Source organism: Afifella marina DSM 2698, assembly GCF_900102695.1.
Lineage (GTDB): Bacteria > Pseudomonadota > Alphaproteobacteria > Rhizobiales > Afifellaceae > Afifella > Afifella marina.
This window is the reverse complement of sequence record NZ_FMVW01000009.1, coordinates 1-54,711: the sequence shown is the minus strand read 5'-3', so window position 1 is coordinate 54,711 and position 54,711 is coordinate 1. Positions and strand designations below refer to the sequence as shown.

General features: G+C 64.1%; 61 protein-coding genes, 1 tRNA gene, 1 other RNA gene and 1 pseudogene (1 of these 64 only partly in view). 28 read left to right on the top strand and 36 right to left on the bottom strand.

Features of this window, described 5'->3' with window-relative positions; all coding sequences use genetic code 11:
- Positions 1–212 carry the start of a c-type cytochrome gene (locus BLP76_RS15865; RefSeq protein ID WP_092815608.1) on the bottom strand. The gene continues 241 nt to the left of window position 1, outside the view, so 212 of the gene's 453 nt are visible here — the first part of the coding sequence; the start codon lies at positions 210–212; its stop codon lies beyond the left edge, outside the window.
- 242 nt (positions 213–454) lie between these two features.
- On the opposite strand from BLP76_RS15865, the gene BLP76_RS15860 reads away from it, so the two are divergent.
- The 7 genes from BLP76_RS15860 to BLP76_RS15830 all read left to right on the top strand — a co-directional run bounded on the left by BLP76_RS15860 (position 455) and on the right by BLP76_RS15830 (position 4,849).
- A complete protein-coding gene (locus tag BLP76_RS15860) occupies positions 455–1,036 on the top strand; it encodes a cytochrome c oxidase subunit 3 family protein (RefSeq protein ID WP_092815605.1) in 582 nt (193 codons plus the stop codon).
- Between the two features lie 5 nt (positions 1,037–1,041).
- Positions 1,042–1,305, top strand: coding sequence for a cytochrome C oxidase subunit IV family protein (locus BLP76_RS15855; RefSeq protein ID WP_139163761.1), 264 nt, complete (start codon positions 1,042–1,044; stop codon positions 1,303–1,305).
- Between the two features lie 275 nt (positions 1,306–1,580).
- The gene (locus BLP76_RS15850) at positions 1,581–2,615 is read left to right on the top strand and encodes a methionine ABC transporter ATP-binding protein (protein WP_420867636.1); all 1,035 of its coding nucleotides are present in this window, start codon (positions 1,581–1,583) and stop codon (positions 2,613–2,615) included.
- Complete coding sequence (locus BLP76_RS15845) at positions 2,605–3,270, top strand: methionine ABC transporter permease (RefSeq protein ID WP_092815597.1); 666 nt, start codon at positions 2,605–2,607, stop codon at positions 3,268–3,270. The genes BLP76_RS15850 and BLP76_RS15845 overlap by 11 nt, the downstream gene beginning before the upstream one ends.
- 40 nt (positions 3,271–3,310) lie before the next feature.
- A complete protein-coding gene (locus tag BLP76_RS15840; RefSeq protein WP_092815922.1) occupies positions 3,311–4,087 on the top strand; it encodes a MetQ/NlpA family ABC transporter substrate-binding protein in 777 nt (258 codons plus the stop codon).
- 172 nt (positions 4,088–4,259) lie between these two features.
- Positions 4,260–4,529 carry a DUF1858 domain-containing protein gene (locus tag BLP76_RS15835; protein ID WP_092815594.1) on the top strand — a complete coding sequence of 90 codons (270 nt, stop codon included), beginning with the start codon at positions 4,260–4,262 and terminating at the stop codon, positions 4,527–4,529.
- A gap of 5 nt (positions 4,530–4,534) precedes the next feature.
- Positions 4,535–4,849 (top strand): DUF6522 family protein, encoded by a 315-nt coding sequence (locus BLP76_RS15830; protein WP_092815591.1) that lies wholly within the window; start codon positions 4,535–4,537, stop codon positions 4,847–4,849.
- 22 nt (positions 4,850–4,871) lie between these two features.
- Here the strand turns inward: BLP76_RS15830 and BLP76_RS15825 are convergent, their stop codons facing one another.
- Together BLP76_RS15825 and BLP76_RS15820 are read right to left on the bottom strand one after the other, a co-directional pair.
- Positions 4,872–5,573: a Crp/Fnr family transcriptional regulator gene (locus tag BLP76_RS15825; RefSeq protein WP_092815588.1), complete on the bottom strand. Its 702-nt coding sequence runs from the start codon at positions 5,571–5,573 to the stop codon at positions 4,872–4,874.
- A 149-nt stretch (positions 5,574–5,722) separates the two neighbouring features.
- A tRNA-Leu gene (locus BLP76_RS15820) sits at positions 5,723–5,809 on the bottom strand.
- A 260-nt stretch (positions 5,810–6,069) separates the two neighbouring features.
- On the opposite strand from BLP76_RS15820, the gene BLP76_RS15815 reads away from it, so the two are divergent.
- Together BLP76_RS15815 and BLP76_RS15810 are read left to right on the top strand one after the other, a co-directional pair.
- On the top strand, positions 6,070–6,663 hold the full coding sequence (locus BLP76_RS15815; protein WP_092815585.1) for a YqaA family protein: 594 nt from the start codon (positions 6,070–6,072) through the stop codon (positions 6,661–6,663).
- Entirely contained in the window at positions 6,663–7,175 is a 513-nt protein-coding gene (locus tag BLP76_RS15810; RefSeq protein ID WP_092815582.1) for a disulfide bond formation protein B, read from the top strand. The genes BLP76_RS15815 and BLP76_RS15810 overlap by 1 nt, the downstream gene beginning before the upstream one ends.
- A 28-nt stretch (positions 7,176–7,203) precedes the next feature.
- Here BLP76_RS15810 and BLP76_RS15805 read toward each other — a convergent pair whose 3' ends face one another.
- The 16 genes from BLP76_RS15805 to tolQ all read right to left on the bottom strand — a co-directional run bounded on the left by BLP76_RS15805 (position 7,204) and on the right by tolQ (position 23,367).
- The gene (locus BLP76_RS15805) at positions 7,204–7,761 is read right to left on the bottom strand and encodes an HNH endonuclease (RefSeq protein WP_092815579.1); all 558 of its coding nucleotides are present in this window, start codon (positions 7,759–7,761) and stop codon (positions 7,204–7,206) included.
- Between the two features lie 155 nt (positions 7,762–7,916).
- The gene (locus BLP76_RS15800; protein WP_092815576.1) at positions 7,917–8,579 is read right to left on the bottom strand and encodes an alpha/beta hydrolase; all 663 of its coding nucleotides are present in this window, start codon (positions 8,577–8,579) and stop codon (positions 7,917–7,919) included.
- Positions 8,579–9,226 carry a DNA-3-methyladenine glycosylase family protein gene (locus BLP76_RS15795; RefSeq protein ID WP_092815573.1) on the bottom strand — a complete coding sequence of 216 codons (648 nt, stop codon included), beginning with the start codon at positions 9,224–9,226 and terminating at the stop codon, positions 8,579–8,581. Before BLP76_RS15795 ends, BLP76_RS15800 begins: the two co-directional genes overlap by 1 nt.
- Positions 9,223–10,125, bottom strand: coding sequence for a lytic transglycosylase domain-containing protein (locus BLP76_RS15790; protein ID WP_092815570.1), 903 nt, complete (start codon positions 10,123–10,125; stop codon positions 9,223–9,225). The genes BLP76_RS15795 and BLP76_RS15790 overlap by 4 nt, the downstream gene beginning before the upstream one ends.
- 80 nt (positions 10,126–10,205) lie before the next feature.
- A complete protein-coding gene (locus BLP76_RS15785; protein WP_092815919.1) occupies positions 10,206–10,805 on the bottom strand; it encodes a cytidine/deoxycytidylate deaminase family protein in 600 nt (199 codons plus the stop codon).
- Entirely contained in the window at positions 10,795–12,075 is a 1,281-nt protein-coding gene (gene ispG, locus BLP76_RS15780; protein WP_092815916.1) for a flavodoxin-dependent (E)-4-hydroxy-3-methylbut-2-enyl-diphosphate synthase, read from the bottom strand. The genes BLP76_RS15785 and ispG overlap by 11 nt, the downstream gene beginning before the upstream one ends.
- 106 nt (positions 12,076–12,181) lie before the next feature.
- The gene (gene glmM / locus BLP76_RS15775) at positions 12,182–13,522 is read right to left on the bottom strand and encodes a phosphoglucosamine mutase (RefSeq protein ID WP_092815568.1); all 1,341 of its coding nucleotides are present in this window, start codon (positions 13,520–13,522) and stop codon (positions 12,182–12,184) included.
- 194 nt (positions 13,523–13,716) lie between these two features.
- Positions 13,717–15,633 (bottom strand): ATP-dependent zinc metalloprotease FtsH, encoded by a 1,917-nt coding sequence (gene ftsH, locus BLP76_RS15770; protein WP_092815565.1) that lies wholly within the window; start codon positions 15,631–15,633, stop codon positions 13,717–13,719.
- 161 nt (positions 15,634–15,794) lie between these two features.
- Entirely contained in the window at positions 15,795–17,177 is a 1,383-nt protein-coding gene (tilS, locus tag BLP76_RS15765; protein WP_092815562.1) for a tRNA lysidine(34) synthetase TilS, read from the bottom strand.
- Positions 17,146–18,126, bottom strand: coding sequence for a tol-pal system protein YbgF (ybgF, locus tag BLP76_RS15760; protein WP_092815560.1), 981 nt, complete (start codon positions 18,124–18,126; stop codon positions 17,146–17,148). The genes tilS and ybgF overlap by 32 nt, the downstream gene beginning before the upstream one ends.
- Positions 18,127–18,266: 140 nt before the next feature.
- On the bottom strand, positions 18,267–18,770 hold the full coding sequence (gene pal / locus BLP76_RS15755) for a peptidoglycan-associated lipoprotein Pal (RefSeq protein WP_092815557.1): 504 nt from the start codon (positions 18,768–18,770) through the stop codon (positions 18,267–18,269).
- Positions 18,771–18,996: 226 nt separating this feature from the next.
- A complete protein-coding gene (locus tag BLP76_RS15750) occupies positions 18,997–19,782 on the bottom strand; it encodes a class I SAM-dependent methyltransferase (RefSeq protein WP_092815554.1) in 786 nt (261 codons plus the stop codon).
- Positions 19,783–19,818: 36 nt separating this feature from the next.
- Complete coding sequence (gene tolB, locus BLP76_RS15745) at positions 19,819–21,165, bottom strand: Tol-Pal system beta propeller repeat protein TolB (RefSeq protein WP_092815551.1); 1,347 nt, start codon at positions 21,163–21,165, stop codon at positions 19,819–19,821.
- A gap of 22 nt (positions 21,166–21,187) precedes the next feature.
- A complete protein-coding gene (locus BLP76_RS15740; protein WP_092815548.1) occupies positions 21,188–22,198 on the bottom strand; it encodes a cell envelope integrity TolA family protein in 1,011 nt (336 codons plus the stop codon).
- A gap of 3 nt (positions 22,199–22,201) precedes the next feature.
- Positions 22,202–22,654, bottom strand: a complete 453-nt coding sequence (gene tolR / locus BLP76_RS15735; protein ID WP_092815545.1) for a protein TolR — start codon at positions 22,652–22,654, stop codon at positions 22,202–22,204.
- A complete protein-coding gene (gene tolQ / locus BLP76_RS15730) occupies positions 22,654–23,367 on the bottom strand; it encodes a protein TolQ (protein WP_092815542.1) in 714 nt (237 codons plus the stop codon). Before tolQ ends, tolR begins: the two co-directional genes overlap by 1 nt.
- A 244-nt stretch (positions 23,368–23,611) precedes the next feature.
- Between tolQ and BLP76_RS18845 the strand changes: the two genes are divergently transcribed.
- Entirely contained in the window at positions 23,612–23,749 is a 138-nt protein-coding gene (locus tag BLP76_RS18845) for a hypothetical protein (RefSeq protein WP_170130504.1), read from the top strand.
- 4 nt (positions 23,750–23,753) lie between these two features.
- Here the strand turns inward: BLP76_RS18845 and ybgC are convergent, their stop codons facing one another.
- From ybgC to BLP76_RS15685, 9 genes and pseudogenes are all read right to left on the bottom strand, one after another.
- Positions 23,754–24,203, bottom strand: coding sequence for a tol-pal system-associated acyl-CoA thioesterase (gene ybgC / locus BLP76_RS15725; RefSeq protein ID WP_092815913.1), 450 nt, complete (start codon positions 24,201–24,203; stop codon positions 23,754–23,756).
- The gene (ruvB, locus tag BLP76_RS15720; RefSeq protein ID WP_171904417.1) at positions 24,196–25,245 is read right to left on the bottom strand and encodes a Holliday junction branch migration DNA helicase RuvB; all 1,050 of its coding nucleotides are present in this window, start codon (positions 25,243–25,245) and stop codon (positions 24,196–24,198) included. The genes ybgC and ruvB overlap by 8 nt, the downstream gene beginning before the upstream one ends.
- Entirely contained in the window at positions 25,242–25,868 is a 627-nt protein-coding gene (gene ruvA, locus BLP76_RS15715; protein WP_092815537.1) for a Holliday junction branch migration protein RuvA, read from the bottom strand. The genes ruvB and ruvA overlap by 4 nt, the downstream gene beginning before the upstream one ends.
- Positions 25,865–26,281 carry a type II toxin-antitoxin system VapC family toxin gene (locus BLP76_RS15710; RefSeq protein WP_092815534.1) on the bottom strand — a complete coding sequence of 139 codons (417 nt, stop codon included), beginning with the start codon at positions 26,279–26,281 and terminating at the stop codon, positions 25,865–25,867. The genes ruvA and BLP76_RS15710 overlap by 4 nt, the downstream gene beginning before the upstream one ends.
- Positions 26,274–26,522, bottom strand: coding sequence for an AbrB/MazE/SpoVT family DNA-binding domain-containing protein (locus BLP76_RS15705; RefSeq protein ID WP_092815531.1), 249 nt, complete (start codon positions 26,520–26,522; stop codon positions 26,274–26,276). Before BLP76_RS15705 ends, BLP76_RS15710 begins: the two co-directional genes overlap by 8 nt.
- A 221-nt stretch (positions 26,523–26,743) precedes the next feature.
- A pseudogene (gene ruvC / locus BLP76_RS15700) lies at positions 26,744–27,235 on the bottom strand (crossover junction endodeoxyribonuclease RuvC); the annotation flags it as partial.
- Between the two features lie 38 nt (positions 27,236–27,273).
- Entirely contained in the window at positions 27,274–28,062 is a 789-nt protein-coding gene (locus BLP76_RS15695) for an SDR family NAD(P)-dependent oxidoreductase (RefSeq protein WP_092815525.1), read from the bottom strand.
- Between the two features lie 71 nt (positions 28,063–28,133).
- On the bottom strand, positions 28,134–28,943 hold the full coding sequence (locus BLP76_RS15690) for an SDR family oxidoreductase (RefSeq protein ID WP_092815522.1): 810 nt from the start codon (positions 28,941–28,943) through the stop codon (positions 28,134–28,136).
- A gap of 191 nt (positions 28,944–29,134) precedes the next feature.
- On the bottom strand, positions 29,135–30,949 hold the full coding sequence (locus BLP76_RS15685; RefSeq protein ID WP_092815519.1) for a glycoside hydrolase family 15 protein: 1,815 nt from the start codon (positions 30,947–30,949) through the stop codon (positions 29,135–29,137).
- A gap of 204 nt (positions 30,950–31,153) precedes the next feature.
- Here BLP76_RS15685 and BLP76_RS15680 point away from each other — a divergent pair, with 204 nt between their 5' ends.
- Complete coding sequence (locus BLP76_RS15680; protein ID WP_092815516.1) at positions 31,154–32,581, top strand: MATE family efflux transporter; 1,428 nt, start codon at positions 31,154–31,156, stop codon at positions 32,579–32,581.
- 114 nt (positions 32,582–32,695) lie between these two features.
- Here the strand turns inward: BLP76_RS15680 and BLP76_RS15675 are convergent, their stop codons facing one another.
- Together BLP76_RS15675 and BLP76_RS15670 are read right to left on the bottom strand one after the other, a co-directional pair.
- A complete protein-coding gene (locus tag BLP76_RS15675; RefSeq protein WP_092815513.1) occupies positions 32,696–34,609 on the bottom strand; it encodes a propionyl-CoA synthetase in 1,914 nt (637 codons plus the stop codon).
- Between the two features lie 104 nt (positions 34,610–34,713).
- Positions 34,714–35,127 (bottom strand): universal stress protein, encoded by a 414-nt coding sequence (locus BLP76_RS15670; protein ID WP_092815510.1) that lies wholly within the window; start codon positions 35,125–35,127, stop codon positions 34,714–34,716.
- A 249-nt stretch (positions 35,128–35,376) separates the two neighbouring features.
- On the opposite strand from BLP76_RS15670, the gene ssrS reads away from it, so the two are divergent.
- The 9 genes from ssrS (at position 35,377) to BLP76_RS15625 (ending at position 41,766) form a co-directional block, all read left to right on the top strand.
- Positions 35,377–35,535, top strand: a non-coding RNA gene (gene ssrS / locus BLP76_RS15665) — 6S RNA.
- A gap of 29 nt (positions 35,536–35,564) precedes the next feature.
- On the top strand, positions 35,565–36,152 hold the full coding sequence (locus BLP76_RS15660) for a 5-formyltetrahydrofolate cyclo-ligase (protein WP_092815507.1): 588 nt from the start codon (positions 35,565–35,567) through the stop codon (positions 36,150–36,152).
- Complete coding sequence (locus BLP76_RS15655; protein ID WP_092815504.1) at positions 36,149–36,979, top strand: TIGR00282 family metallophosphoesterase; 831 nt, start codon at positions 36,149–36,151, stop codon at positions 36,977–36,979. Before BLP76_RS15660 ends, BLP76_RS15655 begins: the two co-directional genes overlap by 4 nt.
- A gap of 77 nt (positions 36,980–37,056) precedes the next feature.
- Positions 37,057–37,482 (top strand): GFA family protein, encoded by a 426-nt coding sequence (locus BLP76_RS15650; protein WP_092815501.1) that lies wholly within the window; start codon positions 37,057–37,059, stop codon positions 37,480–37,482.
- A 179-nt stretch (positions 37,483–37,661) separates the two neighbouring features.
- Positions 37,662–38,555 (top strand): transglutaminase family protein, encoded by an 894-nt coding sequence (locus BLP76_RS15645; RefSeq protein ID WP_092815498.1) that lies wholly within the window; start codon positions 37,662–37,664, stop codon positions 38,553–38,555.
- Between the two features lie 64 nt (positions 38,556–38,619).
- Positions 38,620–39,441, top strand: coding sequence for a transglutaminase-like domain-containing protein (locus BLP76_RS15640; RefSeq protein WP_092815495.1), 822 nt, complete (start codon positions 38,620–38,622; stop codon positions 39,439–39,441).
- Between the two features lie 95 nt (positions 39,442–39,536).
- Positions 39,537–40,568, top strand: coding sequence for an aldo/keto reductase (locus tag BLP76_RS15635; RefSeq protein ID WP_200170617.1), 1,032 nt, complete (start codon positions 39,537–39,539; stop codon positions 40,566–40,568).
- 3 nt (positions 40,569–40,571) lie between these two features.
- Entirely contained in the window at positions 40,572–41,120 is a 549-nt protein-coding gene (locus BLP76_RS15630) for an NADPH-dependent FMN reductase (RefSeq protein WP_092815492.1), read from the top strand.
- A 124-nt stretch (positions 41,121–41,244) separates the two neighbouring features.
- Complete coding sequence (locus BLP76_RS15625; protein ID WP_092815489.1) at positions 41,245–41,766, top strand: GNAT family N-acetyltransferase; 522 nt, start codon at positions 41,245–41,247, stop codon at positions 41,764–41,766.
- 17 nt (positions 41,767–41,783) lie between these two features.
- Here the strand turns inward: BLP76_RS15625 and BLP76_RS15620 are convergent, their stop codons facing one another.
- A complete protein-coding gene (locus BLP76_RS15620; protein WP_092815486.1) occupies positions 41,784–44,333 on the bottom strand; it encodes an HWE histidine kinase domain-containing protein in 2,550 nt (849 codons plus the stop codon).
- Positions 44,326–44,520 (bottom strand): hypothetical protein, encoded by a 195-nt coding sequence (locus BLP76_RS15615; RefSeq protein WP_092815483.1) that lies wholly within the window; start codon positions 44,518–44,520, stop codon positions 44,326–44,328. Before BLP76_RS15615 ends, BLP76_RS15620 begins: the two co-directional genes overlap by 8 nt.
- A 394-nt stretch (positions 44,521–44,914) precedes the next feature.
- On the opposite strand from BLP76_RS15615, the gene BLP76_RS15610 reads away from it, so the two are divergent.
- The 4 genes from BLP76_RS15610 to BLP76_RS15595 all read left to right on the top strand — a co-directional run bounded on the left by BLP76_RS15610 (position 44,915) and on the right by BLP76_RS15595 (position 48,848).
- The gene (locus tag BLP76_RS15610; protein ID WP_092815480.1) at positions 44,915–45,676 is read left to right on the top strand and encodes a Crp/Fnr family transcriptional regulator; all 762 of its coding nucleotides are present in this window, start codon (positions 44,915–44,917) and stop codon (positions 45,674–45,676) included.
- Positions 45,677–45,871: 195 nt separating this feature from the next.
- Positions 45,872–47,344, top strand: coding sequence for a sensor histidine kinase (locus tag BLP76_RS15605; protein ID WP_092815477.1), 1,473 nt, complete (start codon positions 45,872–45,874; stop codon positions 47,342–47,344).
- 39 nt (positions 47,345–47,383) lie between these two features.
- Entirely contained in the window at positions 47,384–47,803 is a 420-nt protein-coding gene (locus BLP76_RS15600) for a response regulator (protein WP_200170620.1), read from the top strand.
- Positions 47,804–47,828: 25 nt separating this feature from the next.
- Complete coding sequence (locus BLP76_RS15595) at positions 47,829–48,848, top strand: histidine kinase dimerization/phosphoacceptor domain -containing protein (RefSeq protein ID WP_092815471.1); 1,020 nt, start codon at positions 47,829–47,831, stop codon at positions 48,846–48,848.
- 84 nt (positions 48,849–48,932) lie between these two features.
- Here the strand turns inward: BLP76_RS15595 and BLP76_RS15590 are convergent, their stop codons facing one another.
- Complete coding sequence (locus BLP76_RS15590) at positions 48,933–49,190, bottom strand: YjhX family toxin (protein ID WP_092815468.1); 258 nt, start codon at positions 49,188–49,190, stop codon at positions 48,933–48,935.
- Positions 49,191–49,538: 348 nt separating this feature from the next.
- Between BLP76_RS15590 and BLP76_RS15585 the strand changes: the two genes are divergently transcribed.
- Positions 49,539–50,288 carry a YebC/PmpR family DNA-binding transcriptional regulator gene (locus BLP76_RS15585; RefSeq protein ID WP_092815465.1) on the top strand — a complete coding sequence of 250 codons (750 nt, stop codon included), beginning with the start codon at positions 49,539–49,541 and terminating at the stop codon, positions 50,286–50,288.
- Between the two features lie 90 nt (positions 50,289–50,378).
- Here the strand turns inward: BLP76_RS15585 and BLP76_RS15580 are convergent, their stop codons facing one another.
- The 3 genes from BLP76_RS15580 to BLP76_RS15570 form a co-directional block, all read right to left on the bottom strand.
- The gene (locus BLP76_RS15580; protein WP_092815462.1) at positions 50,379–51,143 is read right to left on the bottom strand and encodes a sulfite exporter TauE/SafE family protein; all 765 of its coding nucleotides are present in this window, start codon (positions 51,141–51,143) and stop codon (positions 50,379–50,381) included.
- A gap of 43 nt (positions 51,144–51,186) precedes the next feature.
- Positions 51,187–51,873, bottom strand: a complete 687-nt coding sequence (locus BLP76_RS15575) for a DUF1013 domain-containing protein (protein WP_092815458.1) — start codon at positions 51,871–51,873, stop codon at positions 51,187–51,189.
- Between the two features lie 139 nt (positions 51,874–52,012).
- The gene (locus tag BLP76_RS15570; protein ID WP_244514626.1) at positions 52,013–53,017 is read right to left on the bottom strand and encodes an NAD(P)H-quinone oxidoreductase; all 1,005 of its coding nucleotides are present in this window, start codon (positions 53,015–53,017) and stop codon (positions 52,013–52,015) included.
- Between the two features lie 139 nt (positions 53,018–53,156).
- Between BLP76_RS15570 and BLP76_RS15565 the strand changes: the two genes are divergently transcribed.
- The 3 genes from BLP76_RS15565 to BLP76_RS15555 all read left to right on the top strand — a co-directional run.
- Positions 53,157–53,345, top strand: a complete 189-nt coding sequence (locus BLP76_RS15565; protein WP_092815455.1) for a DUF1192 domain-containing protein — start codon at positions 53,157–53,159, stop codon at positions 53,343–53,345.
- 319 nt (positions 53,346–53,664) lie between these two features.
- Positions 53,665–54,189, top strand: coding sequence for a protease adaptor protein RcdA (gene rcdA / locus BLP76_RS15560; RefSeq protein WP_092815452.1), 525 nt, complete (start codon positions 53,665–53,667; stop codon positions 54,187–54,189).
- Positions 54,190–54,413: 224 nt separating this feature from the next.
- Positions 54,414–54,711 (top strand): transposase (locus BLP76_RS15555; protein WP_139163760.1); only part of this gene is annotated, 298 nt, incomplete at its 3' end.

Below are 54,711 nucleotides of genomic sequence, written 5' to 3'. Positions count from 1 at the left end.
TCGCCGAGCAGCGTGTGGCAGTCGATGCAGGCGTTCTTTTCCCACACCCTTTTGCCGTGCGCGACGGAGGGCGTGAGCGTCGCCGTGTCGGTCGATTGGGTCACGATGTGCCAGTGGCTCTCGGCCGTCAGGCCGACGAAGGCGACGAAAAAGAAGATCGACCCGCCATAGAAAATGTTGCGGGCCGCGGATTTGGTGAAGCGCTCGCTCATCGCGCGTGGCTCCGGTGACAGGCAGGCATGGCGTTCCTCTTGCTGCAGGCACTCGTGTCGATGGACAGACGACTTACGCAGCCACGCCGTGGCGCTCTTTGCAGAAACGCAAACTTTGGAAGCGACAGGCGCTTCATGCTCGCGATGGCGCCTTCTGCGCAGGCCACGAGCTTGTGTTTGCGCAAAGTCGCGGGCGCTTTCCCTTGCTACCCGGCCTCCCGGAACATCACAGGGCTTCGGCGATGACAGATGCGGCGGTGGCGGATACGGCAGAGGAAATCGAGGAAGGCTGGGGCCCGCTCGACGGCCTGCCCGGCAACCCGATGATGTGGATCCTGATCCTGGGCGAGATGCTGGTCTTTGCCATTCTCCTTGCCGGGTTCAGCATCGCGAGAGCGCTTCATCCGGCCGAGTTCGCCGCCTCGCAGGCGCATCTCGACCCACTCCTCGCCGGCCTCGCCACGATCGCGCTCGTCACCAGCGGCTGGCTTGCGGCTCGTGCGCTTCATTCTGTCCGACGCGGCGGCACCGGCCGCCCGCAGCTTGCCGCGGCGATGTTGATCGGCAGCAGCTTCCTGGTCCTCAAAGGCATCGAATACGGGCGCGAATTCGCCTCCGGCATCGGCATCGAAACCGACACCTTCTTCACGCTCTACTTTTTAATCACGGGCTTCCACGCGCTCCACGTGGTGATGGGCATCATCGTGCTCGCCATCGTCGCGTGGCGGAACAATGCGGAGAACATCGAGACCGGGACCGCGTTCTGGCACATGGTGGATCTCGTCTGGATCCTCATCTTCCCGACCCTTTATCTGCTGCGGTGATCGAGATGCGGGGCATCGATCTGGCATGGTTCGCGCTCGTCGCACTGACGCTCTTGTCGCTTGGCACCAGCGGCGTCGCCGGCGCCTTGTCCCCAGCCCTCATCCTGGCCGTTGCCGCCGCCAAGGCGATAACCGTCTTGCGCTGGTTCCTGGAGATCGGAGAGGCCTCCCGAGGCTGGAGGCTTCTTCTCGACGTCTATGTCGTCGCCATCTGCGCCACCATCGCCGGCATCTTCGTGATCGCCGGGCAATTTGCTGCGGCGGGATGAAGCCCCGACGCACGGGCCTCAAAATTCTCGGCTCTGCGGCAAGTTTTTCGAAAGGCTGGTTCCGCTCGTGAAAAGCCATTCCTTGTGCGAGCGGCCTTTCGCGCACAAAAGGTGCGGGCGCTGCGGCCGAGGCCGCTTCCTTAACCGGCCGCTGCGCTGCTAAGAGCCGAGACCTTATGCTTCAGCTTTCTCCACATTCAGACAAAAGCGCGCCAGGCGGGTCCCCCAATGGCCCCCAAAGCGGCCACCAAAGCGGCCAGACCGATGACGATGCCATCGTGCGCTTCGCCTCGGCCGGCAAGCGTTTCGCGGCACCGGACGGCGGCGCCGAATTCGTCGCCCTCGAAGACATCGATCTTGCCGTCTCCGAAGGCAGCATCACCGGCATTATCGGGCGCTCCGGCGCCGGCAAATCGACGCTCATCCGCATGGTCAACGGCCTGGAGCGGCCGAGCTCCGGCCGTGTCGTCGTCGATGGCATCGACGTGGCGGCGATGGACGAGCGCAAGATGCGCACGCTGCGGCGCTCCGTCGGCATGATCTTCCAGCACTTCAACCTGCTGTCGTCGCGGACGGCCTATGCCAACGTGGCGCTGCCCCTCGAAATCGCGGGTGTATCCAAGGCCGAGATCGCCAAGCGCGTGACCCCGCTTCTCGACCTCGTGGGCATCGCCGACAAGCGCGACCGCTACCCGGCCGAAATGTCGGGCGGGCAGAAACAGCGCGTCGGCATCGCCCGTGCGCTTGCCACCAACCCAAAGGTTCTCCTGTCGGACGAGGCGACGAGCGCCCTCGATCCGGAGACGACTCGATCGGTTCTGGCACTCCTGAAGCAGGTCAACCGCGAGCTCGGCCTCACCGTCCTCCTCATCACCCATGAGATGCAGGTGGTCCGCGAGATCGCCGACCATGTCGCCGTTCTCGACCGCGGCCGCATCGTGGAGAAGGGCGACACCTATTCCGTCTTCGCCCGGCCGCAGCATCCGGTCACGCGCACCTTCCTGGAAGGCGTAACGGGCGTGCGCCTGCCGGCTTTCGTGACGGAAAAGATGACGAGCGAACCGGAGCCGGGCGCCGAGGCGGTCGTCAAGATCGTCTTCACCGGCCCGACCGCAACCGACCCGATCCTCGCCGAAATCGGCAAGACGCTCGCAACCGACGTCAACATTCTGGCCGGCGCTGTCGACGAAATCGCCGGCAAGCCTTACGGCACGCTCGTCGTCGCACTCGACCAGGCGGCGCTCGCCCCCGCGCAGGCGCTCATCGAAGAGCGCGGCCTGACCTCGGAGGTCCTCGGCTATGTCCGCTAACATGTTCTGGCTGCTTTGGTCGGCGACGCTCGACACGCTCTTCATGGTGGCCGTCTCCGCTCTCATCGGCGTCGCCATCGGCGCCCCGCTCGGCATCTTTCTCGCCACCAGCCGCAAGGGCGAGCTCTTCGCCGCGCCGATCCTGAACCGCATCCTCGGCGCCATCGTCAACGCCCTGCGCTCCACCCCCTTCATCATTCTGGTCGTGGCGATCATCCCGTTCACGCGGCTTCTGACGGGAACCTCGATCGGCACCACCGCGGCCATTGTGCCCCTGACGGTGGCGACCTTCCCGTTCGTGGCGCGCTTGATCGAATCCTCCATCCGCGAGGTCGATCCGGGCCTGATCGAGGCGGCGCGTGCCATGGGCGCGAGCCCGCTGCAGATCGTTCTCAAAGTGCTGGTGCCGGAAGCGCGGCCCTCCATCACCCTTGGGCTCACCCTCACCGTCGTCAGCCTCATCGGCTATTCGGCCATGGTCGGCGCCGTCGGTGGCGGCGGCCTCGGCGATCTCGGCATCCGCTACGGCTATCAGCGCTTCATGCCTGAGATGATGCTGGCGGTGGTGGTTGTCCTCATCGTCCTCGTTCAGGCCGTGCAATCGACGGGCGACAAACTCGCCCGCCATTTCGACAAGCGCAGCCGCAGCAACTGAGCTTCAAAGACCCCTCAAAACGGAAAGTATCGTCATGGCTTTGAAAACACTCCTCCTCGCTGGTTCGCTGGCCCTCGGCCTCACCGTTCCCGCCTTTGCCGAAACCATCACCGTTGGCGTGACGCCCGGCGAGCAGGGCGAGATCATGGAAAAGGTCCAGGAAATCGCCGCCAAAGACGGCCTCGACATCAAGGTCCTGGAATTCTCCGACTACGTCGTCCCGAACCAGGCGCTGGCCGACGGCGAACTCGACGCCAACGCCTTCCAGCATCAGCCCTATCTCGATGCCCAGATCGCCGATCGCGGCTTCGACATCGTCGCCGTGGCGCCGACGATCAACACGCCCATGGGCGTCTATTCCAACAAGGTGGAAAAGATCGACGACCTTCCGGAAGGTGCGAAGGTCGCCATCCCGAACGATCCGACCAATGGCGGCCGCGCGCTCCTCCTCCTCCAGGATGCCGGCCTCATCACGCTTGATCCGGACGCCGGCTTGAAGGCGACGCCGCTCGACGTCACCGACAACCCGAAGAACATCGACATCATCGAGCTCGACGCGGCGCAGCTCCCGCGCTCCCTGCCGGATGTCGATGCCGCCGCGATCAACACCAATTATGCGCTGGAAGCCGGCCTCGACCCGCGCGCCGATGCCGTCGCCAAGGAATCGGCGAAATCACCTTATGTGAACGTCATCGCCGTGCGCAGCGAAGACAAGGACGCCGAATGGGTGAAGCGCTTCGTCAAAGCCTATCACGACGAAGCGATCCGCGACTTCATCAACGAGCGCTTCAACGGCGCCGTCATCGCCTCCTGGTGAGGCTGAGCCGTCACCTCTGAAAATCGCCGCCGCGGCCACTCGAGCGCCGCGTCGGCAACTTTCTGCGGCCTTGGCGACGCGGGCCAACGACCCGCCGCCGAGATTGTCGCCCGACAAAGAAGAACGGCCAGGCTCGGGCGTAGGATCCTTTCAATTCGAGAGGAGATCCCCCATGCCCGCACCGCCCTTGTCGTGGACCTTCGCCGACATGGCCGTCGACGAATTCCTCACCCGCTACAAAAACGCCATCCCGGTCTTCATGCGCCGCCGCCTCTTGTGCATCGGCTGCCCCTTCGGCCACATACATTCCGTGCGCGACGCCTGCACCGAGCACCAAATAGAGCCGGAACCGCTTCTGCGCGAGCTTGCGGACCTCGTGACGCCGCATGAGCGCCCGGAGCATCGGACCGGGCCGTCCGCGCCGCGAAAGGAGGAGCCTTGAATCCTATGCCCACGAGCAATCCCGCCGAGACCGGCAAGCCGATCACGCGCACCGGTCAAGGCTTCGACATCGATGCCGGCCTCCTCGCCGATGCCTTCGCCCTCGACGCGGAGGAGGTGCGAACACTGATGCGCCGGGGCGAAATCAAGAGCCGGCTCGAGCGCGGCCAGGACCGCGACGCCGGTACCTTTCGCCTCGTCTTCTTCCATAACGACCGGCGCGCGACCTTCGTGGTCGACGACGAGGGACATCTCCTTCGCCGGACCTGCTTCACGCTCACCGATCTCATGGCAGCCCAGAGCCCCGGATCGCCTCAATAGCGCAGGCGGGTTTCGGTCGCGGTTATTCGGCCCCCTCGGCGATGACGACGAGGGCATGCGGATCGCAGACGACGATCTTCTTTCGGCCGCTCGAGACGAGGCCCCTCGCCTCCCACGCGCTCAGGAGCCGGCTCACCGTGTGCAGCGTCGTGCCGGTCATTTCCGCCACGTCCTGGCGGGTGATCGGAAAATCGATCAAAACCCCTTCCTCGGTCTTGCGGCCCGCCTGCTTGACGAGGCGCAAAAGCGCATGCGCGACGCGTCGCTCCACCTCTTCGGTGGAGAGTTCGCGGATGCGCGTATGGGCGTCCTGCAGCCTTTGCCCGACCGTCGCCAGCGCATTGACGGCAAGCGCCGGACAACGCGCCACGAGCATGTCCCACTGGCCCATCGGCCAGGCGAGCGCCAGGCTGTCGGCGACCGCCGTTGCCGTCCCGGGATAATCCGGCCGGCGGATCGCCTTGGCGATGCCGAAAATATCGCCCGGATTGACGTGCCGCACGACGATCTGCTGCCCGTCGGGCGTCGATTGCGTCACCTTGAGGCGCCCATGCAAGAGGGCAAAAAACTCTCCAGCCGGATCGCCTTGATTGAAGACCGCGGTGTTGATCGGAATCCGCCGCGTCGTCGCCGAGGCGAGGACCGCTTCGAGATCTTCGTCTGAGAGCGAGGCAAAAACGCCGAGATCTTTCACCAGCGAGCGGTCGAGATGTGGGGCGGGCATTCTTCCTCCGGCATCGGCGCACACGGCACAGGCATCGCCAGCGCGTATCGCGAGCTTGGTTCTCCTGTCAAAAGTCGTGCCGCGCCAGATGGTTCACGCCCCCCTGCACGAGGCGGCGCAACAAAGCTCTGAAGATCGCAGAGAGAGGATGGTGCGGGCGGTCGGAATCGAACCGACACTCTGTCACCAGAACTGGATTTTGAGTCCAGCGCGTCTACCAGTTCCGCCACGCCCGCAGGGGTTCCGGCCGGCCCGCGAGGGGCATCCGGAAATCCGCGCAGATGCTTAGGCGTTGCCGGCCGTCAGCGCAAGATGCTGTGCGCCAGGATTTCCTCAAGATGCGCAAAGAAATCTCACCCGCAGAGGAGACGGAGCCGCAGCCCTGATCCCATGAAGCGGGAGCCCGCGTCCGGCGCCGCCATCCGAATAAGTTTGGGCTTGAGCCCGCAGCGACGGAAGGCGATAAGCCCTCATCACTCCCCGACCGGTCAAGCTCATGCTTCGCGCCCTCTACGATTGGACGATGAACCTCGCCGCGAGCCGCCATGCGACGGCCGCGCTTTCCGGTGTCTCCTTCGTCGAGAGTTCGGTGTTTCCGATCCCGCCGGACGCGCTCCTCATCCCGATGATCCTCGCCGACCGGTCCAAGGCCTGGTATTACGCGACCGTCGCGACCCTCGCCTCCGTCATCGGTGGCCTCTTCGGCTATCTCATCGGCGCCTTTCTCTATCAGGCCGTCGCCGCCCCCATTCTCGCCTTTTACGGCTACGGCGACGCCTTCGAGGCATTTGCCGCCAAATACAACGAATGGGGCGCCTGGGCCGTGTTGATCGCCGGTGTCACGCCCTTTCCCTACAAAGTGATCACCATCGCCTCGGGCGCCACACATTTGTCGCTCGTCGTCTTCATGGTGGCGAGCGTCATCGCCCGCGGCATCCGCTTCTTCGCGGTCGCCGGGCTCCTTTATGCCTTCGGGCCGCCGATCAGAACCTTCATCGAAAAGCGGCTCGGTCTCGTCTTCACCGTCTTCCTGCTGCTCTTGGTGGGAGGCTTCATCCTCATCAAATATATCCTGCCGGGCTCACATTGATGGCTGCAACCGATCGCACCTTGCGCATTCTGGCCCTCCTCCTCTTTCTGGCGGCCGGCGCCACCATTCTGACCGCACTCGGCTTTGAACATATCGGTGGCTATCAGCCCTGCGCCCTCTGCCTGCGCGAGCGCCTGCCCTATTACGTCGCTCTGCCGATCACGCTCGTGACGGTGTTGGCCGTCTGGCGGGGCGCGCCCCGTGGTCTCCTCGCGGCCCTCTTCGGCGCTCTCGGCGTCATCTGGGCCGTCAGTTTCGGGCTTGGCGTGCACCATGCCGGCGTCGAATATCACTGGTGGAAGGGGCCGGACACTTGCGTGCAGACGGGCGGTCCGGGCGATGCCGCGTCGATGTTCAATTCCCTGCAAGGCGGCGTCTCGGGGCCGAGCTGCGACGAGGCGCTGTGGCACCTCTTCGGCCTCTCCTTCGCCGGCTGGAATGCGGTGGCGTCGCTGTTTCTCGTCGTGCTGACGATCTACGCCCTTTACAGGACGCTGGCCGCGCGGCGCTGAGACGGTATGGAGCCAACGCCGAAGCGGCTTACGGCTCCAGCTCCGTATCCCAGTAGAGATAATCCATCCAGCTCTCGTGCAGATAGTTCGGCGGGAAGAGCCGGCCGTTGCGATGCAGATCGTAGGTCGTCGGCTCGAACGGCATATGCCGCGGCCAGATCTTGATCTCGTCGCAGCTCTTGTTGCTCTTCTTCAGATTGCACGGCGCGCAGGCGGTGATGACGTTGGTCCAGGTCGTCTGGCCGCCCTTCGAACGCGGGATCACATGGTCGAAGGTGAGATCGTCTTCCGAGCCGCAATAGGCGCATTCGAAGCGGTCGCGGAGAAAGACGTTGAAACGTGTGAAGGCGGGATTTCTGGAGGGTTTGATGTAGGTCTTCAAGGATACGACGGAAGGAAGCTTCATGGAGAAGCTCGGACTTCGGATCTGAAAGTCGTATTCGGAGACGATATTCACTCGGTCGAGAAACACCGCCTTGATGGCGTCCTGCCACGACCAGAGCGACAAAGGATAATAGCTGAGCGGCCGATAATCGGCGTTCAGGACGAGTGCGGGATGCGCGTTAGGCGAGACGTGTATCGTCATGGCGCTGCGCTAATGCCATCGAAGTCAACGGCCTCCTCTTAGTCGCGCGCATAGTCTATACGCTCTGTGACACGCTTGTGAAGCTCATCTGTCACGTCGGCGAATAACGATCGCACAAGCGCCGCGAGGAGGCAGCGCTTGCGTCTTGGAGGAGCTCAGGCCGCTCCGAGCACCCGCTGCAGGAACTGCTGCGCCAGGCTGAGCCCATCCGGCCCGATGCCGTGGCCGATCCCCTGGCTGATATGCCATTCGACGGGGACCTTGGCTTCCGTCAGCCCCTCATTCGCCATGAAGAGCGCCTGCACGGGGATGAGCTGATCGCTATCGCCATGCACGAGAAGCACGGGCGGCTTCTGCGCCTCGGGCGCGGCGATTGCCGCCTTGTCGGCGAGAAGGCCCGAGAAACCCACGATGCCGGCTAGCTTTTTCGGCCGCAGCGGCCCGACATGGAGCGCCATCATCGTGCCCTGCGAAAAGCCGACGAGCGCCGTTTTCGTCTCGTCGACGCCGGCCCGCTGCATTTCCTGATCGAGGAAATGGTCGAGCGAGGGCGCCGCCCCTGCCACACCGAGCTTATAGACTTCCGGGTCCTGGCGGGTGAGGTCGAACCATTGCCGGCCCATCGGCGCGGCCGCGCACGGCTCGGGCGCATGCGGGGCGACGAAGGCGGTATCGGGCAGAGCCCGCGCCCATTCGCGACCGATCGCGATGAGGTCGTTGCCGTCCGCGCCGAAGCCATGAAGGAAGACGACGAGACTTTTTGCCGCGCCTCCGGAAGCTGGGGCGATTCGCGGTCCGTCGAGAAGGGTTAAAGGCATCAGGAATCTCCGAGAGGTATCACGTCTCTTTTGGCAGTGACGGCGTAATAGCGCCAGAACAGGCGGGCGGCGACGCCGCGCCACGGCGACCAGGCTTCCGCGATCCCCCGCAGTTCTTTCTCCGAGGGTCTCTCCGCCGCCGCAAAGGCGTGGCGCACGGCATTTTGCAACGCAATGTCGCCGGCTGGGAAGATGTCCCGATGGCCGCAGCAGAAGAGCAGATAGACCTCCGCCGTCCAGCGCCCGACGCCGTGAAGCGCCGTCATTTTTACGATCGCCTCCTCCGCCGGCAGGTCTTCCAGCCCCTCGAAACGGAAATCGGCGACGCAGCTTTCGGCAAGCCGACGCAGCGTGCGGACCTTCGGCCGCGACAGGCCGCAAAGTCGCAACTCCTCCTCATCGGCGGCGAGAACACTCTGCGGCCCGACCTCCTGAAGCTTGTCGGAGAGCCGCTTCCAGATGCTGTCGGCCGCCGCCTTGGAGACCTGCTGTGCCACGATGATCGAGGCGAGCCCTTCATAGCCGCCTTGATGGCGGCGCAGCGGCACGTCGCCGGCAAGCGCCACCACCGGCACCAGCCGTTCGTCGATGCGTGTGAGTTGGGCGAGGCCTTCGGCGATATCCTTAAGGCTGTCGATGCGGCTCAATTCTTCATCACCACGCAGGCCCCTCCCTTGGCACGCAGCCGATCGCAAATCCGGCTCGCCTCCGCTTTGCTGTCGGCTCCGAGCCGGACGGCATAGATCGAAGCGCGACCGCGTGCCGGCGTCTTCGCCCGCACGACCATAGGCGGCTCGTCGCCGAAGAGCGAAGCGTAGCGGCCCTTCAGCCTTTGAAATTGCGACAGAGCCGCAGCCTGCGAAAAGCTGCCGGCGACCTGCGCGCCCCACGGCTTCCAGTCGCCGGAGGCAATGGCCATGCGCGGGCTCGTACGCGCCGCGGGCAGCTTCCGGCACGCTTCCAGGAACGAAAGGTCCGGATCGAGGCTGAGATCGCCGAGCTTCGCCGCCCTTTCCCTCCAGCGCTCCGCCGGCTCGCCTGTGATGGAGAGAACGAAATTCTGCGTCTCGAAGGGAAGACCGCTCTCGCCGGCAAGCCAGCGTCTCACGCGGTTGGGCCCGGCATTGTAGGCGGCCGCCGCCAATCCCCAATTGCCGAAGAGGCTCCAGTTTTCGCGCAGATACGAAGCCGAATGATAGAGCGCCGGGGCGATATCGAAGGAATCGGCAAGGCCCCGCGCACGTGCCGTCGCCGGCATGAACTGGGCGATGCCTTCCGCGCCCTTCGGACTGACGGCACCGGCGTCAAACCGGCTTTCCTTGAAAATGAGCCGGGCGAAATAAGCGGCATCGAGCCCGAAACGCTTGGCCTGCAATTCGATCGACGCGCAGATCGCCTCCGGCTCGGCAGCGACCTTTTCGAAGGGGGGCGGCACCTTCGCCGGCGGCCCGATGCCGACGACGGCACCTTCCTCCCACGCGATTGCCCGCGACGCCGAAAGCGCCACGATCGCGAAAGCCAGAAATGTCCTGCCGAAAGGCCGCATCGCCCCGAAATTTCTCCAACCGGATCCGGGCGGAAATTTGGGCCATCTTCCGATGTGCGCAAGGGCGCCGGGGATCTTCCTCAGGAAAGCGCGATGCCCGAGCCCGACTTCTCCGCCTGATAGGCGCCCGACAGCCGCTGATAGGCGTCCTTGATCGTCGCGACCCGCTCAGCAAAGGCGACCTGCGCATCGTCGGACGAGGCGTCGATCAGCTCGACGAGCGCCGTCGCGGTCCAGAAGGCATTCGCGCCCCGATAAGCCCCGTCCTTGATCCCGAAGACTTCCTTGAGGATCGCAAGATCGTGCGGGATCGCAAAGGCGTCGCGCGTCACCTCATAGGGAAAGAGATAGGTGAAATTGTCGAAGCCCGCCCAGGTGATCGCCGAAAGACACAGCGAACAGGGCTCGTGCGTGGCGAGAAACAGGCAATCGGCCGAGGCCGGACGTCTCGCATCCGGCAAGCGGTAGAAGGCGTTGAGGGCTGCGACTTCGCCGTGAAAGAGCGGGTTCGTCCGCTCCTGGTTCGAAGCGGCGACGACCAGAGAAAGATCGGACTTCTTCAGGATCGCCGCACCGAACACTTTGTTGCCGGCGGCGACCCCCGCCTCCGTCAACGGCAGGATATCGGTCGCAATGACCTCAAGAAAACGATCCGCGAGGCGTTCCGCCTCAGGCCGCATCGTCCTGCCGGGAGGCACCGCCATAGCGGCGCGCGACATAATCTTCGACGAGTGCGGTGAAATCTTCCGCAAGCTTCGGCCCGCGCAAGGTCGTCGCCTTCTCGCCGTCGATGAAGACCGGCGCGGCCGGCTGTTCGCCCGTGCCCGGAAGCGAGATGCCGATATCGGCGTGCTTCGATTCTCCCGGACCGTTGACGACGCAGCCCATCACGGCGACCGACATCGCCTCGACGCCCGGATAAGTCTCTTTCCAGGTCGGCATACGCGCAGCGATATGGTTCTGGATGTCGCGCGCCAGCTCCTGGAAGAGCGACGAGGTCGTGCGCCCGCATCCGGGGCACGCCGAGACGATCGGCAGGAATTGGCGGAAGCCCATGCTCTGCAGGAGCTCCTGGCACGCCTTCACCTCGAGCGAGCGGTCGCCGCCCGGCTCCGGCGTCAGCGAATAACGGATGGTGTCGCCGATGCCTTCCTGCAGCAGAATGCCCATGGCGGCCGAGGAGGCGATCAGGCCCTTGGAGCTCATGCCCGCTTCCGTCAGGCCGAGATGCAGGGCGTAATCGCAGCGTTGCGCCAGCATGCGGTAGACGGTGATGAGCTGCTGAACGTCGGAGACTTTCGCCGACAGAATGATCTTGTCGCGCGGCATGCCGATCTCTTCGGCACGTGCAGCAGACAGAAGCGCGGAACGCACCATCGCCTCGCGCATCACCGCGGTGGCGGAGATCGGATGCGCCTGGCGGCCGTTCTCGTCCATGAGGAGCGTCAGAAGCTCCTGGTCGAGCGACCCCCAATTGACGCCGATCCGCACCGGCTTGTCGTAGCGCAGCGCCGTCTCGATGATGGCGTCGAACTGGCTCACGCGCTTCTTGCGGAAGCCGACATTGCCCGGATTGATGCGATATTTGTCGAGCGCCTCGGCGCAGCCCGGATATTCAGCCAGAAGCTTGTGACCGATATAATGGAAGTCGCCGATCAAAGGCACGTCGATGCCGGCCGCGCGCACCTTGTCGCGAATATGCGGCACGGCGGCGGCCGCCTCCTCGCGATCGACCGTGACCCGCACCAATTCGGAGCCGGCCCTGGCCAGCGCCATCACCTGTGCAACGGTCGATTCGATATCGGCCGTATCGGTGTTGGTCATGGATTGGACGGCGATCGGATGATCGCTTCCGACCATCACGCCACCGACGTTGACGGCAACCGACTGGCGCCGCTGAGCGGGGCCTGCGGGCAGCGCGAAATCGCTGAGGCTCGGACGTTCTTGCATGGGCGAACTCGTGGCGAAATCGGTCTTGGAAGTCAACGTCGTTTGCGTCGCGCCGTCCTTGTGTCGCAAGCCATAAGAGAATGGCAGCTTTGCAGGAATTGCGTGCTCAGGCCGCAGTCTGCAACACGGAGACGATATCGTCGACGACGGAATTGACGACATCGCGGTCGTCACCCTCGCCCATCACCCGGATCACGGGCTCCGTGCCGGAGGGGCGAATGACGAGACGCCCGGAATTTCCAAGCTTCGTCTGCGCCGCGATAATCAGTTTCTGCACCTGCTCCTGCTCCAAGGGCAGATTGCCCTTGTAGCGGATATTCTTCTTCACCTGAGGCACGGGATCGAAGCGGTGGCAGACTTCGCTGACCGGCTTCGCCTCCTTGCAGACGACGGCAAGCACCTGCAGTGCGGCCACGAGACCGTCGCCCGTCGTCGTATAATCCGACAGGATGATATGGCCGGATTGCTCGCCGCCGACATTGAAGCCGTGCTGGCGCATATATTCGGAGACATAGCGGTCGCCGACGGGCGTGCGCGCCAGCGACAGGCCGAGCCCGCCGAGGAAGCGCTCAAGACCGAGATTGGACATGATGGTGGCGACGATACCGTTCCCGGCGAGCCGTTCCTCGGCCTGCCAGTAGGACGCCACGACGGCCATCAATTGATCGCCATCGACCTCGTTGCCCTTTTCATCGACGATGACGACGCGGTCGGCGTCGCCGTCGAGCGCAATGCCGAGATCGGCGCGCACCTCATGCACTTTGCGCGCAAGCGCCGCCGGCGAGGTGGAGCCGACATCGCGGTTGATGTTGAAGCCGTCCGGCTCGATGCCGATCGGGATCACTTCCGCACCGAGCTCCCACAAAACGTTCGGGGCGGATTTGTAGGCGGCACCGTTGGCGCAGTCGATGACGACCCGCAGCCCGTCGAAGTCTAGGTGGCGCGGCAGGGTGCGCTTGGCAAATTCGATGTAACGGTCGACGACACCATCGACACGCTTGGCACGGCCGAGCTCGCGCGGCCCGGCAAGCCGGCGCGACAGGTCGGATTCGACAAGCTCTTCGATCGCCGCTTCGACCTCGTCGGAGAGCTTGAAGCCTTCCGGCCCGAAAATCTTGATGCCGTTGTCGTCGAACGGATTGTGAGAAGCGGAAATCATGACGCCGTAATCGGCGCGCATGGAGCGCGTCAGCATGGCAACCGCGGGCGTCGGGATCGGCCCGAGCAGAAACACGTCGACACCGACGGAGGTGAAGCCGGCGACCAGCGCATTCTCCAGCATATAGCCGGACAGCCTCGTATCCTTGCCGATGACAACGCGTTGGCGATGGCCGTTGCGGTAATAGAGGCCGATCGCCTGCGCCACCTTCATGGCGATCTCCGGCGTCATCGGGAAGGCGTTCGCCGTGCCGCGGATGCCGTCGGTTCCGAAATAGCTTCGTGTCATGCTTGCCTGCGCCCTCTCCTGCGCTGCGCGGTTGCTCGCGCTCCGGCTCGTTCGGTCTGCACCGTCGAAAAACGAAACGGTGCCGCATTTTCCTCAAGGAATAATAAAGGCCCGGAGCGATCTCCGGGCCTCACTTTGTGTATACGAATATATCAGCGAGCCTGCTGCGAAGTTGCAACAGACTCCAGATTATATCACGTCGGTTGCGGCTCCAGCCCGCCATCGTTGCCCGGACGCGGCCGCGATCCGGTCGTCGGAACGGCCGAACCCTTGGCCGGCGGAAGATCGTCGCTCGGATCCTCGCGCACCGGACGCTTGCCGTTGAGGAGCGCGCGGATTTCTTCACCCGAAAGGGTTTCGAACTCCAACAGCCCCTGCGCCAGCGTCTCCAGCTGATCGTGATGCGTGGTCAGGATCTCACGTGCCTTGTCGTAGCCTTCGTCGACGAGGCGGCGGACTTCGCCGTCGATCTTCTGCGCCGTCTGCTCGGAGATGTTCTGCTGGCGCGCCACCGAATGGCCGAGGAAGACCTCTTCCTGGTTGTCGCCATAGGCGACCCGTCCGAGCTCTTCGGAGAAGCCCCAGCGCGTCACCATCGCCCGAGCAAGCTTCGTCGCCTGCTCGATATCGGAGGCCGCACCGGAGGTGACCCGGTCGTGGCCGAAGGTGATCTCCTCCGCCACGCGGCCGCCCATCATGATGGCGAGCCGTGAGGTCATCTGCTGGTAGGTCATGGAGAGCTGATCGCGCTCCGGCAATTGCATGACCATGCCGAGGGCACGTCCGCGCGGGATGATCGTCGCCTTGTGGACGGGATCGGTCGAGGGCACGTTGAGCGCCACGATGGCGTGGCCGCCCTCGTGATAGGCCGTCAGCCGCTTCTCGTCCTCGGTCATGACGAGCGTGCGCCGTTCGGCACCCATCATCACCTTGTCCTTGGCGTCTTCGAACTCGAGCATCGTCACGAGCCGCTTGCCGCGTCGTGCTGCAAGCAGCGCCGCCTCGTTCACGAGGTTCATGAGATCGGCACCGGAGAAGCCCGGCGTCCCGCGCGCCACCGTCTTGAGATTGACGTCGGGCGCGAGCGGCACCTTGCGCGCATGCACCTTCAGGATCTTCTCGCGGCCAACGACGTCCGGATTCGGCACCACGACCTGACGGTCGAAGCGGCCCGGACGCAGAAGCGCGGGGTCGAGAACGTCCGGACGGTTGGTGGCCGCGATCAGGATGATGCCTTCATTCGCCTCGAAGCCGTCCATCTCGACGAGCAGCTGGTTGAGCGTCTGCTCGCGCTCGTCGTTGCCGCCGCCGAGGCCTGCGCCACGATGCCGGCCGACGGCGTCGATTTCGTCGATGAAGATGATGCACGGCGCGTTCTTCTTCGCCTGCTCGAACATATCGCGCACGCGGCTTGCACCGACGCCCACGAACATCTCGACGAAGTCGGAACCGGAAATGGTGAAGAAGGGCACGCCCGCCTCACCCGCCACGGCGCGGGCGATCAGCGTCTTACCGGTGCCCGGAGGGCCGACGAGCAGGACGCCGCGGGGAATACGGCCGCCGAGCCGCTGGAATTTCTGCGGATCGCGCAGGAATTCGACGATCTCTTCAAGGTCTTCCTTGGCTTCGTCGACACCGGCCACGTCCTCGAAGGTCACGCGGCCATGCGCTTCGGTCAGAAGCTTGGCCTTGGACTTGCCAAAGCCCATGGCTCTGCCGCCGGCGCCCTGCATCTGCCGCATGAAGAAGATCCACACCGCAATGAGAAGCAGCATCGGGAACCAGGAAATCAACACCGAGAAGAACGACATCTCGCTCTCGTCAGGCTCGGCCTTGATGGTAACGCCCTTCTCTTCGAGCAGCGTCACATATTCTGAATTGTCTGGCGCGTAAGTGGTAAAGCGCTTGCCGTCGCTATAGGTGCCAGTAATCTGCTGGCCGCTGATCGTGACGTTCTTGATGTTGCCGTCGATCGCTTCGCTGCGGAACTGCGAATAAGTGATTTCCTGCGTCGTTCCCTGGCGAGACGGGCTCTGAAACAAGTTAAAGAGCGCCACCAAGAGGAGCAGGATCACGATCCACAGCGCGAAATTCCGGAAATTTTGGTTCATTCTGGCTTTCCCCGATAGCGCTTCCGGCGCCGGATCCGTGAGGGCGTTCTGTCAAACATCCCCTAGATAGGTTGCGAGGGGGTTGATGTGAAGGCACAGAAACGGAGCGCGGCCTGCAAACGCCAGCTTCCGGCAAGGCGATGAGGCCGTCCCGCGCTCAACTAATTGATATTGTGCATCTCGGCCGGTCTTGGCGGCAAGCGATTTTCCACCATCAACCGGTCGTAGAGACCACCTATATGGGGATCGCGAAGCCGGTCTTCGACAATTTGTCGAATGCTGAGATCTGTGCGGCATCCGGCCTCCGCCTTGGCGGCAAGGAGCGGCGGAACGGCGATGCAGGTGTCCTCGGCAAACAGCGCCGGCATTGTGCGCTCGAACGGATTGCCGCGCCCGCACCGCCCGAAGCCGCGAACCAGCGTTCCATCACCGGCGAGCGCATGCGGCGCGACGATATAGCGCCCGTCGAAGACCACGCCGCGTCCGGCCTGCAGGCACTGATCGGCCGGCCCCTGCCGGCCCCATTCGCGGCTGACCACCAGTTGATCTTCGCTGAAATGAAGGCAAGCGCCATGCAGCGTCACCGCAAAGACGCCTGCGAGCCCTCCCGTCACGCCCTCTGTCGCCCTCTCGTCGAGCGAAAGAAGCGCCTCTCGCGAGGGCGTCGCCACGCGTCCCGAGGCGGCCATCAACAAGCGTCGCAGCAAGGCGAGCCAGGCTTCGAAATCCATCTCCCGGCGCATCGAAAAGGGTCGCGAAATCGTGATGGCGCCGAACTCGTCGACCTTGCCGCTTTCGGCGGCCTGAAGGGCCGTGCGCTCGAACATTGTGTAAAGATGGCCTTCGCGTGCGGCGAAGGCGGAGAGCCGTTCGGCCGTCAGCCCGATCGCACAAAGCTCCGGCGCGGCAAGGCGCACACGCGCCCGCTCCTGCGCGGGGTCAGAATTCGTCGGATCATCGCAAAAAGGCAGCTCCAGCGCCTCCGCGCTCAAACGCAGGCGGGCCTTCGAGACTTGCAGAAACGGCCGCGCGATCGTCGGCCACCCCTCCCGTCTCAGCGCGGGTTCGATCCCTCTGAGCGCGCGCGGCTCTGCGGTGCGTGCCATGCGCATCAGCACCGTCTCGGCCTGATCGTCGGCGTGATGGGCCGTCAGGATGGAGCCGCAACCAGACATCGTCGCCACGTCGACCGCCGCCGCATAGCGCGCCAGCCGGGCAGCTGCCGCGATCCCGCTTTGCGGCCGCTCCGCCTCGTCCCAGCGGCGCACATGGTGCCGAAGGCGAAGCCGCGTGCACACCTCCCCCACCATCCGCGCCTCGTCGGCACTTTCCGGCCGCAGGCCGTGATCGAAGGTGAAGACCTGCGGCACCGGAGCTCCGCGACCAGCGGCAACCTCCGCCGCAAGCGCCATCAGCGCCATGGAATCCGGGCCGCCGGAGACTGCGATCAGCGCTCCCCGGTCGAGCCAGTCGCCGAGGAGCGGTTCAGCCGCAGCCGCATCGATCGCGCCCTCAGCAGCCGGCGCGTTTCGCTTCTGCTGCAACGCGGTTGGTGAGTGCGCCGGAGGCGTCCGGGTATTTGCGGCCGACTTCGTCGAAGGTGGCACAGGCAGCGTCCTTTTCGCCGAGCGCGGCAAGAGCGATGCCGAGCTTCATCAAAGCGTCGGGCGCCTTCCGGCTTTTCGGAGCGGTCTTGTAGAGCTCCAGAAACGTATTGGCCGCCGCCCGGTCCTTATTCTGCTGCAGCTGGCTCTCGCCGAGCCAGAAGCGCGCATCGTTCGCTTGAGCCTCGTTGGGGAAACGCTCCAGCCAGGCGGCAAAACTCCGCTCCGCCTCGGAATAATCGCCGGTCAGGATATAGCCATAGGCAAAATCGTAGTCCTGCCTCGGATCGCCGGACAGAGAGGCGAGCGCCGGCCCCTGCGGCTGTTCGGCGCCGCTGCCCATGTCGTCGACGGGACCGACGGCCGGGGCAGGTCCCTCCGGACCGCCGCCCGCAAGCGTCGAAAGATCGATCGGCGCACCGGCATCGAAGCCGCCCTCGCCATCCTGCGCAATGCGCGGATCATCAGGCGAGATGCCCACCGTGCCAAGATCCTGCGGCGGGGCTCCCGCCACACTGCTCGAATTGTCGGAAGGATTGACGCTGCCGCCGGTCGCACCGCCATAGGTGGCCCCACCATAAGTGTTCGAGCGCGGCCCGAATTGCTGGCCGGCATTCGGCTGGGCACCCGTCTGGCCGCCGTTCCAGCCGAAGCTCTGGTCCATCGGTGCGTCTTCACCGCCTTGCGGCGGGCCGGCGATACCGGCCTGACGGCGGGTGACCTGCAGCTCGTGCTGAAGTTGCTCCACCTCACCGGTCAGCTGGCGCACACGCTCTTCCAGCTGCTGGATATAGAGCCGCATCTGGCCGATCTCCTGCGGGCTTTGCGCCTGGGCAAGGCCCGGGAAAAGGAGAAGGCCGGCAAAAACAAAAAGAATACGTCCGCTCATGACAAGGTCGCTAGCATGACTGAGTGAGGCTCCACCACCTCCAGATCAATTCGGCCAAACTTCGACACTTGTGACAAGAACGCAAAAAAGGCGGCCGTGGCCGCCTTTTCTTAACCTCTGTGGCAGGGTTGCGACGGCGATCAGCTGCCGGCGCCGCCCACCACCGTCACTGCACGACGGTTCTGGTTCCAGCACGAAGCCGCATCGCAGACCGCGACCGGGCGCTCCTTGCCGTAGGAAATCGTCCGCATGCGGCCCGGATTGACGCCACGCGACGCGAGATAATCGCGGGTTGCCGCCGCGCGCCGGGCGCCGAGGGCGAGGTTGTATTCGCGCGTGCCGCGCTCGTCGGCGTGGCCTTCGACCGTGACGGTATAATTTGGATACTGGTTCAGCCACACCGCCTGGCGGTCGAGCGTCGCCCGTGCTTCCGGCGTCAGGGACGAGGAATCGACGATGAAGAAGACACGGTCACCGACATTGACCTGGAAGTCCTGCGGGCTGCCGGGCGTTGCCGCCCCTGCACCTGATCCAGAACCGGCAAGATCCAACGCCTTTTGCTGGTTGGCGCAACCGCCAGCCGTCAGAAGAAGGGCTGCGCCAAGCGCGGCAGCTAGAATGCGGATATTCAGGCGAAAGCTCATCGCCGCAAGCTCCTAGTGGAATCGAAAGGCTTTGATAACCCTGACAGGGTTAAGGCCTCGTGAACGATTAGGGTTAAGAAGGCGTGAACGCAGACAGAAGGGCGACGCAAAACAAAATGTCCGAGGAAGAGCGGTGGCCACCGAATGCGGCGGAAGCTTGGCGGCCGCGCACCTTTTCGGCCACAAAAGCGAAGGTTTGACGCCTCAATTGCCGATCGGCGAGGCCTTATCCGGCAACGACGACGATCTCCGGGCTCTTCGGGCCGAAGGCGCTGCGATCAAAGGAGCCGTAGAGGTTCACATCCGAAAATCCTGCCTCGGCCAGTTTCTCCTTGAGAAGATCGCACGATGTGAAGCGCACGTGATCTTCGAGGATGACTTCTTCTTCGCCGGGAAAACGCAGATGCGTGCGGTAGCCAATGATGTCGTCTTCCGCAGAGACCAGGGACAGATAGGTCTCCACGCTCGCACTGCCGATCGGACGAATGAGGCGACGGCTGCGCCCGGGCGTCCATTGCCGCCAGCCCTCGACGATCGGATTGCGGCTTTCGAAAGCGAACCGGCCGCCCGCAGAAAGCTGCTCGCGCACCGCCGTTAACGCGGCTTCGATCCCTTCATCGCTCAACAGGCACTGGAAGGTGTGTCCGGTCATCAGGACGAGATCGAACGGCGCCGCCGCGTGACGGGTGGTGGCATCGCCCTCCACCCATTCGACGCGCTCCGCCCCCGCACCGCGGCGGGCAACCGCCAGCATCGCCGGCGCCGGATCGGCCGCCGTCACCTTGTGCCCGCGTCTGGCAAGCGCACGCGCCAGGGCGCCCGTGCCGCAACCGATATCGAGGATCGCAAGCGGCTCGCGTCCGCCGCCCTGTTCGTCACCCTGCGCTTGAGGCTCTCCCTCGGGCTGCCTTTTGAGCTGCCCGGCAAGCTGAATATAGAAGCGCGTATCCTCGCCCGGCGGATTGAGCAGATCGTAAAGACCCGCCAGGCGCTCGTCGCAATATGAACTCATGGAATTTGCCTGCCCTCCGGCGCCGGGCTGCCAGCATCAATCGAGAAGCGGGCTCCACGCCGGATCGGAGGCATAATTCGGCGTCGGCACGACGCGCTCGTTGTAGCCGGTGATGTCGACGGAAAGAAGCTGCGGGCCGGCGCCGCCGGACTGGTCGCGGAAGAACATCAACACGCGGCCGTTCGGCGCCCAGGTCGGCCCTTCGTTATGGAAGCCTTCCGTTATGACCCGCTCGCCGGATCCGTCCGGAGCCATGACGCCGATGCCGAAGCGGCCGCCTTCCTGCTTGGTGAAGGCGATGAGATCGCCGCGCGGCGACCAGACGGGGGTTGCATAGCGTCCCTGCCCGAACGAGATCCGCTCCGCCGGGCCGCCATTCGCCCCCATCACATAAAGCTGCTGCGTGCCGCCACGATCGGATTCAAAGACGATGCGCTGTCCGTCCGGCGAAAACGACGGCGCCGTATCGATCGACGGCGAATCGGTCAGCCGCGTCATCTGCCGGTTTCTGAGATCGAGCAGATAGATGTTGGAATTGCCGCCCTGGGCGAGCGACAGAACCACCTTCTGACCGTCCGGAGAAAACCGCGGCGAGAAGGTCATATTGGAGAAATTGCCGATCTTCTCCCGCTGCCCGTTCTCCGTGTTGAGGAGAAACACCTGCCACTGATCGCCCGAAAGAGCCGCATAGGTGATTTCCTGGCGCGTGGGCGAAAAGCGCGGCGTCAGCACGAGATCGCTGCCGTCGGTCAGATAGCGCACATTGGCGCCGTCCTGGTCCATGAGCGCCAGCCGCTTGATGCGCTGTTCCTTTGAACCGGATTCGTCGACGAAGACGATGCGGGTGTCGAAATAGCCCTTCTCGCCGGTCAGGCGCTCATAGATCGCATCGGCGATGATATGCGCCACCCGCCGCCAATTGTCGGGGCTCGCCACGAATTGCTGGCCCGTCAGCTGCCGGCCGGCAAAAATATCCCAGAGGCGAAATTCCGCCTGCACGCGTCCGTCCGCAGTCGCCTCGACCCGCCCGGACACGAGCGCCTGCGCGTTGAGCGGACGCCAATTGGCGAAATCGGGCGTCACGTCCGGCGGGATCGTCGGCTGGATGAAGGCGGCCGGATCGACCGGGGCGAACAGCCCCGAATTCTTCAAATCCGCGGTGATGACGTCGGATATCTGCTGGCTGAGCTGGTCGGGCTGGCCGCCTGTCCCGACGAAAGTCGGAATGGCGATCGGCATCGGCTGGATCGTGCCGCGCGTGATGTCGACGCGCAGCTGCGCCGATGCGCTGCCAATAAGAGCGCCAACCAGCGCGAACTGGGCGAGCGCTGCGGCGATGGCGAAGGGGAAAGCCCGACTTCTCAAGCGGTCGGTAAAGGACATGGGCGTGAAGCTCCGTCAAATCTCATCCGCCGAGCATTTCGCTCGGGTCGAAGGTGAATTCGATATCCCGCCACAAGGAGTATTTCTCTGGCGGTAGTATGTCGTAAGGGGCGCATTCGTGAACGGCGCGGATGGCGCTCTCCATCGCGACCCGGGAAAGCTCGTCGAAACCGCCGCCGACCGGACGGGGCGGTGCAGCAAGCGTTCCGTCCGGCTGCAGGCTGATGGCGACCGTCACCCGGAGCCCACCCGCCTGACGCACGCCGATGGGCGGGTTCCAGCACTGATAAAGCCGCGCTTTCAGCGCCTCGATCTCGCTTTGCGTCATCGCCGCCTCGGCCTTCCCCTCGCGCGCGCCGAACGTCTGGGGATCGGGTGACGGATCAGGGTCACCGCCCCCCGTCGGATCGCGCTTGTCGAGAAGAGCGGCAATGTCGTCGGGCCGGAAATCCCGCTTCGGTTCGGGCTTTTGCGTCACCTTCGGCTTCTCCGGGACGGGCTTTTCCGGTGCGGGTTTTGTCTCTGCCGGCTTCGGCGGTTTGATGTCCTTGGGCGGCGTCGGGCGCATCTTCGGCAGGGTGTCGAGCGCAGGCGCCGCCTCTTGCGGCGTCGCTTCCGGCGCCTTCTCCGGCTGCGCATCGGGAAGTGGAGCAGGATCCGGCTCGGGCTCTGGTTCCGGCGGCACCGAGGCGACCTTGGTCTCTTCCGGTTTCGGCTTTTCCTCAACCTTTGGCGTCGGTCGTGGCGTCGGTTCTTTGACGGCCTCGATCGGCTTCGGCGCCGGCTTTTCCGCCGGCTTCGGGTCCGGCCGATCGGCCTTGGCCTGGGGCTTGGGTTGAGGCTTTTCGTCGGGCTTCGGCTTCGCCGTCTTGGAGCCGGCGAGAAGATCGGTCACTTCGGAAATCGGCACGAGATCGACAGGCAAGGCTTCCGTGTGATCCACGCTGAAAGGCTTCGCGTCCGGAAACGCGAAGAGCCCGAGCGAGATCAGCGCCAGGTGAGCCGCAAGTGAGACGCCGAGGCCGACACGCATTCCTTACCCATCAGTCTCTTGCAGGGTGACGAGACCGATCCTGCGATAGCCGGCCGCATTGAGACGGCCCATCACCCGCATGATCGTGCCGTAATCGGCATTGCGATCGCCGCGCACGAAGATGCGCTCGTTGAGCCCGTTCTTGGCGAGCGCCTGCAGCGTCGCCACGAGCTTATCGGACGACACCTCCTGCTCCTGCAGATAGATCGATCCATCGGCATTGACCGACACCGTCAAGGGCTCCGTGTCGGCATCCATCGCCTTCGCCTGCGTTTCCGGCAGGTCGATCGGCACGCCGACGGTGAGAAGCGGCGCCGCCACCATGAAGATGATCAACAACACCAGCATGACGTCGACGAACGGCGTGACGTTGATCTCCGCCACCAGCGCATGGCGGCGGCGCAGACGATGGCGGCTGCTGCCGCCCCTGCTCGGTGCGATCATCCCGGCGCCCATCAGGCCGCTCTCCGCTCGTCGATCTGGCGCGACAGGATCGCCGCGAATTCGTCGGCAAAACCTTCCATGCGGGTGGCGAGCCGGGAAACCTGGCTGGCGAACTTATTGTAGAACATGACCGCCGGAATGGCGGCGAACAGGCCGAAGGCCGTCGCAAGAAGCGCTTCGGCGATGCCGGGCGCCACGACGGCGAGATTGGTGTTCTTGGAGGCCGCGATCGCCTGAAACGAGGTCATGATGCCCCACACCGTGCCGAAAAGCCCGATGAACGGGCCGGCCGAGCCGACGGTCGCGAGCACCAGGAGCCGCCGTTCGAGCCGGTCGACCTCACGTGCGATCGTGACATCCATCACCCGGTCGATGCGCTGCCCGAGGCCGGCGAGCGATTTCGCTCCCCCCTCATAGGTGCGCTTCCACTCTTTCATCGCGGCGACGAAGAGAGCCGCCATGCCGTGCGCTTCGCGCGCCGACACCTGGTTATAGAGCTGTTCGAGGGACTGTCCCGACCAGAACGTATCCTCGAACTTGTCGAGCTGACCCTTCATCCGGCGGTAAAGCAGCGTCTTGTCGATGATGATCGCCCAGCACCACACGGAAGCTCCGAGCAGGCCGAGCATGACGATCTTCACGACGATATGCGCCTGCCAGAATAGAGATAGCAGGGAAAAGCCACCCGCCGGATCGGCGAGCGCTGTCTGGGCAACTTGATCCATGGAATGAGATCGCTCTTTTTCGATCTTGGCGGCTCTTGACCGCCGAATGTGACAAAAGCACGGCCTGAGAGAGCCTGCCCCGATGAAACCAGTCTAAAGGATGAGAGATCATCACGGTTAACGAACCGTTAGGAGCGGGTCCTCATAGCATACTTTTCTTGTCCACCATAAACGATTGGAACCGTTGGAGTCGGAAGGCGTTTGGAATTCGAAACAGCAGGCCCTTGAGGCCAAGAGGAATCCCATGTCGCGCTTCGATGCCCGCCTTGATCAGACTGCAGATCGGCCGACCGAGACCGACTCGCGCTTCACCGACACCTTGGTCGTTTCTGCACTCGGCCTCTCCGTCTTCCTGGTCGCTCTCGGAGGACTGGCCGCGTAAATTTTTACGGGCTTTGTTTGAAAGAGGCGCTCAAGGCCTCTCGCACTTTCCCCGGCAGGCGCGCCGGACGCCCTTCCGCGGTCAGAAGCGCCGCTTCCACGACAGCCTTGACAAGAATGGCGTCGCCTGAGCGCAGCTCCTGCGCCAGCGTGACCCGCGCCCCGCCCACTTTCTCAGGCCGGGTGAGGACGGTCACGATATCGTCAATGCGCGCCGGTTTTTCGAACTCGATGGTCATCCGCCGCACGGCAAAGGCAAGCCCGTCCGTGGCGAGCTCATGATGATGCACGCCGAGAAGGCGGAGAAAATCCGAGCGGCCTCTCTCCAGAAAATGCAGATAGCGGGCGTGATAGACGAGGCCCGAAAAATCCGTGTCTTCGAAATAGACCCGTTGATGGAGGATATGCCCCTCCGCCGTCAGCCGGCCGGAAAGCTCGGCGGGAACGTCAAGCATCGTCGTCACTCAAAAAAAGCCCCATCTGCGCGGCCCGGTCCTGCGTCGGCACGGCAAGGCCCAGATGCTGGAAAGCTCTTGGCGTCAGCAGGCGTCCCCGCGGCGTTCTTTGGATAAACCCCTGCTGGATCAGATAGGGCTCGACGATGTCTTCGATGGCATCGCGCGGCTCCGATAAGGCTGCCGAAATCGTTTCGATCCCGACCGGGCCGCCGCCGAAATTCTCTGCAATCATGACGAGATAGCGTCGATCGAGGAGATCGAGCCCGCGCGCGTCGACCTCGAGTGCCAGAAGCGCCTTGTCGGCGAGAGAGCGTTCGATCCGCTCCGCCCCGTCGACGGCCGCAAAATCGCGCACGCGCCGCAGAAGCCGCCCAGCGACACGCGGTGTGCCGCGCGCCCGCCGCGCAATCTCGCTCGCCCCTTCATCGGAAATCGGCGCGCCCAGAATGCGTGCGCCCCGCCGCACGATCTTTTCAAGCTCCGCCTCGGTGTAGAAATCGAGCCGCACGGGAATGCCGAAGCGGTCGCGGAGCGGCGTCGTCAAAAGCCCGAGCCGCGTGGTCGCGCCGATCAGAGTGAAGGGCGCGAGATCGATCTTCACCGAACGCGCCGCCGGCCCCTCACCGATGATGAGGTCGAGCTCGAAATCTTCCATCGCCGGATAGAGGATTTCTTCCACCGCCGGATTGAGGCGATGGATCTCGTCGATGAAGAGCACGTCGCGCTCGTCGAGATTGGTGAGAAGGGCTGCGAGATCGCCCGCTTTGGCGATGACCGGGCCCGACGTGGAGCGGAAATTGACGCCAAGCTCGCGCGCCACGATCTGGGCGAGCGTCGTCTTGCCGAGACCCGGAGGCCCGACGAAGAGCACATGGTCGAGCGCCTCCGAGCGCGACCGCGCCGCCTCGATGAAAACCTTGAGGTTGCCGCGCGCCTTCTCCTGGCCGACGAAATCGGCAAGCCGCTCCGGCCGGAACGAGGCGTCGGGATCGCTGTCTTCGACGCGCGCATCGGCGCTGACGAGACGATCTGTGCTCACTGGCTGAGCTCCTTCAGGCCGAGCCTGATCAATTTCGCGGTTTCAGCCCCCTCGCCCGCATCACGCATCGCCTTGGCGATCGCGGCCGAAGCCTGCGCCTGGGCATAGCCGAGATTGACGAGCGCCGAAACCGCATCGGCGATCGGCTGCGGCGCAACCTGATCGCCGAGATCGGATTGCAGGCGCGACAGCGACGGATCCCCGCCGATGCCGCCGCCGAGTGCCGGCGCCTTGTCCTTGAGCTCCGAACAGATGCGCCCGGCGAGCTTCGGCCCGACGCCGGGCGAGCGCGCGATCATCGCCTTGTCCTGCAGCGCGATCGCGGAGGAAAGATCGGCCGGCCGCAACGTGCCGAGCACGCCGAGTGCCATCCGCGTGCCCACCCCCTGCACCGAATTCAACAGCCGGAACCATTCGCGCTCCACATCCGAGGCGAAACCGAAAAGCCGGATCTGGTCCTCGCGCACATACGTCTCGATCGAAAGTGTCGCCGCCTCACCGGGAGACGGCAGCGCCTGCAGCGTCTGCGTCGAGCAATGCACGACATAGCCGACGCCGCCGACATCGACGATGACCCAATCGGGTCCGTAGGAATCGATGCGCCCTTTGAGTTTGCCAATCATGGATGGGTGTCCGGCGAGATGATCTCGATCGTTGGGAAATAACCGCGATAATAGCCGCGGTCGCGCGTAAGAAGCCGGTAGCCTCGGACCGAAGCATGCGCACCGATATAAAAATCTGGAAGAGGCCGTGTCCGTTCGCCGCCTTTTCCCCGATAGGTCCTGTAAACCAAACCGGCCATGAAAGCGGCATCCCAGGGGAGTTCTTCCTTGCGGATGCTGGCATGCATCAGCATCGCCTCGAGCTCCTCCCGCCGTGCATATCCGCTGGCGAGCTCCGAATAGACCACCGGATTGACGACAAGCTCACCTCGGTTGGCTGCATCGCGCAGCGCCATCGAAGACCATCCAAACCAGACTTGGTTCGCCTCCGAAATATCGAGAAGGACATTCGTATCGACGAGCGTGTCACGCATCGCCGCGCATGAGCCGCATGATCTCGTCGGTCGAGAGCCCACGATTGACCGTCCTGGTGCCAACGATCGCTTCTACAGCGCGGTCGCCGCGCGTTTTGCCCGGTCTCTCCTCAGCATCTGCTCTGCTCAGAGTAACTCTGCCTTCCTCAAAGCTGAAGCGAACCTCACTGCCCGGTCGCAAGCCGGCGAGATCACGTAAGTGCTTGGGCACGGTAACCTGCCCCTTCGAGGTCATGCGCATCGGTGCCACCCTTGTAATGCTACTCAGGTAAGAAATAGAACATTACAGAAACGCCGGCAAGGCGACGAGGCGCATTCTCCTGGGCTTCACCCCCGGCCGCGCACCAAACGCATGAGCTCGTCCGACGAAAGGTGTTCGTTCGCGGTGCGCGAGCCTTTGGCGGCCTCGATCCCCCGACCGCCACGCCGGCTCTTGGCCCCGGCCTCAGAGGTCGTCTCCGCCTGGGCCACGACGCTGCCGCGGTGGTGCGCGTGGCAGATGGCGATGGCAAGCGCGTCGGCCGCATCGTCGCTGTCGAAGGTCGCCTTCGGCATCAGGATCGACACCATCGTGCGGATCTGCCCCTTCTGCGCATGGCCGGCACCGACGACTGACTTCTTCACCATGTTGGGGGCGTATTCCGCCACTTTGAGCCCCGCCTTCGCCGGCGCCAGAAGCGCGATACCGCGCGCCTGGCCGAGTTTCAAAGTGGCACCCGCATCGCGGTTGACGAAGGTGTGTTCCACGGCCGCTTCGCCCGGACCGTGCTTGGAAATCACCGCCACGAGCCCGTCATAGAGCGCCGCCAGCCGGTCGCACAGCGCACCCCCATCGTCGGAGCGCACCGTGCCGGACGCGACGAAGGCGAGCCGTGTCCCGGACATATCGACGACGCCCCAGCCGGTGCGGCGCAGCCCGGGATCGATGCCGATGATGCGAATCGTCTGCTTCATCGGCCGATCATAGCGAATACCGGGAGGAACGGCGCAGCTTACGAATCCTCGGTCGAAACCGTGAAATTGAGCGGCAGCCGCCCGCCGTCGACATAGACCGTCTGCCCAGTCATATAGCTTGCATCGTCGGAGGCGAGGAAAGCGGCGACTGCGGCCACCTCGCTCGGCTCGCCGATACGACGCAGCGGCGTGCGCGTCAAAATGCGCTGGCGCGCTTCGGCATCGTCGGCCACATGCCCCAGCATGTCGGTCATGATGGAGCCCGGCCCGATCGCGTTGACGCGGATCCCGTGCGGCGCAAGCGCGAGCGCCATCACCTTGGTGAGCTGATTCACGCCCCCCTTGGACACCGTATAGGGAACCTGGTCGGGGATCGCGACGACGGCATTGACCGAGCTCATATGGATGATGACGCCCGGATCGCCGCCCGCTTCGATCTGTTTCACCATCCGCTTGGCGACAGCCTGGCCGACGAGAAACGCCCCCTTGAGATTGACGTTGAGGACGCGGTCGAACTCCTCCTCCGTCAGCGCCAGGAAATCCGCCTTGAGCGCGATCGCCGCACAGGAGACGAGGACGTCGATGTCTCCATAGGCGTCGACCGTCGTCGCCAGGAGATTGCGCACCGACAGTTTTTCCGCGACGTCGCAATGCACGAAGCGCACAGGCCCGAGGTCGCCGAGCGCCTCCACCGAAGCGCTGCCCGCATCGTCGTCGATATCGGCGAGGACCACCCGCGCGCCCTCAGACAGGAAGCGCTTGGCGACGGCACGCCCAATTCCCTTCGCTCCACCGGTCACGATGGCGACCTTGTTTTCCAGCGACATTGGCATCTTCCCCATTGGCCAGCCCGGCGCCCCGGTTCGGGGCCCTGCGCTTCGGCCGCGGCCGAGTCACCTCAGCCGTTTCCGATAAAGCCGGGATAAAGCGTCATGCCGCCATCGGCAAACAGACAATGGCCGTGCACATAATCGGCGGCGTCCGAGACGAGCCAGACGACGGCCTGCGCGATATCCTCCGGGTCGCCGATCCGGCCATAGGGAATGAGGCTGCGGATCGCGTCTGCGTTCTCGGCGCGCTCATCGGCGTTGATGTCGGTGGCGATCGCGCCGGGCGCGACGGAGTTCACCCGGATTTTCTCATGCCCCACCTCCTGCGCGAGCGATTGCATGAGAAGCGAAACACCGCCCTTGGAGGCCGCATAATTGACCCGCCCGGCCCAGGGGATGCGCTGATGGACGGAGGAATCGAAGACGATCTTGCCGAGCGCCGGGCTCACCCCTTCGCGCAGCCCCTTCTTGCGGAAGCGTTTGACCGCCTCGCGGGAGACCAGAAAGGCGCCGGTGAGATTGGTGGAAATGACCGCCTCCCAATCGTCGAGCGACATCTCTGCGAAGGCGCTGTCGCGCTGGATGCCGGCATTGGAGAAGACGATATCGACCGGACCGAGCTCCGCTTCGCAGCAATCGAAAAGCTTGTTGACATCGCTCTCGCGGCCGACATCGCCGCGGATGATGACGCCCCGGCTTCCCGCTCGCTCGACGGCGGAGAGGGTCTTTTCTGCCCCTTCCTCGTCGGAATGGAAGTTGATGACGACATCGGCACCTGCCTTCGCCAACCCCGCCGCAACGGCCGCCCCGATGCCCGAGCTTGCCCCGGTCACGATGGCGTTCTGGCCTTCCAGGCTTAGTCCGTTCTGAGCTGCCACTGAGCCCCTCCTGATCGTGAATGCGTGGAAGGACGCAAGCGGTGTCGGCCGAGCGGCCCGTCGCGAAGGCTGATCACCTCATGAGAAGCCGCCGGCATCCCGCACCGTCCCGCGTCCCGTTGGAAAATCTCTCCGTCGAACGTCTCCCGATGGGAGCGTTGCGTTGAGATTTCCCCCTTGGGTGGCGAACGTCAGGCCGCGAACCGGGTTCCCTCATCGCCGTCGAGCGCCCGCTCCAGCCAGTGGGCCGCTGAAATCAGCGACAGATGCGTGAGCGCCTGCGGGAAATTTCCGAGATGCGTCCCGGACGGGCTGAGCTCTTCCGCATAGAGGCCGACATGATTGGCGTAGGAGAGCAGCTTTTCGAACATGAGCCGCGCCCGCGGCAGATCGCCCGTCCGTGCCAGCGCCTCCACATACCAGAAGGCGCAGGTGGTGAAGGCGCCTTCGCGCCCGGAAAGCCCGTCGACGTCTTCGGCCCCCTCCGCCTCGTCGTCGTAGCGCAGGACGAGGCAATCCTTGACGAGGCGCTGCTCCACGGCGCGCATCGTCCTCAGCCAATAGCGGTCGCGGGGATTGATGAAGCGGACGAGCGGCATCAAGAGCACGGAGGCGTCCACGGTCTTGGAGCCCTTATACTGCACGAAGGCACCGATTTCCTCGTCCCAGAACTCCTCCATGATGGAGCGATAGATGGTGTCGCGCTCCGCCCGCCAGGCTTCCACCGGCCCCGCCAGAGAATATTTCACCGCCATGCGGGCCGCGCGGTCGAAGGCCACCCATGACATCAGCCGCGAAGACAGAAATTCCCGCCTCGGTCCACGCACCTCCCAGATGCCCTCATCCGGCCGGCGCCAGTTCTCCTTGAGCCAGTCGAGCATCTTGACGATTTCCCGCCAGGCGCGGACCGACGGCTGGCCGAGCGATTTCGCCGCGACATAGATCGTGTCGAGAAGCTCGCCATAGATATCGAGCTGCAATTGCTCGTAGGCGGCGTTGCCGATCCGCACGGGCTGCGAGTTCTGCCAGCCCTCCAGATGGTCGAGCGAGACCTCTTTGAGATCGTGCCGCCCGTCCATGGCGTACATGATCTGCATCTCGCCATCGTCGCGTCCCTCGGTCAGGCCGAGGAGGAAGGTCGTGAACTGATGCGCTTCCTCGTAGCGGCCGAGACGGGTGAAGGCGTAGACGGAAAACGCCGCATCCCGCACCCAGCAATAGCGGTAATCCCAGTTGCGGCTGTGGCCGGGCACTTCCGGCAGCCCGAAGGTCGCCGCCGCCGCGATCGAGCCGTGCTTCTGCGAGGTCAGAAGTTTCAGGACGAGCCCGGAGCGCACCACGACATCGCGCCAGCGCGACGGGTAACGGCCGTTCGCCACCCAATTGTGCCAGAAATCGCTCGTCTCGACGAAACTCCTGGAAACGTAGCCGGCGTCGATCGGCGGAGCATCTGCGCGGCCGGGACAGAGCACGACGAAGGCATGCTCGCCCTCTTTCAGGCGGAACCGCGCCTCTGCCGTGCCTTCCGATATGCCGAGCTCGACACGGCTATAGAGGAAGAGCTGCCTTTCCCCGTCGGAGAATTTGACCCCGTACGGGATCGCCTCCGCGCTCGTCGTACCGCGTCCGTAATCGAAGCGCGGCGCGCAGGAGAGCGTAAAATCGACATCGCCCTGGATCGCCTTCGCCCGCCGCACGATCCGCCCCGACCCGTCGAGAGGCATGAAGTCGGAAACCTCCGCCACGCTCTCGTCGCCCTGAAAGCGGGTGATGAGGATATTGGTGTCCGGCAGATAGAGCTGGCGCGAGCGCAGCCCGTCGCCGGCCGCATGCAGCTTGAAATGCCCGCCCTTCTCCCGATCGAGGAGCGAGGCGAAAACGGTGGGCGAATCGAAATTCGGATAGCAGAAGAAATCGATCGTGCCGTCGAGGGCGACGAGCGCCGCCGTCTGCATGTCGCCGATGATGGCGTGATCTTCGATCGGCGTGAAGGTTTTGTCTGTCATGGGGGATGATACGCGAAGGTCGAGGAGCCGGCTTACTAGCCTAGCGCTCGTCCTCTCGCCGTCCAGGGCAGACATCCAGGGCAGACATCGAGGGTAGACGGGCCTTCTCCGCCCGAGTGGTTGAAGACGGCCTTTCTGTTCAACCGAAAGCCGGTTGGCTTTCATCGCTCTTGCCATGTACTCCCCGGCTTCTGGTGGTGAAACATGCAACGCGCGAATCGAACACGTCCCCAACACGAAGTGCCGGCCGCCATCTCCGGCGGCAGCGACCTGTCATGGCTTGGCCATGCCGGCGCGACCGCCGTCTTGGCCCTGCCGCTGATCGGCGCACAGCTCGCGCAGATTACGATGAACGTCACCGACACGGTCATGATCGGCTGGCTGGGTGCGCGCGAGCTCGCCGCGGCGGTGCTTGCCACCCAGAGCTTCTTCCTCTGCTTCATGTTCGGCGTCGGCTTCGCCCAGGCCGCGCTGCCGCTCGCCGCCAATGCGGAAGGCCGGGGTGACGCGCGCGGCGTGCGCCGCTCGATCCGCATGAGCCTGTGGGTGTTGTGGCTCTACGGCGCGGCGATGATGATCCCGCTCTGGGAGATCGAGGCGATCCTCGTCGCCTTCGGTCAGGAGCCAGATCTCGCCGCGATGGCGGCCGATTACATGCATGTGGCGCAGTGGTCGATGTTTCCGGGCCTGCTGATCATGGGCCTGCGCTCCTATCTGACGGTGGTGGGGCGCGCCTATCTGGTGCTCGCTGTCATCGTCGTCGGCGCGCTCACCAACGCGCTGTTGAACTACGTCCTGATCTTTGGCCATCTCGGCGCCCCCGCGCTCGGCCTCGTAGGCGCGGCGATCGCGACCTTGGGGTCTAATCTCCTGATGGCGGGTCTGCTCGCGGCCTATTCGGCACGAGCGGCAGCGTTGCGCCGCTACGAGCTCTATGTCCGGTTCTGGCGTCCCGACTGGCACGGCTTTCGCGAGATCGTGCGGCTGGGCTGGCCGATCGGCGCGACAATCATCGCCGAGGTCGGCCTCTTCACCGCCTCCTCCGTGATGATCGGCTGGCTCGGCGCCGTGCCGCTCGCCGCCCACGGCATCGCGCTGCAAATCTCATCGATCACCTTCATGATTCCGCTCGGACTGGCGAGCGCGGCCACGGTGCGCGTCGGCCTGGCGGTCGGGCGCGGCGACAGGGTCGGCCTCGGGCGTGCCGGCACCGTTGCGCTGATGATGGGCGCGGCCATCGCGGTCGGCGCCGCAATCACCTTCCGCTTGCTGCCGGAGGAGCTGATCGGGCTTTATCTCGACCCCGCCAACATCAATGCCGACGAGGTGCTGGCCTATGCGGTGCCGCTGCTCCTGGTGGCGGGGGTTTTCCAGATCGTCGATTCGCTGCAGGCGGTGGCTGCCGGCATCCTGCGCGGCCTCAAGGACACGCGGATGCCGATGATCATCGCCATCGTCAGCTACTGGGTGATCGGCACGCCGACTGCCTACGTCCTCGGCTTCGTCCTGGACTGGGGCGGCGTCGGGGTCTGGTGGGGCCTGGCTTCGGGCCTTGCGGCCGCAGCCGTGCTTCTGACGACGCGCTATGTGCGCCGCGAGCACCACGGCCTCGTCCATTCCGATCCGGCGTAACAAGGCGCACGGCACGGCAGACAAAAAAAGCGGCCGCTCGAAAGCGACCGCATCACCGTCATTCAAGCGAACCTATCAAGGCCGCCAGCGAAACCCTGGCGGCCCGAAAAGGCCTCAGCTCGCCCGCATCTGGTCGACGTGCTCCACGACGCCCTTGATCTCGTCGAGAATGCCCGGATCGTCGATCGTCGCCGGCATACGGAAATCCTCGTGATCGACGATGTGGCGCATCGTGGCACGCAGGATCTTGCCCGAGCGCGTCTTCGGCAGGCGATGCACGACATGCACCGTCTTGAAGGCGGCCACCGGTCCGATCTCCTCGCGCACCAGACGGATGCACTCCTTCTGGATCTCCAGCGGATCGCGGTCGCGGCCGGATTTCAAGACGACGAAGCCCATCGGCATCTGGCCCTTGAGCGCATCGGCGGCACCGATGACGGCGCATTCGGCCACGTCCGGATGGTTGGAGAGCACCTCCTCCATCGCGCCCGTCGACAGGCGATGGCCGGCGACATTGATGATGTCGTCGGTGCGCGACATGACGTAGACATAGCCTTCGTCGTCGAGCATGCCGGCATCGGCCGTTTTGTAGTAGCCCGGAAACTCCATCAGATAGCTTTCCCGGAACCGCTCGTCGGCATTCCACAAGGTCGGCAGACAGGCCGGCGGCAGCGGCAGTTTGACGACGATGTTGCCGAGCGTGTTGGCTGCGACCGGATGGCCGGCATCGTCGAGGATCTCGATCTTGTAGCCCGGCATGGCGACCGTGGGCGAGCCGTACTTGACCGGCAACAGGCCGAGCCCCGCCGGATTGGCGGCGATCGCCCAGGCCGTTTCCGTCTGCCACCAATGGTCGATCACCGGCACGCCGAGCTGGTCCTGCGCCCAGCGGATCGTATCGGGATCGGCGCGCTCACCGGCCAAAAACAAGGTGCGCATCTGGCTGAGATCGTAGCGGCCGACATGCTCGCCCTGCGGATCTTCCTTCTTGATCGCGCGGAAGGCCGTCGGCGCCGTGAAGAGGGCAGACACCTTGTGCTCCTCGATGACGCGCCAGAAGACGCCGGCGTCGGGGGTGCCGACCGGCTTCCCCTCGAAGACGATCGTCGTGCAGCCGTGCAGAAGCGGCGCATAGACGATGTAGGAATGGCCGACGACCCAACCGACATCGGACGCGGCCCAGAAAACCTCGCCCGGATCGATGTCGTAGATCGCCTTCATCGACCATTTGAGCGCCACCATGTGCCCGCCATTGTCGCGCACGACGCCCTTGGGCCGTCCGGTCGTGCCGGAGGTGTAGAGGATGTAGAGCGGGTCGGTCGCCGCAACCGGCACCGGCGGCACTTTGGTGCCGGCATTCTTGGCCGCCTCGACGAGCGCCAGGTAATCGTAGTCGCGCCCCTCCGTCAGCTCGCACGGCCCCTGCTCGCGCTGCACGATCAGGCAGAATTCCGGCTGATGGCGGGCGACGTCGAGGGCCTGATCGAGAAGCGGCTTGTATTTCACCACCCGATTCGGCTCGATGCCGCAGGAAGCGGAGATGATCGCCTTCGGCTCGCAATCGTTGACGCGCGTCGCAAGCTCGTTTGCCGCAAAGCCGCCGAAGACCACCGAGTGCACGGCGCCGAGCCTGGCGCAGGCGAGCATGGCAAAGAGCGCCTCGGGCACCATCGGCATGTAGACGATGACGCGGTCGCCCTTCTCGACGCCCTTCTCGCGCAACACTGCGGCCAGAGCCTCCACCTCGGAGAGGAGCTCCTGATAGGTGATCGTGCGCTTCGCACCGGTAATGGGGCTGTCGTAGATGATCGCCGGCTGGCCCGGACGGCCGCGCTCCACATGCCGGTCGACGCAATTGTAACAGGTGTTGGTTTCTGCGCCGGCAAACCAGCGCCCATACATGCCCATTTCGGGATCGAAGATCTTATCGGCCGGCTTCGACCAGTCGATCTCTTCGCCGGCTTTCGCCCAGAAGGCTTCCGGATCGTCTTCCCAGGACTTGTAAACCTCGTGATAACGGCTTGTCATATGTGTTTCCTCCCCGACGATTGGTACATTCAGCAGGCTCGGCCGGCAATCACCTCCTGGTAGCTTCGACTTCGCCGCACCGTCCCCTCCCGATCGCGTTTCATTCAGCGAACGACGAAGACGGAAACCTCGCTGTGCGCCGCGAGATAGCCGGCCCGCGAGGAGAAGACGTGCTCGGCAAAACCGGGCACATGCGAAGACATGACGACGAGATCGGCGCCCGTCTCGTGAACCTGCTCGCTCAACGTCTGGTCTAAATCTCGCGTCGGATCGTGGCTCGTCACCGCCTTGGCCTCAAATGTAACGCCGTGCTTATCGCTCTGCCGGGCTGCGAATTCATTAAGTCTTTCGGCGAACTCGGCCGGATTATGTGAAAGAGAGCTGGGAAGGACCGCCGAGACCCCGACGAGGACGAGGCGCGAACCGTGTTGTTTGGCAAGGCCTGCAGCCGCCTCCAGGGCTCTCTCGAGCTTGTCCGCATGGGCAAGATCCGCGGGCACGAGAATGGTTCGAAACATCTAAGCCTCCCTGGTCGTGCTTGTCCGTAAGCCTAGGTCACGAGTGCCGGAAGAAAACGCGTCTCGCGTCGGTTCTGACGGGTGCTGCCCGATCGCGCCGGCGCGGCATGATGCCCCGCCTTCCGCCACACGTGCAAACCTTGCGATGTCACACCCCCTGATTGCGTTCGGGGTTCTTTGGAGGATATCGAAACCCGTCTGTCAGGTTTCGTTTGCCGAGCCTCCAGGGGCTCCCTATATCTCGCCTTCGCGCGGCTGCCCGGTTCGACAGGAGTCACATTCCCCGGGGCCTTATCGATCTCGAAGGGAGCTGTCCCTGGTCTCGCCCGTGGGCTTGACCAAAACGGCGCCCACCTACTTTGTAGGTTTCCCGGGATCGTACACTCCACCGGCCATGGCGGCCGCGCTCTCAACCCCCGTCATCGTCGATTTTCCTCATGGACGTCTCCTCAGCCAAGGCCAAGCTTCGCACGCAGGCATTGCTGCGGCGCGCAGCCCTCGGCGAGAGCGAGCGGCGCCTGCGCTCCGCCCACGCTGTCCGCCACATCGAAAAGCTCCTGCGCCCTGGCGAGACCGTGGCGCTCTTCTGGCCGATCCGCGACGAGATCGATCCGCGCCCGCTCTTGCCGCTGATCGCCGCACAGGGCGGCACAGCGGCGTTGCCGGCAATCGTCGAGAACCGCCTCGTCTTCCGCCATTTTCTCGATGAAGAAGGCCTCGAGGCCGGCACTTTCGGCACGAGGCACCCCTCGCCCCATCACGGCGAAGCGACGCCCGATCTGATCGTGGCGCCGCTCGCCGCCTTCGATCGCGCCGGCGGGCGGATCGGTTATGGCCGCGGCTATTACGACACCGCCGTGGCGGAGCTGCGGGCGCGCGAGCACGCCCCGCGTCTTGTGGGGCTCGCCTTCTCGTGTCAGGAGGTCGATATTGTTCCCATGGAAGACCACGATATCCCCCTGCCCCTCATCGCCACCGAGGACGAACTCATCGACACCACCGCCAAGCCCACGGAGGCCCTGTGAGGATTCTCTTTCTCGGTGACGTTATCGGCCGCTCTGGCCGCAAGGCAGTCAGACATCACCTCCCCTCCATGGTCGAGCGCTGGAAGCTCGATTTCGTCGTCGTCAACGGCGAGAACTCCGCCGGCGGTTTCGGCATCACCGAGAAGATTTTCCAGGAGCTCCTCGACGCCGGCGCCGATTGCATCACCACGGGCAACCACGCCTTCGATCAGAAGGAGGCGCTCGTCTTTGCCGAACGTCAGGAACGCTTTCTGCGTCCGATCAACTATCCGCCGCAGACGCCCGGCCGCGGCGCCAACATTTATACGGCCCGTTCCGGCGCGCGCGTCCTCGTCATCAACGTCATGGGCCAGCTCTTCATGACCGCCCTCGATGACCCGATCGCAGCCGTGGAGCGGGAAATCGCGGCGATGCCGCTCGGACGCGACTGCGACGCCATCATCGTCGATTTCCATGCCGAGGCGACGAGTGAAAAGCAGGTCATGGCGGCTTTCCTCGACGGCCGCGCGAGCCTCGTCGTCGGCACGCACACCCATGTACCGACCGCCGATTACCGCATTCAGCCGGGCGGCACGGCCATGATGACCGACATCGGCATGTGCGGCGATTATGATTCCATCATCGGCATGCAGAAAGACGAACCTCTGCACCGCGCTGTGACGAAAATCTCTTCCGGGCGTCTAGGGCCCGCAATGGAAGAAGCGACCTTGTCGGGGATCGCCGTCGACGTCGATGATACGACCGGGCTGGCGAAGAAGGTCGCGGCCGTGAGGCTCGGACCGCATCTGGAAAGATCCGTCCCGACCTTCTGGACCGACGAGGACTGAGCGGACCGTTCGCCACCCTGACGGTCGCCATCCTGACGGTCGCCACCTGGAAGGTCATCGAGAGAAAGGCGCGAGAGATGGTGGACCTGCCTTTGCACGGGCGCTGCTTTTGCGGCGCCATCCGCTTCGAGGCGAAAAGCGAACCTCTTCAGGTCTCCTGGTGCCATTGCCGCGATTGCCGGCGGCAGACGGGAGCGCCCGCCGTCGTCTGGGCCGGGTTTCCGAGCGATCTCGTCACCTGGCACGGCACGCCGAAAGACCGGCAATCCTCTCCGGGCGTCACCCGCTCCTTCTGCGCCGATTGCGGCACGCCCTTGACCTATATGGATTCCCGCCTGCCCGGCGAGATCTACATCCATGCCGGACTTTTCGACGAGGCGGACCGCCTGTCGCCGGACCGCCACGCCTATGTGACGGCGAAACTCTTCTGGCTGCATCTCGACGACACTTTGGCGAAATACGACGACGACACGCGCCACCGCCCGGACGCACCCCACAGCTGACGCCCCCTCCTCGGCAATTCCGCGTCTGAGCCGGCCGCCGTTGCAATCGCCACGCCGGCGGAAGCGTTTTGGGGCTATGATGGGCAGAGCCGAAGCCGGAACACCCATCAGGACGCCCGCAGAACACCCCTGCCGGAGCGCCCCTGCCGGAACGCCCGAGGAGAGGTAAGCGCAGCGTCGTGCCGATCTACACAGTCACCCACCTCACGACCTATCGCTACCGCAAAAGGGTCGGCTTCGGGGAGCATCGCATGATGTTCCTGCCGCGCGAGGGGCACGACCAGCATCTCCTCTCCTCCACGCTCACCATCACGCCGGAGCCGGTCAGCCTGCGCTGGCACGACGATGCGCTCGGCAACCGCGTCGGCGTCGCGCGCTTCACCGGCGGCCGCAGCACCGTTCTCGCCACATCGCTCGTCTTCGAAAGCGTCATCCGCGTCGCGCATTTCCGCTCGCACCCGGCCGGCATCAATCTGGACGAGGAGGCGCGCTTCCTGCCGGTTTCGCTCAGCGAGGAGGACAAGGAGGATCTGCGCCCCTTCCTTGTCCGGCGCTATCCCGATCCGGACGGCACATTGTTACGCTGGGCGGAGAGCTTTCTCGACCCGTCGGAGCCGCTTCCGACCTTCGAGCTTCTGACCGCGATGATCCATGCGATCCGCCACGACCACGCCTATGTGCGCCGCGACCACGGCATCCAGGATCCCGCCGAAACGCTCACGCTGCGAAGCGGCACCTGCCGCGATTTCACGGAGCTGATGATCGAGGCTTTGCGCGCCCTCGGCCTGCCCGCACGCTTCGTCTCCGGCTACCTCTATGTGCCGGCGCGCGACAGCCACGACATTCACGGCGGCGGCGCCACCCATGCCTGGGTGCAGGTCTATCTCCCCGGCGCCGGCTGGATCGACATCGACCCGACCAATGCCATCCTCGGCAATGAAGGTTTGATCCGCATCGCCGTCGCCCGCGAGCCGAGCGAGGTCCTGCCATTGTCAGGCTCCTATCTCGGAATGCCGGACGACGATCTCGGCATGGAGGTGATGGTCAAAGTCGCCCGTGAGGATGATGGGTGACATTTGCCTAAAATTGCGCCCGCTCCCGCGGGAACCGCACGACCCTCTAGCCACTTGAGGTTAAATGAAGATCAGAGCCGGTTTTGAAATCGAATACGAGTGCCAGCAGCCGACTCCGATGCTGCTTGTCCTGTCGGTGCATCCCTCGCGGCTCCGCGATCTTGAAACCCCGCACCATATCACCTTCGAACCGGAGATCCCCTCGCGCGACTACCGTGACGATTTCGGCAATGTCTGTACGCGCATCGTGGCCCCCGCCGGGCTTTTGCGGATGTCGACCGAATTCACGATCCGCGACGAGGGACTTCCGGACGAGGTGGCGCCGGATGCGCGCCAGACACCGGTCGACGAACTCCCCGACGACGTGCTCCTCTTCCTTCTCGGCAGTCGCTACTGCGAGACCGACCGGCTGACGGATCTCGCCTGGTCGCTCTTCGGGCACGTCCCGCAAGGCTGGCGGATGGTCGAAGCCATCTGCGACTACGCCCACGAGCGCATCACCTTCGATTATCTGAAGGCCGATCCGATGCGCAGCGCCGTGAACGGCAATTACGAGCAGACGGGCGTGTGCCGCGATTTCGCCCATCTCGCCGTCGCTCTGTGCCGCTGCATGAATATTCCCGCCCGCTATTGCACGGGCTATCTCGGCGATATCGGCGTGCCGGAAGACCCGAACCCGATGGATTTCAGTGCCTGGTTCGAGGCCTATCTCGACGGCCGCTGGTATACGTTTGACGCTCGCCACAACCATCCGCGCATCGGGCGCATCCTGATGGCGCGCGGACGCGACGCGACCGACGTCGCGATTTCCACGAGTTTCGGCGCCTCGCGTCTCGCCGGTTTCAAGGTGATCACCGACGAGATCGCCGAAAAGGCCGCCGCCTGAAAGCGGCACCGCCAGTCACGCAATCCAGCCTCCCGCTTTGAAGAACCCGGATCGGGCCTTATGTGCACCGCAACGGAAACAACGGGAGTTCCCCCATGCTCGACAAACTAGCGACGACGAACCTGCCGACGAAACCCTTCGGCCGCACAGATATGCAGATCACCCGCGTCGGCTTCGGCGCCTGGGCGATCGGCGGCCCCGACTGGGCCGTCGGCTGGGGCGCGCAGGACGATTCCGAATCCGTCGCCGCCATCCGTCACGCCGTATCCCGCGGCATCAACTGGGTCGACACCGCCGCCGTTTACGGCCTCGGCCATTCCGAAGAGGTGGTGAAGAAGGCGCTCGCCGATGTCCCGGCCAGCGAACGCCCCTATGTCTTCACCAAATGCGGTCTCGTCTGGGACGAGAACGACCGCAAGAAGATGCCGGCGCGCATCGGCGCTGCCGACAGCTTGCGCCGCGAGGTGGAAGCCTCGCTGAAGCGCCTCGGCGTGGAGCGCATCGATCTTTATCAGATGCACTGGCCGGCCAATGACGGCACGCCGGTGGAAGAATACTGGCAGACCCTCCTGGACCTGAAGAAGGAAGGCAAGATCCGCGCCGCCGGCCTCTCCAACCACAATGCCGAGCAGCTGCAAAAGGCGGAAGCCGTCGGCCATGTCGACACGCTGCAGCCGCCGTTTTCGGCGATCAAGCGCGAGGTGGCGGAAAAGGAACTGCCCTGGTGCGACGCCCATGAGACGGGCGTCATCGTCTATTCGCCGATGCAGTCGGGCCTCCTGAGCGGCCGCTTCAGCGTCGAGCGGGCGCAGGCCCTGCCGGCAGACGATTGGCGCTCCAGAAATCCGGATTACACCGGCGAAAAGCTTGAAAAGAACCTGGCGCTTGCCGACAGCCTGAAGCCGATCGCGGAAAAGCACGGCACCACGGTGCCGGCCGTCGCCGTTGCCTGGACGCTCGCCTGGCCTGGCGTCACCGGCGCCATCGTCGGCGCCCGCAATCCGGGTCAGGTCGACGGCTGGATCGATGCGGCCACGCTTGAACTGACCAAAGAAGACCTGACCGACATCGCCAAAGCCATCGAAGAAACCGGTGCCGGCAACGGTCCGGCCATGCCGAAGGTCTGAGCCATGTCATCCGCGAAAACGAAACTCCTCGGCCTGCCGGGGAGCCTTCGCCGTGAGAGCTATTCCCGTGCCGTTCTGCAGGGCCTCGCGGCCGACAATGACGGCACGGTCGAACTTCAGATCGGCCATGTCGATCTGCCGCTCTACAACAGCGATCTGGACGGCGACGACGCGCCCGAGGCGGTCCGTGAATTCCGTCAGGCGGTCGCGGCAAGCGACGGCCTCGTCATCGCCACGCCGGAATACAATCACGGCATTCCGGGCGTCTTGAAGAACGCCCTCGATTGGGCGTCGCGTCCGCGCGGATCGTCCTCTCTCATGGGCAAGCCGGTTCTGGTCGTGTCCGCCTCACCCGCCTTCACGGGTGGCGTCCGGGCGCAGGCACAGCTCAACGAGACGCTCCACGCCGCCGAATGCCGCCTCGTCGGCGGGCCGCAGATCGTCATCGGCAATGTCGGTGACAAGGTGCGGGACGGCCGTCTCGTCGATCCCGCGATCCTCGATTTCGCCCGCGAGGGGCTGAAGCGCCTGCAAGCCATGATCGCAGGCTGACACCGTCTAGAGGGGGCGCCTGAGGGCGCTCCCTCCAAACCTCTCTCCCGCGGCCTCACGCCTCGCTTGCGCCTTGAAATAATTGCCTTTATCTGCCTCGAGCGCGGTCTCGCGGACGAGGACAATGGGCAAACTGCAGATCCGGGATCAAAACGAGGCCGACCGCACCGCCGTCAAGGAACTGGTGCGACAGGCCTTCCTTCATAAGCCGTACGCGGCGGGCAGCGAAGCCTTCATCATCGACGCTCTATGGAAGCGCGGTATGGCGACGATCGCCCTCGTCGCGGAAGCCGATGGCCGCATCCTCGGCCAGGCCGCCTTCTCGCCCGTCACCATCACCGGCAGCGACGGTCAGGTGACGACTGGCTGGCACGGGCTCGGACCCATCGCCGTCCTTCCGGAGGTGCAGAAGAAGGGCGTCGGCTCGGTGCTGATGGAAGTGGGCCTGACGAAGCTTCGTGCGCTCGGCAGCGAGGGCTGCGTGCTCGTCGGCGATCCCGCTTATTACGAGCGTTTCGGCTTCGAAAATCTGCCGCAGCTTCAAATCCCGGGCGTGCCGGCGGAAAACCTGCTCGCCCTCCCCTTCACCGACACCCTGCCGGCCGGCGAAGTCGTCTTCGACGAGGCCTTCCAGGCGACCTCCTAGACGACACCCGCCCGGCACTATACCCGCTCGGCGCCGGCCATCGCCTCCTGCAAGGACTGCGCGCTGTAGGGCTTTCGCACCTTGTAGGTGGCATCGAAAGGCGCCGGCAAAGCCGCCTGCTCGCCATAGCCGGTCGCGAAAACGAAGGGCACATCCATCCCCGCCAGCCGTTCGGCGATTTCGAGGCTCGTCTCCGCACCGAGATTGACGTCGAGAAGCGCGAAATCCGGCGCCTGCCGTTCGATCTCCTTGAGCGCGTCGCTCACGCCGCTCGCCGCGCGCACGCGGCCAACGCCGAGCGACAGCAGCATCTGCTCGGTGTCGAGCGCGATGATCATGTTGTCTTCCACGACGAGAACGTCAGCTGGCAAGGCGTTGCCTCCCTCGTCGGCCCTCGGGGCCTCATGCAATCTGTCCACGACGATCTCGCTGCGTTGGAAATGTTTGGGCGGAATGACGAAGCGCGCCTTGAGGCCGGTCAGCTCGTAATCGACCTTCGCCTCGCCGCCGAGATCGTGCACGATCGATTGCTCGATCACCGTCGAGCCGAAGCCGTAACGCTTCGGCGGCTTGACCGGCGGGCCGCCGCGCTCGCCCCAATCGATGGTGAGCCGGCCGAGCGGATCGAAATCGGTGATGATGTCGATCTGGCCGCGGCTGTCGGAGAGAGCCCCGTATTTCGCCGAATTGGTGATGAGTTCGTGGATCACGAGCGCGACGGTCGTGAACGCCTCCGGCTGCACGAGCACGTCGGAGCCCGTCAGCACGACGCGGTCGGCCTTGCCGCCGAGATAGGCGCCCGCCTCCGTCGTCACCAGATTGCGGAACGAGGCAGGGCTCCAATCATCCGACGTGATCTGGTCGTGTGCACGTGCGAGCGCCTGGATGCGGCCGCCGACGACTTCGGTGAACGCTTCGATGCTGGTCGCATCTTTGCTCTGATTGATGACGCCGCGAATGAGGCTCAAAATATTGCGGACGCGATGATTGAGCTCCGCGATCAGGAGCTTTTGACGCTCCTGCGCGCGGCGGCGCTCCGCCTCCGTCAGATTGGAGAGCTGCAGGATCACTTCCAGAAGGCTGACGCGCAGGCCTTCGGCGATCCGCTCCTCCACCGGCGACCAAGGCATCGACTGCCCGCTCACCGTCTCCTTCCACATCTCGAAGCTCTTGCGCGGTGTGAGCCGCGCGCCGAGCGGTCCGACGCTCACCGGTTTTTCCGGATTTCCCGCCCAATTGACGCTGCGCGTCACCTCCTTGCGGAAGAAGACGAGATAATCGCCCGGCTGCCGAGACAGCGGCACGACGAGCATGCCGGCAGCACGATCTGAAAAGCGCCGTGCGGGCTCGTATTTCGCCCCGATCTCATGCTCGGCGCAGACCTCGTTCACGCCCCTGTCGCGCAGATGCGCCGCAAGTCCGGCAAAATCGTCTTCGTTTGGCGTCAGGCCCCGCAACGTGGCGCGCCCCTCCACCCACAGACCGATGCCGTCGCAAACGAGAAGATCGGCGATTTCGTCGAGATGATCGACGATGCTCTCAAACCGGGTCGCCTCGGCGGCCATCACCGCCACCAGCTTGTTGTGCAGCGTGTTGGAGCGTTCTTCGTATTCCGCTTCCGTCTGCCGCTCGCGGTTCTCCACCAGAAGCGAGAACATCTGGCCGAAGAGTTCGGCCGCCGTCCGCCGCTCGAAGGTGACGTGATGCGGCGCGTAATGGTGGCAGGCGAAGAGCCCCCACAGCCGGCCTTCCCGTAGGATCGACACCGACATGGAGGCATCGACCCCCATATTCTGCAGATACTCGATATGAATCGGCGAAACGCTGCGCAGAATGCTCATCGACAGATCGAGCGGCCGGTCGTTGTGGTCGCGCGCCGGCTCGACAGGCGACGGCTCGGCTGAAATGTCCGGGATAATCCGCAGCCAGTTCTTCTCGTAGAGAATGCGCGCCTGGCGGGGAATGTCGGTGGCCGGATAATGCAGGCCGAGAAACGAGCCGATGCCGGAACGCGCCGATTCCGCGATCACCTCGCCCGACCCGTCATGATCGAAGCGATAGATCATCACCCGGTCGAAGCCGGTCAAAGCCTGCATTTCGCGCGCGGCGATGCGGTAGAAATTCCTGAGATCGTCCGTGCGCTGCAATCGCGCCACCATCCCCCGCACCATGGCGGCGGCATTGGCCGCGGGCTCCGGGACGGAGCGTTCGCACTCCACCACCACCTCGTCGCCGGACAGATGCACCGCGACATCGCAGACGAGGCCCGCTTCCGTCATCGTCACGCCGAAGGCACGGGCCACCGTCTCGCCCATCACGGCACCCTGCAGATGGTTGCGGATCGTGTGCACGGCCTGTCCGAGGAAGACATGGTCGATCGGCAGGCCGAGAAGATCCTCGCCCTCGCGGCCGAGCCACTCCGCCGCGTTGCGCGACACCCGCGTCACCACCCAGCTGGAGCGCGACACGGCGACGAGAAATCCAAATGGCTGCACAGCACCCAGAAGATGGATCGGCTCGCGGTCGCAGTTTGTCAGATCGACTTCGAATTGGGTCGGATCAGGCATGGCAGCCCAACTCGTCAGGCTGCATGACGGTTTCCGCGGCCGGAGCGAAAAGAGAGAAGGCGGCTTTGACGCCCTTCACGGCCCCGTCCGGCGCTTCGCCTCGAACGATCATGGGATTGAGACGCGCTTCGACCTCGGCATGAAGCTCGGCCGTAGCGGCTTGCGGAAGAGCGCGGACAGACCTCAATGAAAGAATTTCCTAATGAACGGTCGGGTGCAACCGCATTCACGTGCCATGGCTATCGCCCAGATGCGGTCAGCGGGCCGAATCTGATGCATGAATTCAGCCAGCTCTGAATGGCTAGCAAGCACGAACTCCGCGCCCCTGTCTGTTCACTTGTGAACACAGGAATGAGCGAAGTTGCCGATTTTGCGTGCAAACGGCCGGAAAACCGGCCTTTTGCCGGTTTCGACCATTCCACGCGGTTCACGATGTCCCCGGCAGCCCTGCGCAATGAGGCGACAAACTCGTCCTTCTGGAGGCGACGGAGTGCGGCACAATCGCCACAGATCACGGGTTGCGCTGTGTTCACTACAGCACATAAAAGCGGAGACTGACCACACGTGCGGGACGAGCGCCCATGTTACACAATCCTGCCCGGGAGCATCCGGCAGAGACGCGCCCCCTCAACAATCTCTTGAGGGTCCTGAAGGACGAGGATTACGGCCTCCTTGAACCGCATTTCCAGCTGCTGCACCGCAACAGCGACCATGTCATGTACAATCCGGGCGACAACGTCGACAACGTCTACTTTCCTTGCGGACCGGCGCTTGCTTCGTTTCTCGTCGCCAACGAGGACGGTGAGGATACCGAGACCATTCTGATCGGCCGCGAAGGCGCCGTCGGCGGCATCGTCAGCGCCGGTCGTCTCCCGGCGTTTTCGCGTATCATCGTCAAATTCGAAGGCCCGTTCGTCGGCCTGAAGCTCACGGAGCTGGAGGCGGCGAAGCAGAAATCGCGGGCTGTGCGGCAGCTCTTTGCGCGCTACGCCGATTGCCTCGTCGCGCAGATGCTGCAGTCGATCACCTGCAACGCCATCCATTCCGTCGATCAGCGGGCCGCGAAATGGATCATCGCCACGATGGAGCGGACCGGTGATCACACCGTTCCTCTGACGCATGAGCAGCTCGCCCGCATGCTTGGCGTCGGCCGCTCCTATACGAGCCGCGTCATGCAGACCTTCAAGGCGGAAGGCATTCTGGAAACACAGCGCGGCTCGCTGCTGGTGCGCGATCATTCCGCACTCCATGCCCGCTCGTGCAAGTGCAACGATGCCGTGAAACATCATTTCGACGCCGTGCTCAAAGACGTCTATCCGGAGCCCGACCAGGACGTCCATTGAGGGCGACCGGCCTGGCCGCACGAAGTGGTCACTGCACCCAAACCGGCGATGAGAGGACGAGCCCGCCACCGATCCTTCGCCCGCGCCGCCCTGGATCGATCAGGCGCGCAACTTAGCCGGCGTCCCTCCCACCGATTGAGCCGCGCCTGCAAGCGGGCTATGGCCTCTTCTCTTCCTGCCGGGTGACCCAGAACCATGAAAAATTCGGAACGGCGCATCAGCCGCTTCATCTTGGCTGCAATCGTCGGCGGCTTTCTCATGCTGCTTGCCGTAGGTGTCAGCTTCCTGGTCGTGCTGCGCCAGACCCAGGTCAGCGCGGAATGGGTGGCGCATACACAGGAAGTCGCTGCGAGCCTTGCCGAACTGGGTGCCGCGATTGAACGTTCGGAGACGGCGCGGCGCGGCTATCTCCTCTCGGCGGACGAGCGTTTCGCCAATGCCTTCGAACAGCTCGCCGGCGAGATCGAGACGCGCATGGATGCGGTCGATGCCCGCATCACCGACAACAGCGACCAGCAGAAACGCCTCGCGGAATTGCGGCAACTCGTCGCCACCCACCTCGCCTATGCCCGCGACACGCTTCAGAACCGCCGCCGGGCGAGAGACGACGCGACCGCCAAGATGACGTTCGACCGCGACGACGTCGATGTCATTCGCCGGGCCCGTGCCGCGGCAGCCGAAATGCTGAAGGCGGAAGAGGCTCTGCTCGTCGAGCGGCGCGCCCGCCAATTCCGCAACGTGCAGCTATCCTATGTCGTGCTGGCATTATCGGGCCTCGTGTTCGTGGCGCTCGCGGCGGGTACGATTTGGGCGACGCGCCGCAACGTCCATGCGCTGGCGACGGCCGGTGCGCGTTTGCAGCTTCTCAACGAGGATCTGGAATCGGCTGTGGCCGAGCGCACGACGGAATTGCAGCGCGCCAATGACGAGATCCAGCGCTTCGCCTACATCGTCTCCCACGACCTGCGCTCGCCGCTCGTCAATGTCATGGGCTTCACCAGCGAGCTGGAGGTGGCGACGAAGCCGCTCACCGAGCTGATCGAAAAAGCCCGTGAAGAGGCGCCCGATCTCGTCACCGAAGAGGTGCGACTGACGATCGAAGAGGATCTTCCCGAAGCCATCGGCTTCATCCGCTCGTCGACGCAGAAGATGGACCGCCTGATCAACGCCATCCTGCATCTGTCGCGGGCCGGGCGCCGCGTTCTCTCGCCCGAGAAGCTCGACATGAATGCCCTCGTCGCCGGCATCGCCGACACGCTGCAGCATCGCCTTCAGGAGCTCGACGCGGAGATCCGCATCGAACCGATCCCGACCCTGGTGACCGATCGCCTGGCCATCGAGCAGATCATCTCCAATCTTGTGGAGAACAGCGTCAAATACCTGAAACCGGGGCGCCCCGGCCTGATCAAGGTGCGTGGCCGTCAGCACTCCGGGCGCATCATCATCGAAGTTGAAGACAACGGTCGCGGCATCGATCCGAGGGATCACGAACGCATCTTCGACCTCTTCCGCCGTTCCGGATCGCAAGATCAGCCGGGCGAAGGCATAGGCCTCGCACATGTCCGTGCTTTGGCCTACCGCCTTGGTGGAACGATCGAGTGCGATTCGACGCTTGACGAAGGCGCCACCTTCCGCCTTTCAATGCCGCCGGAATTGCAGAAAGCGTAGGAACCCGTCGTGTCGAGCCATCAACCGGTCACCATCATCATGATCGAAGACGATGAGGGGCATGCGCGTCTCATCGAAAAGAACATCCGGCGCGCCGGCGTCAACAACCCGGTCCTCCACTTCGTCGAGGGAACGGCTGCGGTCGAATTCCTCTTCAACAGCCCCGAGGGCCCGACTCACAACGGCCCCGCGCTCGTGCTTCTCGATCTCAACCTGCCCGACATGAGCGGCACCGACATCCTGAAAAGGATGAAGGAGGAAACGAGCCCGCTCCGCCGCACGCCCGTCGTGGTTTTGACGACCACCGACGACAAGATGGAGATCGAGCGCTGCTACGATCTCGGAGCAAACGTCTATATCACCAAGCCCGTCGAGTACGAATCCTTCGCCCAGGCGATCCGTCAGCTCGGCCTGTTCATTTCGGTTATCCAGGTTCCCGAACCCGAGATCGAAGCCTGATTTACCCCTTGAAGAACCGGATGAAATGCCGCGCATTCTCTATATCGACGACGACGAGGGACTGCGGCGCCTGACGCGCCGCGCGCTTGCCCGCCGCGGTTACGAACTCACCACCGCCGGAAGCGCCGACGAAGGCCTCGCCCTTCTGCAAAAAGACAGGTTCGACCTCGTCGCCATCGACCATTACATGCCCGGCAAGACGGGGCTCGACGCGCTTCCTCTCATCAACGCGCTGCCCTCGCCTCCCCCGGTCGTCTATGTCACCGGTTCGGAGGAAAGCTCCATCGCGGTGGCCGCCCTCAAGGCCGGCGCCCGCGATTATGTGGTGAAGACGGTGGGCGAGGAATTCTTCGACCTTCTGGCCTCCTCCTTCGCAACAACGCTCGAACATCAGCGCCTGGTCGCGGCCCAGCATGAGGCGGAGCATGCGCTCAAAGCCTCCAACGAGCGGCTCACGGCGCTTTTGCGCGAGGCCAACCACCGCGTCGCCAATTCGCTTCAGATCGTCTCCTCCTTCATCCAGATGCAGGCCAACGCCGTCGAAGCGGAAGAGGCGAAGATCGCGCTTAAGGACACCCAGCAGCGCGTCTATGCGATCGGCCAGGTGCATCGCCGGCTCTACACCTCGCAGGACATCAACAGCGTCGAGATGGGCGACTATCTGAGCGCGCTCACCGCTGGGCTGGAAGAGACCTGGTCGAGCGAAACGGCGGCACGCCGCGTCCATCTCACCACCGATGGGCTGCGCCTCACCACGGACCAGGCCGTTTCGCTCGGCGTCGTCGTCAACGAACTCGTCTCCAATGCCTGCAAATACGCTTATGGAGAGGAAGAGGACGGCGACATCCGCGTCGATCTCACGACCCTGCCGGGCGGCTTCCGCCTCAGCGTCGAGGACGACGGCAAAGGCTTCAACGGCGCGGCAGCCCCCACCGGCACCGGTCTCGGCACCAAACTCGTCACCGCCATGGCGAGGAGCCTGAATGCCGAGATATCTTATGAAGGCGGACCACCGACCCGCATTCTGCTGGTCAAAACGGCGTAGCGCGGAAGACCGCCTCGCCGGCGATTTGTTCACCGCCGGCGATGTCTTCAGCGCCGATTGATGTCTTCACCGCCGGCGATATTTTCACCGATTGTCGAGCTGTGCCCGGACGCTGCGGCGACCCCGTTCAGAAATCTGATAGGGCGCACCGCCGCGCGATTCGATCAGCCCCTTCGACAGAAGCCGGGAAAAGACCGGCAATGTGCAGTCGGAGAGTACGAAACCGTCGCGGGTGAAACAGGTGACATGGGTGATCTTGCGGCCGCCGCCGCGCTCATGACGAATGCGTCCGCCCTGAGCGAGCGCGTGCAAGACGCGCTGCTCGAACTTCGAGATATTCATGGAAAATGCCTGGATCGGAGAAAGCACGGGGCAGAGCGCGCACGCCGCCCTCAGGCCGCGCCCGTTCGTTCTGCCGCTTCGCGTCTCCACCTGGATCAACGTCCAGGGGAGCCTCAGAGGGCTCTGACAATCTCCAGCATCAAGGCTCCATCGCGCGGCAAAGTCCCGCGCGTTGCCTCAGCACCTACTCACCGGCATCAATTGCGGCAAGTGACCGCTATGCCGCAGGCGCAAAATGCGGCGCGGCGACAGTCGATCGTCTCCTTCCCCACCTAGACGCCTTCGCCACTCCCCATTATATCCTCCGTTCCCCAGAGACATTCACGACAAGACGCAGGTAAAACCGCAATGGCGGGCCATTCACAGTTCAAGAACATCATGCACCGCAAGGGCCGCCAGGATGCGGCCCGCTCAAAGCTGTTCTCCAAATTGTCGAAGGAGATCACCGTCGCCGCCAAGGTCGGCGACCCTGATCCCAACACCAATCCGCGCCTGCGCCTGGCCGTGCAGAATGCCAAGGCGCAATCGATGCCGAAGGACAACATCGAGCGTGCGATCCAGAAGGCGAGCGGCGGCGACAGCGACAATTACGAAGAGATCCGCTACGAAGGCTACGGCCCGGGCGGCGTCGCTTTCATCGTCGAGGCGATGACCGACAACCGCAACCGCACGGCCGGCGCGGTCCGCTCCTACTTCGCCAAGAACGGCGGCTCGCTCGGTGAAACCGGCTCCGTCGCCTTCATGTTCGAGCGCGTCGGCGAGATCTATTACCCGGCCTCCACCGGCGATCCGGAAAAGGTGCTCGAAGCCGCGATCGAAGCTGGCGCCAGCGATGTCGAAAGCGACGAGGAAGGCCACACCATCCTCACCGAGTTCGAGGATCTGGGCGACGTCTCCTCCGCGCTTGCCGAAACGCTGGGCGACGCGGAATCGGTGCGTGCCATCTGGAAGCCTCAGACCCTGACGCCGGTCGATGAAGAAAAGGCCGGCACGCTGATGAAGCTCATCGCCACGCTCGAAGACGATGACGACGTGCAGAACGTCTATGCGAACTTCGATGTCGATGCCGAGGTCATGGAGCGGCTCTCCGCCGCCTGAGCCTTCGGGGACAGCCTGCTTTCGGGACAAGCGTTCCGAGGGAAGAGCCCGCAGAAAACTGACAGCCGGCGTTCGGCCGGCTGCTTCGTGCTACCGCAGCACCCCGTCGAAGGCGGGCGAAGCCATGATGGCGGCTGCGACGATGAGGCCGAGCGCCACCCTCCGGAACACCTTCTCGGAGGCAAAGCCGAACATCTTCTGTCCGAGAATGAGCGCAACGAAATAGACGGGCGCGGCGATCGCCGCACGGATCAGCGCCGCCTCGCTGAAGATGCCGTTCGCCCAGAACGACAGACCGGTGATGACCGTCGACAGCGCGAAGAAGACGATGAGATTGGCGCGGATTTCCGCCGCCGCCTCGTGCCCGCTCATCCAATAAACGACGACCGGCGGGCCTGAGAGCTGCGTCGCGCCGCCGAGAACCCCCGACAGCATGCCGACGCCGAAGGCGGAGGCGGGGCGCCGCGGCCCGGTAAAGCGCAGGCCCGAGCCGAGCAGAACGACCAGCGCAAGAACCACCGCCGACATACCCCAGCGCAAGACGAGCGGATCCGCGGTCGCAAGGAGATAGGCGCCGAAAGGCGCGCACAGCGCCACGCCGCCTGCCGCCGGCAGAACGGAGCGGTAATTGCAAACCCGCAAAGCTGGAATGAGGATCGGAAGCGTCGGCAGGGAATCGATCGCCCACAAGACGATGACCGCCGCCCGCGGTCCGATCAGAGCCCCCGCGAAGGGGACGAAGACGAGGCCGGCGCCGAACCCGGCGAAGCCTCTGACGGTGCCGGCAACCAGCACCACCAGGGTCAAAGAGAAAGTGGCGGGATCACCCGCCACCGTCAGAAATTTCTCCACCATGCCTCCCGAAAACTCAGCTGTTCTCAACTGAGCTCACGCGAGGTCAGGTGACATCGCTCGACTTCAAATTCTTGAGCTTGGCGAAAACCGAATCCGGATCGATGTCGGGCTCGCGCTCGTGCCCCGTATCGCTTTCGGAAGGCTGCGGGCGCCGCGTCGTCTCTTCCGCGGACAGAAGGCGTGCGCCCTCTTCTTCCACGGCCGGGGCGTTTTTCGCCGCTTTGCGGACTTCGAGGTCGAGTTCGAGCTGCGAGCACAGGCCGAGCGTGACAGGGTCGGCCGGCTGCAGGTTCGCCGAGTTCCAATGCGTGCGCTCGCGGATTGCCTCGATGGTCGGCTTCGTCGTGCCGACGAGGCGGATGATCTGCGAATCCTTCAGTTCCGGATGATTGCGCACCAGCCACAAAATGGCGTTCGGCCGGTCCTGCCGCTTGGAAACGGGCGTGTAGCGCGGTCCGCGCCGCTTCGTCTCCGGCACGCGCACCTTGGAGACCAGGATCTTCATCCGATAGGTCGGATCGCGCTCGGCCTTTTCGATCTCATCGCGCGCCAGCTGTCCGCCGATCACCGGATCGATACCCTTGATACCCTGGGCGGCGTCACCATCGGCGATCGCTTTGACTTCGAGAGGGTGCAGCCGGCAGAAATGTGCGATCTGCTCGAAGGTGAGCGAAGTATTGTCGACCAGCCATACGGCGGTCGCTTTCGGCATCAGAGGCGTTGACGCCATGGCATGATCCTCCTGTGTTCTCTGCCGGAGGGTCTCCGGCAGAGCGTGATTCACGTCGGTGGACGGGAAGTTGCCCGACATATACGGGCACCCGGCGAAGCACGCAATGCGCCGTTGCGATAAGCTTGAGGTCGCAAAGCTATGCGCGCGGATCGACTTTCAAGACGATCTTGCCGACATGTTCAGCATCAATCATCTGGTGTGCTTCCACGACATCGGCAAATGGCACCACCGCGTGAATGACCGGCGTGTAGCGTCCAGCCGCGATCGCCGGCCACACCGTTTCCTCCAGCATACGCGCGAGTTCCGCCTTCGCTTCCACCGATTGCGGCCGCAAGGTCGAGCCCGTCAGAATGAGCCGCTTCTGCATGATCAGCGCGAGATCGACCTCCGCGCGCTGCCCCTTGAGGAAGGCGATCTGCACGACCCGCCCGTCGACCGCCGCCGCCTGCAAATTGCGCTGGGTATAGCTGCCGCCGACCATATCGAGGATGACGTCGGCGCCCTCGCCGCCGGTAAACTCTCGCACCACCTCGACGAAATCTTCGCTGTGGTAATTGATCGCCCGGTCGGCGCCGATGCGCCTCGCCGCCTCGCAGCGCTCATCCGAGCCTGCCGTCACCAGAACATGCGCGTTGAAGGCCTTGGCGAGCTGAATTGCCGTCGTGCCGATGCCGGACGTGCCGCCATGAACGAGAAGCGTCTCGCCGGGCCTGAGCGAGCCCCGTTCGAAGACATTGTGCCAGACCGTAAAAGTCGTTTCCGGCAAGGCCGCGCCTTCGATGAGCGACAACCCCTGGGGCAGAGGCAGAGCGTTCGTTTCCGCCACGGTCGCATATTCGGCGTAGCCGCCGCCGGGCAGAAGCGCCACGACCGCGTCGCCGACGCCGAAACGTTCCGCGCCCTCGCCCGCCGCCACCACATGGCCGGAAATTTCGAGCCCCGGAATGTCGGAGGCTCCCTTCGGCACTGGATAACGACCGAGCCGCTGCAAAACGTCAGGCCGGTTGATGCCCGCCGCCGCGACCTTGACGAGAAGCTCGCCTTCTCCCGGCTGCGGCACAGCGCGCTCTTCGAGAGCCAGCACCTCCGGCCCGCCCGGCTCGGTGATGGCGACGGCTTCCATCGTCTGCGGAATGTTCATGCATCCTCCCCACAATCTGCAGTGAACCTAGCGCGTGAAAGTCGGATTTTGAATGGGTGAAGCACCGGCAATGAAACGCTGACAGCCAGCGGATGCAGCGTTATCCTTCGCGCCAAAGGCCGAAACCAGATGGGCGACGATGTTTGCTGACGACGACAGGCCGGTCAAAAAGCCGGTCCACACGGTGGGCGAAGACCTCTCGCTCCTTTCAGAACACGAGCTTGAGGAGCGCATCGCGCTTTGCGAGGCAGAAATTGCGCGCATCAAGCAGGAGCTGACGCGCAAGAAGGGCGGGCGCGCCGCTGCGGATGCTGTTTTCAAGCGCTGAAACCGCGATCGTTCGGCTTGTCGTTCCCCGCTTAACCGCGGATTAACCTTTCTAATTTCTAATGACGCTATCCAATCAGGTTTGGATGTGAGTGATCCTGTTCACTCTGTTTGACGCCTCCCTGTATCAGCCTAGAGCCGCCCAGCGGCTCTTTTTTTGGCCTGCGTCGTGATCTTTACTATTTGATTACAATCCGTTTGAATTCGATCTCGTCGGAGTGTCGAAATGGCTCCGCGAGCGAGAAGCCGGTGGAGAACCCGGCTCTCGCCCTTGCCGAGGCGCGGCACTCGGCTTTGAATAGCCAAAAGGGATCAAGTCCATGCGTCGAACGGGTAGCCGCGAAGAGCCTTTGTCTTTCGGGCGCGCTTATGCGCATTCGCAGACATTCAGCGAATTGTTCCAGGCGGGCATGCAGCTCGTCGAGGAGACGGCAGCCTATCTCGATGGCGACGGGCGCGCCGCCGCCTCCGAGCTCAATCGTCCCGCCTCCATCGTCTATGCCACCGAATCCATGCGCCTCACCACGCGGCTGATGCAGCTCGCCTCCTGGCTCCTCCTGCATCGCGCTGTGAACGAAGGTGAGATGACGCTCGACCAGGCGGCGGAAGAAAAACACAAGATCCGCCTCGATCAGGCTCTGACCGCAATGCGCGGTCCCGGCTGGGACGAGCTTCCGGAAGGGTTCAAGGCGCTGATCGACCGCTCCGTTTCCCTGCAGAAGCGGGTGCAGATGATCGACGCAGCCCTTTTCGACGACGGTCGTGCGACCCTGGAGGAAGCGCCGAGCCCGGTGGCAAGCCAGCTTGCAGCCCTTCAGGACGCTTTCGAGAAACGTGTCGGCTGACGCCCCAACGGCAAAGCTCGCACGACGCGCTCCGAGAAACGGCATCTCTCGACGGCGCGCAATCTCGTCTCGCACATCGGCATTGCCGACGATCGTCGCGGATCTCCCCCAAAAAGAGATCGACCAAAAAGATCGCGCCAACAAAAAAGGCCGCCCCTTCGGAGCGGCCTTCAGACTGCTGACAAAGCCCTGGCGTGAGCCGGGGCTTTTTGATTCAGTGGGCCATGTTGAAGAGCCCGGCCCCTGAGCAGACTGCGATCGAGATGGTGACACTCGATCAATTGGTTCCCAAGGATCACCTGCTTCGCAAGATCGACGCGGTGATCGACTTCTCGTTCATCCATGACCGGGTTGCGGGGCTCTACTGTCCGGATAATGGCCGCCCGGCGCTCGATCCGACCTTGATGTTCAAGGCGCTGTTCCTGGGCTATCTCTTCGGCATCCGCTCTGAGCGCCAGTTGGTGCGCGAGATCGAGGTGAATGTCGCCTATCGCTGGTTCCTGCGGCTGAAGCTGACCGATG

Bases quoted from the DNA above. Each gene is read 5' to 3' on its own strand.
- pal (WP_092815557.1), bottom strand. From the start codon at position 18,770: ATGAGCTTTCGCCTGAATATCCGCATTCTAGCTGCCGCGCTTGGCGCA.
- BLP76_RS15670 (WP_092815510.1), bottom strand. From the start codon at position 35,127: ATGTTTCGAACCATTCTCGTGCCCGCGGATCTTGCCCATGCGGACAAG.
- BLP76_RS15620 (WP_092815486.1), bottom strand. From the start codon at position 44,333: ATGCCTGATCCGACCCAATTCGAAGTCGATCTGACAAACTGCGACCGC.
- BLP76_RS15610 (WP_092815480.1), top strand. From the start codon at position 44,915: ATGTTACACAATCCTGCCCGGGAGCATCCGGCAGAGACGCGCCCCCTC.
- BLP76_RS15845 (WP_092815597.1), top strand. From the start codon at position 2,605: ATGTCCGCTAACATGTTCTGGCTGCTTTGGTCGGCGACGCTCGACACG.
- BLP76_RS15860 (WP_092815605.1), top strand. From the start codon at position 455: ATGACAGATGCGGCGGTGGCGGATACGGCAGAGGAAATCGAGGAAGGC.
- BLP76_RS15855 (WP_139163761.1), top strand. From the start codon at position 1,042: ATGCGGGGCATCGATCTGGCATGGTTCGCGCTCGTCGCACTGACGCTC.
- BLP76_RS18845 (WP_170130504.1), top strand. From the start codon at position 23,612: ATGTCGCGCTTCGATGCCCGCCTTGATCAGACTGCAGATCGGCCGACC.
- BLP76_RS15785 (WP_092815919.1), bottom strand. From the start codon at position 10,805: ATGCGGCCTGAGGCGGAACGCCTCGCGGATCGTTTTCTTGAGGTCATT.
- BLP76_RS15695 (WP_092815525.1), bottom strand. From the start codon at position 28,062: ATGTCGCTGGAAAACAAGGTCGCCATCGTGACCGGTGGAGCGAAGGGA.
- BLP76_RS15595 (WP_092815471.1), top strand. From the start codon at position 47,829: ATGCCGCGCATTCTCTATATCGACGACGACGAGGGACTGCGGCGCCTG.
- BLP76_RS15680 (WP_092815516.1), top strand. From the start codon at position 31,154: ATGCAACGCGCGAATCGAACACGTCCCCAACACGAAGTGCCGGCCGCC.
- glmM (WP_092815568.1), bottom strand. From the start codon at position 13,522: ATGACACGAAGCTATTTCGGAACCGACGGCATCCGCGGCACGGCGAAC.
- BLP76_RS15685 (WP_092815519.1), bottom strand. From the start codon at position 30,949: ATGACAGACAAAACCTTCACGCCGATCGAAGATCACGCCATCATCGGC.
- rcdA (WP_092815452.1), top strand. From the start codon at position 53,665: ATGCGTCGAACGGGTAGCCGCGAAGAGCCTTTGTCTTTCGGGCGCGCT.
- BLP76_RS15630 (WP_092815492.1), top strand. From the start codon at position 40,572: ATGTCATCCGCGAAAACGAAACTCCTCGGCCTGCCGGGGAGCCTTCGC.
- BLP76_RS15740 (WP_092815548.1), bottom strand. From the start codon at position 22,198: ATGCGTGTCGGCCTCGGCGTCTCACTTGCGGCTCACCTGGCGCTGATC.
- BLP76_RS15790 (WP_092815570.1), bottom strand. From the start codon at position 10,125: ATGCGGCCTTTCGGCAGGACATTTCTGGCTTTCGCGATCGTGGCGCTT.
- BLP76_RS15585 (WP_092815465.1), top strand. From the start codon at position 49,539: ATGGCGGGCCATTCACAGTTCAAGAACATCATGCACCGCAAGGGCCGC.
- ruvA (WP_092815537.1), bottom strand. From the start codon at position 25,868: ATGATTGGCAAACTCAAAGGGCGCATCGATTCCTACGGACCCGATTGG.
- BLP76_RS15830 (WP_092815591.1), top strand. From the start codon at position 4,535: ATGCCCACGAGCAATCCCGCCGAGACCGGCAAGCCGATCACGCGCACC.
- tolR (WP_092815545.1), bottom strand. From the start codon at position 22,654: ATGGGCGCCGGGATGATCGCACCGAGCAGGGGCGGCAGCAGCCGCCAT.
- BLP76_RS15810 (WP_092815582.1), top strand. From the start codon at position 6,663: ATGGCTGCAACCGATCGCACCTTGCGCATTCTGGCCCTCCTCCTCTTT.
- BLP76_RS15650 (WP_092815501.1), top strand. From the start codon at position 37,057: ATGGTGGACCTGCCTTTGCACGGGCGCTGCTTTTGCGGCGCCATCCGC.
- BLP76_RS15580 (WP_092815462.1), bottom strand. From the start codon at position 51,143: ATGGTGGAGAAATTTCTGACGGTGGCGGGTGATCCCGCCACTTTCTCT.
- ftsH (WP_092815565.1), bottom strand. From the start codon at position 15,633: ATGAACCAAAATTTCCGGAATTTCGCGCTGTGGATCGTGATCCTGCTC.
- BLP76_RS15565 (WP_092815455.1), top strand. From the start codon at position 53,157: ATGTTTGCTGACGACGACAGGCCGGTCAAAAAGCCGGTCCACACGGTG.
- BLP76_RS15705 (WP_092815531.1), bottom strand. From the start codon at position 26,522: ATGCGCATGACCTCGAAGGGGCAGGTTACCGTGCCCAAGCACTTACGT.
- ispG (WP_092815916.1), bottom strand. From the start codon at position 12,075: ATGCAAGAACGTCCGAGCCTCAGCGATTTCGCGCTGCCCGCAGGCCCC.
- ybgF (WP_092815560.1), bottom strand. From the start codon at position 18,126: ATGAGCGGACGTATTCTTTTTGTTTTTGCCGGCCTTCTCCTTTTCCCG.
- BLP76_RS15825 (WP_092815588.1), bottom strand. From the start codon at position 5,573: ATGCCCGCCCCACATCTCGACCGCTCGCTGGTGAAAGATCTCGGCGTT.
- BLP76_RS15640 (WP_092815495.1), top strand. From the start codon at position 38,620: ATGAAGATCAGAGCCGGTTTTGAAATCGAATACGAGTGCCAGCAGCCG.
- BLP76_RS15835 (WP_092815594.1), top strand. From the start codon at position 4,260: ATGCCCGCACCGCCCTTGTCGTGGACCTTCGCCGACATGGCCGTCGAC.
- BLP76_RS15635 (WP_200170617.1), top strand. From the start codon at position 39,537: ATGCTCGACAAACTAGCGACGACGAACCTGCCGACGAAACCCTTCGGC.
- tolQ (WP_092815542.1), bottom strand. From the start codon at position 23,367: ATGGATCAAGTTGCCCAGACAGCGCTCGCCGATCCGGCGGGTGGCTTT.
- BLP76_RS15605 (WP_092815477.1), top strand. From the start codon at position 45,872: ATGAAAAATTCGGAACGGCGCATCAGCCGCTTCATCTTGGCTGCAATC.
- BLP76_RS15750 (WP_092815554.1), bottom strand. From the start codon at position 19,782: ATGAGTTCATATTGCGACGAGCGCCTGGCGGGTCTTTACGATCTGCTC.
- BLP76_RS15590 (WP_092815468.1), bottom strand. From the start codon at position 49,190: ATGAATATCTCGAAGTTCGAGCAGCGCGTCTTGCACGCGCTCGCTCAG.
- BLP76_RS15800 (WP_092815576.1), bottom strand. From the start codon at position 8,579: ATGCCTTTAACCCTTCTCGACGGACCGCGAATCGCCCCAGCTTCCGGA.
- ybgC (WP_092815913.1), bottom strand. From the start codon at position 24,203: ATGCTTGACGTTCCCGCCGAGCTTTCCGGCCGGCTGACGGCGGAGGGG.
- BLP76_RS15805 (WP_092815579.1), bottom strand. From the start codon at position 7,761: ATGACGATACACGTCTCGCCTAACGCGCATCCCGCACTCGTCCTGAAC.
- BLP76_RS15710 (WP_092815534.1), bottom strand. From the start codon at position 26,281: ATGCGTGACACGCTCGTCGATACGAATGTCCTTCTCGATATTTCGGAG.
- tolB (WP_092815551.1), bottom strand. From the start codon at position 21,165: ATGTCCTTTACCGACCGCTTGAGAAGTCGGGCTTTCCCCTTCGCCATC.
- BLP76_RS15815 (WP_092815585.1), top strand. From the start codon at position 6,070: ATGCTTCGCGCCCTCTACGATTGGACGATGAACCTCGCCGCGAGCCGC.
- BLP76_RS15625 (WP_092815489.1), top strand. From the start codon at position 41,245: ATGGGCAAACTGCAGATCCGGGATCAAAACGAGGCCGACCGCACCGCC.
- BLP76_RS15600 (WP_200170620.1), top strand. From the start codon at position 47,384: ATGATCGAAGACGATGAGGGGCATGCGCGTCTCATCGAAAAGAACATC.
- BLP76_RS15570 (WP_244514626.1), bottom strand. From the start codon at position 53,017: ATGAACATTCCGCAGACGATGGAAGCCGTCGCCATCACCGAGCCGGGC.
- BLP76_RS15675 (WP_092815513.1), bottom strand. From the start codon at position 34,609: ATGACAAGCCGTTATCACGAGGTTTACAAGTCCTGGGAAGACGATCCG.
- BLP76_RS15660 (WP_092815507.1), top strand. From the start codon at position 35,565: ATGGACGTCTCCTCAGCCAAGGCCAAGCTTCGCACGCAGGCATTGCTG.
- BLP76_RS15575 (WP_092815458.1), bottom strand. From the start codon at position 51,873: ATGGCGTCAACGCCTCTGATGCCGAAAGCGACCGCCGTATGGCTGGTC.